The sequence below is a fragment of the Sphingopyxis sp. 22461 genome, from assembly GCF_052044915.1.
Classification (GTDB): domain Bacteria; phylum Pseudomonadota; class Alphaproteobacteria; order Sphingomonadales; family Sphingomonadaceae; genus Sphingopyxis.
Window position 1 is genome coordinate 1 of sequence record NZ_JBQENY010000018.1, and the last position, 57,671, is coordinate 57,671.

Below are 57,671 nucleotides of genomic sequence, written 5' to 3' on the forward strand. Positions count from 1 at the left end.
GACAGCGATACATCGGCAACGGCGATCTGCTGCAAAGCGAGCGTATCGGCAAGGCCACCTTCCCAAACATCATTATCGACAATCGTGTCGTGACCATCGCCGCGCGCATAAACATAGGTGTCGTCGCTCTGACTGCCGTTGAGCGTGTCATTGCCCGTGCCGCCGTTGAGCGTGTCGTTGCCCCAACGACCCGTAAGAGTGTCATTGCCGCCGCCGCCAGAAAGGGCTTCGCTACCGTCAAAGCCGGTGATCGCATCATTCCCGCCCGTCGCGGCCTCCGACACGACCCGCTGGCGCAGGTAATTGGCATCCCAGCGGGTGCCATCTGCAAAGGTCACGAACTCGATGCCATTGGCACGGTTGGGGTTCATGTTGACCAGCGGGATGCTGCCGCCATCCCCGGCGCCGGTCGCGCTCTCCGCGATCGTCAGAATGATGTCCTCGCCGACGCGCGACAGCGATACATCGGCAACGGCGATCTGCTGCAAAGCGAGCGTATCGGCAAGGCCACCTTCCCAAACATCATTATCGACAATCGTGTCGTGACCATCGCCGCGCGCATAGAGGTATGTATCGTCACTCTGCCCGCCATCCAGCACATCGTTGCCTGTACCGCCGTTGAGCGTGTCGCTACCCCAGCGGCCGAAGAGCGCGTCGTTGCCGCCGCCGCCAGACAAACTGTCATTGCCCGACGTTCCTTCTAGGGTGTCATTGCCCGCGCGGCCAAGGCCCAATGCGATCTGGTTCGCGATTTCGGTCGCGTCCCAGTAACTCCCGTCGGCAAATTCGATGCGCTCGATCCCGTTGCTTCCGGTCATCTGCTGTTCGAGCAAAATGGTCTCTGATCGTCCGGCGAATCGGATGACGCTATTCGCCGCGTTGTTTTGATCGGGGTCGATCGAGATATCGGCTGCAACGATGTCGGGGCCAAAGACAAGCTTGTCCACCGTATCACTGCCACCATCGGCGATGACGTCGCTCCCGTCGCCGAGCGCGTAATGATAGCTGTCGTTGCCGGCGCCGCCCTCAAGGCGGTCGTTGCCGGTGGCGCCGGTCAGCTGATCATCGCCTCCCTGCGTGCGAATAGTGTCATTTCCGGCACCGCCATTCATGGCATTGGCCGTGCCATCGCCGCCCATATAATCGTCGCCCCCGGTTGCCTGGCGGGCTAGATATTCGGTGAGAATCCTTGCCCGGTCCCACACGGTGCCATTGGCGAAGGAGAGGCTCTGCACCCCGTCCGCACTCGACGCCGCAAGCTGGTTCTTGAGCGCGATCGATCCCGAACTACCCACAAAGCGAATGACGATGTCGTTGGGACTGGAAGCCAAAGCCGAGAAATAGATGTCCTCGGGCACGATATTCGCGCCGAACTGGATGATGTTCTGCCCACTCAGATCGTCGACGACATCATCGCCATCGCCGAGCGCATAGGCGTAGACATCATTCCCGGCCTCACCCTGGAGGAGATCATTGCCCGCGCCGCCGATAAGTGTGTCATTGCCGGCCCAGCCGATCAGCGTGTCGTTGCCGCCGAGCCCATGGATCACGTCATCGCGGATGCTGCCGGTGATCACATCGTCGCCCGCGGTCGCCTGCTGCGCCAGATAGGCCGCGTCGATCTGGCCGCGCGACCAGATTGTGCCATCGGCGAAACGGAACTGCTTGATGCCACCCTCGCGCCCCCCAGCGAGGCCGCCCGCCGACTGGTAGTTGAGCGTCAGCGAGCCAGGAATGTGAGCGAAGGTGACGACATAGGCCTCTCCCGAGCGGACGAAGACCAGATCGTCGGGGTCGATGCCCGCACCAAATTCGAGCGTGTCGAAACTACCCCAATAACCACCCCATTCATCGATTACGTCGTCGCCATCGCCAGGCGCATAGACATACACGTCGTCGCCTTCGCCGCCGCGTATAATATCATTGCCGACCCCGCCGGTCAGGCGATCGTTGCCGGCCCAGCCGATCAGCGTGTCGTTGCCGCCGACGCCTGCGATCACATCGTCGCGGATGCTGCCGGTAATCACGTCATCGCCCGCCGTGACCTGCTGCGCCAGATAGGCCGCGTCGATCTGGCCGCGCGACCAGATTGTGCCATCGGCGAAACGGAACTGCTTGATGCCGCCCTCGCGACCCCCAGCGAGGCCGCCCGCCGACTGGTAGTTGAGCGTCAGCGAACCAGGAATGTGAGCAAAGGTGACGACATAGGCTTCTCCCGAGCGGACAAAGACCAGATCGTCGGGACCGATGCCCGCACCAAATTCGAGCGTGTCGAAGCTACCCCAATAACCGCCCCATTCATCGATTACGTCGTCGCCATCGCCAGGCGCATAGACATACACGTCGTCGCCTTCGCCGCCGCGTATAATATCATTGCCGACCCCGCCAACGAGGTGATCATTCCCGCTATCACCGTTCAACGTGTCGTTGCCCGTGCCGCCGTAGAGCTCGTCATTGCCGCCGCCGCCGGAGATCACATCATTGCCGCCGCCGCCGCCAAGCGTATCGGCATTGCCGGTTCCGGTGATCACATCGTCACCCGGTGTTCCCAGCCCCTCGACAAAACGGCGCGACAGTTCGAGGGCCGTCCAGATCGTTCCGTCGGCAAACTCGACGCTGTCGATCTCCCATTCACGGCTGGCGCCGACTTGATTCCTGATCGTAACCGAGCTTTGCCCGCCGCCCACCGAGAGCAGCATGTCGGCAGGATTGGTTGGTGACGCTCCGACCGTCACATCCCCAGGGGCAATACCGGGACCGAACAAGATGCGGTCGCCTTCGGAGCCCCAGTAGACGGCATAGTCCGACACGATATCGTGCCCGTCGCCAAGATTGTGGACAAATGTATCGGCGCCGCGGCTGCCACGGAGCGTGTCGTTGCCAAGGCCCCCAACAAGCAAGTCATCACCATAGAAATCGTCGATGACATCGTCGCCGTCGGTCCCGCGAGTCAGCGCGAGCTGGATATCGGTGAGGGTCTTTGTTGTGCCGTCGGCGAAGACAAAATTCTCGACATCCCACCAAGTACGGATACTCGTGTCGTTGAGCGTCGCCCATTGATCGTTTATCGTGACCGTGTCCGGTGTTCCTTCGATCCCGATGGTGAGCGAATTACCATTGCGGGCGAAAGTAAGATTGTCCCAGCTCACGCCGCTCGCAAATTCGAGCGTGTCATTCTCGGAAAGATTGGCGTTGTTCATCGTCTCGCGGATTTCGTCCGCACCATAGCCACGCCCAAAGACATAGGTGTCGCCGCCGTCGCCGCCCTCAAGGATATCGTTCCCCGCGCCGCCGTCGATCCGGTCGCCCGACATAAAGCCGATCATATGATCATCGCCCGCCGTGGGCGTCAGCACGATCTGCTGGATGTCGACGCGCGACAGGGTCGTTCCATCGTCGAACCGGAACTGGTCGATGTCCCACCAGGTAAACCAGTTGGAATAAGAGAATTGCCCCGTAATCGTCAGCGTTTCCGCCGTGTCGAGAATCGTGATGATCAGGTCGTTCCCGTCACGGGCAAAGCCGAGATCTTCGAGCGTAATCCCGGGACCGAAGCGCAATTCGTCATTTTCGTCCAGATTGGCATTGGTCAGACCCTCGCGGATCTCATCATGGCCATATCCCCGACCGAAAATATAGATGTCGGCGCCATCATCGCCGATGAGGATATCATTGCCCGCGCCGCCATCGAGCGTGTCGGACCTGAACGTACCAAGGATCGTATCGTCACCAGGCGTCCCGCCGGTCAGGCGAACAGCGATATCGCGGTCGGTCCATACCGTGCCATCTGCGAATTCGAAGCGCTCGACGTCCCACCAGGCATACCAGTTGGCGAAAGCAAACTGGCCCTTCACGGTCAGCGTTTCGCCCGTCGAGATGATGGTAAGAACGAGGTCGTCGCCAGCACGGGCAACGGCAAGGTTTTCCGGCAAGAGACCAGCACCGAATATAACGCGGTCGGCCTCATCAAGATTGGTGTTGGTTCGATCTTCCTCGATTATATCGTGACCCGACCCGACGCCGTAATGATACACATCCGACCCGTTTCCGCCGCGCAAAATGTCGTTGCCGGCGCCGCCGTCGATGACGTCGTCATTGTCGAAGCCGGTGATGACATCGTCGCCCGCGGTCGAGGTAAGGAAGCTTGCGCGGATATCGGCCGCGGTCCAGTTGACGCCATTCGAGAATTTGAACAGCTCGATATCCTGCCAACTATACCATGCCAAAAAGGAGAATTGCCCTTCGATGGTCAGGCTGCTGCCGTCCGACAGCGAAACGACGAGATTGTTCCCAACCCGCCCAAGCTGAATATCCTCGGGCGCAAGCCCGGCTGCGAATTCTACGCTGTCTTCGTCGTCATACATGACATTGTCGACGCTCTCGCGGATGATGTCCTGGCCCGAACCAAGGCCGAAGCAATAGACGTCGCCGCTATCGCCGCCGGCCAATATGTCGTTGCCGGCGCTGGCGTCGAAGATGTCTTCGAGCGCAAAGCCGTTCGCTACGTCGTCGCCGCCGGTCGTATGCTGTGCGATCCAGCGGGCATTGAGGCTTTCCCAGCCCCAGACTGTTCCGTTTGCGAACCGGATCTCTTCGATCCGGCTCTGTCCCCAGACGCCGAAGACGCCCGTGTTGAGCAGGCTGTTCTGACTCTTCAGGGTGAGGCTGTCGCCGCCTGCCCCGATGCCCAACGTCAGGTCATTGCCGTTACGGCTGATCGTGACCATCTCTGCCGAGATCCCCGCGCCGAGGGTCACATAGTCGGGGCTGTTGTCGACGTTCAGGATGCCATCGCCAAGGATGAACCGGTTGTTGTCGTAAATGACATCCTGGCCGTCGCCGAGGTTGAAGATATACTCGTCGCCCTTGCCACCGCCCGAGAGCGTGTCATTGCCCTTTCCGCCAACCATCCGGTCGGCATAAAGGTCACCCCACAGCTGATCCTCGCCATCGGTGCCCGTAGTGGTCATCGCCGCCACCTGCTGCCAGTTCAGCGTGGAGCCATCGGCGAATTCGAAACTCTCGATCCGGTGAAGCCATTGGGCGGCAAAGAAGCCAGTCTGGAACCCGTCGAACTGACCCTTCACCGTCAACGTTTCGCCGGTCGCATTGATCGTGATTGTAATGTCGGGCGCGGCCGACAGGCGCTTGAATGTCACATCGGAAAGGGTCAGGCCTTTGAAACGGACGACATCGTTTTCAACGCTGTTCGCAAGCCCGCCGAGGCCGACGGTGACATCAATGTAGCGAGATTGTTCATCAATCGTGTCATTGCCCGAACCAATGCCGAACTCATAGGTGTCCCCGCCGTCCAGTCCAATCAGGATGTCGTTGCCAGCACTGGTCAGGAAATAATCATTGCCGCCGAATCCACGCGCGACATCTGCACCAGTCGTCGTCGCACGCTGGAGAAGTAGATTCTCAATATCCTTGCTCGACCACGATTGTCCGTAATGACGGAACGAAACGACTTCGATCCGCGAATTAGGTGCAAGCGCATTATTGTAGCCCAGCACCGAATAAGCGAACTGGTTCTCGATTACGACGCTGCCGCCCGTGCCAAGATTCATCCGCAAATCATCGAGGCCCGGCCCCTCCCGAACAAATTCGACCTCGTCAGGAGAAACCTTCTCCCCGAGAATCAGTACGTCGGCTGAACGCAGCAGGACGGTGCTCTGGGATTCGCGAATGATGTCGTGGCCTTCGCCGCCGTTGACGACATAGATGTCGGCGTCATCGCCGCCCATCAATATGTCGTCACCCGCAAGACCCTGCAGAACGTCGGAATGCATCGTGCCCGTCAACTGATCGTTGCCCGGCGTTCCCTTGCCCACCGCAACGGCCATATCCGAATTTTCGTAGATGGTTCCGTCCGCAAACTGGATGTCTTCGACACCCTTGTTCGAACTGAGGAATATGTCCACACCCTGCGGAATCACAGGGGCATATTGTCCCACGACGCGAACGGTCTCGCCGGTCGCAATGACCGTGATCAACAGGTCATTGCCGTCGCGAGCCATCGCGATATCGTCGGGCGTCAAGAAGGCGAAGCGGATACGATCGCCGCTTTGCCCGCCCTCGCTGTCAGTGATCACTGCATTGCCGATGGCATGGCCAAAGACGTAGGCGTCCTGGCCGGCCCCGCCGACGAAATGCTGGCTGCCGGTCTCTGAGTAATAGGTCAGCGTTCCGGAATCACTTGCGGTGCGCGTAAGCGCCGAGACGCCGCCGATCTTCAACCCATCGATGGCCAGACCGGCAGCAAGGGTTTCCAGATCAAGCGGGAGCGACCGGCTGTCGACGGCCTTCACCAGTTCGGCGAAGAAATAATCGCGTCCGACGTCGACACCCGACGTCCGCATGACCGCGCCGGCGAACGCGCCGAGCAATGGCCCCCAGTCGGCCCAATAATCCGCGGCAGCAGCCGCCCCTGCAGGCATATCGTCGAGGAAGCCGGCGAGTATCGTACTCACGGTATCGGCATTGACCGCGCGCAGCAGGTCGTGGGTCTCGTAATATGTCAGGCCCGCAAACTTCGCCGCGAGCGGACCTTGCGCGAGCAATTTGAAACTGATCTGGTTGAATTCATGGCTCCACAGCGCCTCGATTTGCGCGAGATTGGTGGTCAGAACAGCCCCGCCCGAACCGCGCGGCATCAGCTGGATACCGACATATTTCTCGAGGAAGGCAAGCTTGCGTGTATCGAAACCGCCCGAACCGATAGCGGTCGCGGCGACGCCGTCGACCCCCGCCCACCGATAGAGAATCTGTTCCACATCGCCGCGCAATGCCGAAATGCCCGCTGTGTTGTTACCGGCGAAACCATTGACCATCGACAAAAGCGTAGCGTCGCCCGTCATCGCGAGGCGAAGGCTCACCAGCTCGCCAATTCCCGCGATCTGCGGCAGCGCCGCCGCGGCCTGGCTCGGCGTTTGCGCGCCAGTCCAGCGGGTGTCGGTGTCGGATACATCGAGCGCGACGTCGCCGACCTTGCCCGTCGTGCCGTCGGCGCGCGTGAAACTCCCTTCGCGCACGATGACATTGCCGCGCACATCGGTCTCGGGCAATGTCGTCGCGGTCAGCGAGATACTGACGATGCCCGCATCGGCGAGGGAAATCAGTTCGCCCGCGTCCGTTACGCCGTCGCTGTTCGCATCCTTCCAAAGCTTGACCGTCGCGAAGGCGGCATCTGCGCTGTTGAACACGCCATCTGAATTGCTGTCGAGCGCCGCGAGCGCGGTGAAACCCGATGTCGTGCGGTTGCCGAACATCTCGGTTATATCGTCGATGCGACCATTGCCGTTGATGTCGCGCACCAGGAAGGCGTCGTTTCCGCCGACCCAGCCGGCATTTTCGGCAAAACCATCGCCGTCGAACTCAAAATAGGCGCGGCTATATTCGCGCGAGATCAGGTCGTAGCCATTGTCGTCGAGGTCGAGGACGAGCGGATCGAACCCCGAAAGCCCCATGCCGAAACCCGCATAGAGCGCGAGATTGACATATTGTTCGATGCCATTCGACGCCTTGATCGCCGAATTGACGCCCTGCTTCACCTTCCCCTGACGGAATACGGTGATCCCGGCATCGCCGCGCCCGGTATTGAGGTCGACGTCATAATCCTTGATGATCAGTGAGCCCCCGAGCCCCCAGCCGAGATCGACGATCAGGTCGCCGGTTTCGGCATCGTGGCGATATTTGGCGAACTTCATCGTAATGCCGTCGATCGCCATCGCCGCGATCGAGAACATGGCCTGTGCGCCGATGAACGGGAATGCCGCCATCAGCGAAGTCATCGGAGCCCAGGTCGCGGTTCCAGTCTCGTTCCACCAAGCCTGCACGCCGCCGAACAGAGGTACGAAGCCAAACCGCGTGCGGTCGTTGGTATCTGCATCCTCTAAGACCGTCACGCCGCCGATGCCGACCGACACGATGTCCGCGCCTTCGCCGCCCCAGATGTGGGTTTCCCAGCCCGCGCCTTTGAACAGGTCGTTGCCGGCGCCACCGATCAGCGTCGAATAGCCTTCGCCATCGGCCTTCTTCCCGCCATTACCGATCAGATAGTCATCATTGTCGGTGCCGATGGCGGTGTTCGCATTGGCGAGCTTTAGCTTGACGTCGTCACCGACGACGGTGCCGAGCTGGTAGAAATTGAGCCAGTCGACGATCCAGGGATTATTGCCTTCGAAATAGTCGTAGAGGTAACGAACTTCCTGGTTCGCGCTGTCGCTGAGGTCGACATAGACGCCAAGATCGGCCTCCCGGCTAAAGAAGCCGTCCGAGATATGATTGTCGATCGCGACACCCGAAAGATCGATCGTGTCCTGATCAAGCGCCGGCGTGCCCGAGCCCCTGAAGTCGACTTTCATATCCGCCATGGCCGACCGAGCATCCGGGTCGCCGAGCGACGTGACGATGACAGTGTCATCCTTGCTCGAAAGCCACATTTTTTCGATGCCATTGGCATAGTCGGACTGCGCACCGCCAAGGCTGAAAGCGAAATAGCTCTGCTCGCCTACTCGTGGAGGATCGACCGCCGTCAGCCCCAAGCCGACGCCCACCGCCGATTCCGGGTCGAGTTCCAGATCGATGCGATCCTCGCCTTCACCGCCCGCGAGGAAGTCGCGGCCGGAACCACCAGAAAGCACATCGTTGCCAACACCGCCGGCGATCAGATCATCGCCCGCGCCGCCGCGAATGACATCAACACCGTCGCCGCCATAAATCAACTCGCTGTCTGACGAGCCGTGAACCTGATCATCGCCGCCGCCCATCGCAAACAGAGTCACGCCGCTATCGGGCGCTTGCGTCAGGCGTGGCAGCAACGTCCCTGCGAACGCCGCGTCCGTCCGCTGAAAAACCACGCGATCGACTACGCGAGTGGGGTCGGCGGAATCGAAAAGCGTATGATCGCCGTAAAGAATTCGGAGTCCGGCGAGCAAATCCGACGAATAGTTCGGCACCGGAACCATGGTCGGATTGTCGACCGACACCGGCACATACACATAGCTTGTCTGCAGTTGCGAAAGGGCTCGCGCCAGCAGTTCCCGGCGACCGACAATCTCGCCTTCAAACGGCAACACGCCTTCGCCTTTTCGCCACAGGGGCAGAGACAGGTCAATTGCGATCGTATCGGCACCGATGCGGACGACGCCTTCCAACGCTTCAGCGTCATCGGTGACTTTGGCAATTGCCATCCGCCCGGCGAATTGGGCGAAAATCCGCGCGATGGATTCGGCAGAGTCGCTTATGGTCGAGCTGTGTGATCCTGCCAGAACCTCACCCAGTTCATTCGCATCGTTGAAAAGGGCTCGAATGCCGACATTGCCGAATATCAATGCTCCTTCGTCCAAGGCAGAGTATGCGATCGCATCCCGCATCGCGCCCGAGTAGTCATGTTTATTTGGGTCGCCTGACACGATGGGCGAGTTGTCAATATCGGCGCCGCCGGCCGCAAAGCCTATCTTTTCGTCGAACAGGGCGGGAATGAAATGCTTGGCAACGTCCTTCCAATCCAGATTACCCAGACCCAGCCCGTTCCCGAACATGGTCATCACGATCAAATTATTTGCATGAGCCTGTCCGACGCCATTTCGATCGGTGATCGAAAAGGGAATATCTGGCGGAAGAGAAAGATAATCTACATCTATACCGGTATTCAAGCCGAATTGGCTTCGCATCCAATCCAGCATATTGTGGCTGCGCATGCCATTGGATGCGATAGCATAGGCTTGCGACCCCGATGTAATTTGAGAAAGCCAAGGCGCCTCGCTACCAAAGGCAAGGCTGACAAATTCCGCGGCTTCCGCTGTGGGCGGAAGGAAGCCCCAAAAATCGGCGGTATCCAGAGCGGCCCCGAACGGCATAGGGTCGAAATGTGTTCCGTCGAGATGAAATAGACCAGCAACGAGGCCAGAGAGGCCAGCTCCCAGAGAATGACCCGTAACAGATATCTTCGAGCTTCGAGTTGCGGGATTGACATCATTGTTCGCGATCTCGCGATAAAATTCAATTGCCAGTTTGGCTTGAGGGCCGTTTGGATAGCCCAGCGCGACGCCATAGCCGTTGATGACGTCATTATCGCCTGCGGGTTCAAGGCCGAGGAATTGATCAAGGTTCTGTGCTATGTCCGCGATCTTGTCTGAGCCGCGATAGGCGATAATCGTCTCGTCGCCCCACGTATAGGCGATCCCAAAAAACCCGACATTCTGATCTCGACGACCCTCCGCTGTTCCCCCTAGTATAAGTGAGCTTGAGCCAATGGTCGCATTACCGATCTGCGTCCCGCTGATTTTCGATGGCTTAATGCCCTGATCGTAGCCTCTATTGTAAGAATCCATTGATAGAATTGCTAAAAAAAGGTCACGATTCATCTTTACTGCCCCTCACCAAGCCACCCAGGATCATGCTTCGTGGGTCATCGTACTTTAGAGTTCCCACCCAATTCTGGACCTTGTCCGTTTCCAATGATGGGATATCGCTTCTCAGTTTCCACGTTACAGGGTCGCCTGTTCTTTCAATGTATATCTTATTCAAATAAACACCACGTCCAAATATCGACGAAAAATCATCTCTGTCAAAGGTAGAAAAAGACGTTGGGTCTGACCTATTCTTAAAATATGCCAGTATAGGCAAATCTCTTACATTGCCAGATGGGTTGGGCCATAATTCGTAGTGGTCTGCTTTCCTGTTTTCACCACTCCCTAGCGTTCGTCCCATCAGGCCAGACGCATAATTTAGGTCGTTCGCATCTCCCGCAAGAAGCGCGTAGACGACTTGTCCGGATGGCAACTTTACGGCGACCGCCTCTCCTGCGATGGCCGCGTGAGCCTTGCTTTCGCCGAACGGGAACCAATCGGCTCTTTCGGAAAACCGTACTTCGCGAACGGCGGATCCACTTACTACTCCTGCCGGAGTCAACACCTCCACCGTCATACGGTAGCGATCAGGTTCGGGTGCTCCGCATCCGCTGAGAAGGACGATAGCAATCAGAGATGCTATCAGTCCGCCGCTTCGGCGGACGCCACGCTGCGGCTTCAAAACACAAATCCCTTTAGTCGCAGCGTCATGTTGCCTCGATCGGCATGCTCAACCGAACCCGAATGGCTCGCTGTCTCGTATTGGCAGAGAAAAAATCCTCCCCCGAGCGGGCGCGCCCAAAAACCCGCCTTGTCCAATGCCTTCAGCAGCATCATTTCCGGAATTTCTGTCAACGCACCCCTCCCGCAATACCTTGAATGATTGCAACTTTATTCAAAATCTCAACCAAAAAACGATCCAGCTTGGCGCTTTTGGCGTTTCCGTACAATTGAGAGGCAAAAAAGGGTCGCACATGCGCGAAGCTGGGGTTTCTGATCCATTCTAAGCCCTGATCAGACGCCTCTGGTCGAAGTCAACCGGACGGCTAGTCCGACTCGCTTACCGCTCTCGTCCCGCCTCATCGACCGCCTGTACGATTGGCGATAACATATACTGGATGATCCGCCGGTCGCCGGTCTTGATTTCTGCCTGCACGGCCAACCCCGGACCGATTGGCTGATCCCGGCCGGCAACGCGAATGGTGCGCTTTAGTAAACGGATGCGCGTCGTGTAGACGAGCCCCGGCTGCACGACGCGGCCGTTGCGATCACGCTGCTCGGCGGCGCCCGACTCGCTGGTATCGACGGCGTCGCGGCTGATGCTTTCGACGACGCCGGGGACGATGCCGTAATCGGTGAAGGGATAAGCCTCGAGCTTCACTCGAACGGGCTGGCCTTCGCGGACGAAACCGATGTCCTTGTTGAGGATGCGCGCCTCGACCACCGGGGCGGCATTGTCGGGAACGACGATCATCAGCGTTTGCGCGGGCTGCACGACACCGCCAACGGTTGAAATCGCAAGCTGCTGAACCGTCCCCGATACCGGCGCGCGAAGCTGCATAAAGGCCCGCCGACGCTGCGACTTGGTGACTTCTTCGCGCGCCAGCCCCGACTGCTGCTGGCTCTCGGCAAGTTCGGTCGCCGCAGCCTTGCCGAAACTGCCGCGCAGACGGGCGAGCTGTGCGTCGATATTGGCGATCGTCGCACGCGCTCGCGCCGCATTCGCTTTCTGCACCTCGATATTCTGGACATGCTCGATCTTGAGCTGCTCATATTCGAGCAGGCGGATCTTCGAGAAATAGCCCTTGTTCGACAGCTCGCGCCGCGCAGCGAGTTGCTGTTCGACGATCGGCAACGTCTGTTCGAGCTTCGCGATCTCGGCGCCGACGCTTGCAAGCTCGGCGGTGTTTTCGGCGCGCTGCTGTATCAGGCTCGCTCGTTCTCCCTCATATTCGGCGATCGCCGAACGGACATATTGCGACTGGGTAGAGGCGACTTCGGACGACGTCCCCTCGGGCGCCGTGAAACGCGCGGACCGCCCGCCGAGATGGCCGAGAAGCGCAGCGTTGCGTGCGGCATCAACTTCGGCACCCAGCAGCCCCTTGCTCGCCTGTTCGGCCTCGGCACCGGCAAGCGTCGGGTCGAGTTCGACGAGCAGTTGCCCCGCCTCGACATGCTGGCCGTTCTTCACATGGATCGCGCGGACATAACCGATCTCGATCGGCTGGATCTGTTTGACGTTGCCCGCCGGCACGACCTTGCCGCTCGCGGTCGCGACGACATCGACGCGCCCGACGATCGACCATACAAGTGCGACGAGCAGGAGGCCGCACAGCGACAGCATCAGCCAGCGCAGACCGGGGCTCGGCGGCTTTTCCATGATCTCGAGCGCCGCGGGCAGGAATTCATGGTCGCTGCGCGGCCGCGCGATCCGATCCGTCTCGTCCTGGCGGCGCCAGCTTTCGCGCAGGATCGCCACGTGCCGGGTCATATTCGGAAAGCGCTGCGCCAGGCGTTCGCGCCAGCTCATGCTCCGCCGCCCATCTGCTTGGCGTGGAGCTGCGAATAGCGCCCGCCCGCGCGAAGCAGTTCGGCGTGGGTTCCCGTCTCGGTTACCTCGCCCGCTTCGACTGTGATGATACGGTGGCACTGGCGCACGGCCGACAGGCGGTGCGCGATGATGATGACCGTCCGCCCCGTCGCGATCCTCGCGAGATTATGCTGGATGATCTCCTCGCTCTCGGCGTCGAGCGCCGAGGTCGCCTCGTCGAGGATCAGGATCCGCGGATCGTTGATGAGCGCGCGCGCAATTGCCATGCGCTGGCGCTGCCCCCCCGACAGATTGCCGCCGCGTTCGTCGATCACCGTGTCATAGCCGTGATTGAGTTCGAGGATGAACTCGTGTGCGCCCGCGAGCTTTGCCGCCTCGATCACCGCGTCCATCGGCCGCGTCGGATCGCCGAGCGCGATATTCTCGCGCACCGTGCGGTTGAAAAGAATATTCTCCTGCAGCACCACCCCAACCTGCCGCCGCAGCCATGGCGGATCGACGAGCGCGAGGTCGACGCCGTCGACGAGCACGCGCCCCTGCTCTGGCACATAGAGGCGCTGGACAAGCTTGGTGAGCGTCGATTTGCCCGAACCCGACGGGCCGACGATCCCGAGCATTTCGCCCGCCGCGACGTCGAGGCTGACCCCGCGCAGCGCCTCGGGCGCATCGGCGCGGTAACGAAAGCGCACCTTGTCGAAACGGATCGCGCCGTTGATCGGGGGCAGGCTGGCGCGGTTCGGATTATATACCGGTTCGGCGGGCGAATTGAGCACGTCGCCGAGCCGCTCGACCGAAATGCGCACCTGCTGGAAATCCTGCCAGAGCTGCGATAGCCGCAGGATCGGCGCCGCGACCCGCCCCGACAGCATGTTGAAGGCGACGAGCGATCCGACAGTCAGGTCGCCCGCGATCACCGCCTTGGCCCCGAAATAGAGGATCGCGACGGTGGTCAGCTTCGAGACGAGTTGGATCAGATGGCTGCCCCAATTGGCGAGCTTCGCAACATCGAACCCGGTGTTGGTGTAGCCGGCGAACAGCTTTTCCCACCGATCGCGCATCTGCGGCTCCACCGCCATCGCTTTCAGCGTGCCGATGCCGGTCACGCTTTCGACGAGGAAGGACTGGTTCTCGGCGCCGCGCTGGAACTTCTCCTCGAGCTTGGTGCGCAAGCTCGGCGAGATCAGCACCGAGATCAGGATGTAGCAAGGGATCGAGAGCAGCACGATCAGCGTCAGGAGCGGCGAGTAAAGATACATCACCGCGAAGAAGACGATGGTGAAGAACAGGTCGATCACCACGGTGACCGCATTGGACGTCAGGAACTCGCGGATACTCTCGAGTTCCCGCACGCGCGCGATGCTGTCGCCGACCCGCCGCGCCTCGAAATAGGAGAGCGGCAGGTTGAGGAGATGCCGGAACATGCGCGCCGACAGCTCGCTGTCGACGCGATTGGTCGTGTGCGCGAAGAGCCAGTTGCGCAAGCCAGACATCAAGGTTTCGAAAATGAGCACCGCGGCCAGACCGAATGCCAGCACGTCGAGCGTCGTCATCGACTGATGCACGAGCACCTTGTCGATCACCAGTTGGAAGAAGATCGGTGAGACCAGCCCCATCAACTGAAGGAAGAAGGACGCGATCAACACGTCGCGGAGCGGTCCGCGATAGCGCACGAGCGCAGGAATGAACCAGGCGATGTCAAAGGGGCGCGTATCGCCGACCATCTTCTCACGGCTGGTCATCAGAAGAACCCGCCCCGAAAGGCGCTCCGCCGTTTCGAGGCTATTCCATATTTCGGGGCGCTCAGCGTCGCCGCGCTGGACGAGATAGCGCGGGTTCAGGTTGGCATCTTCGACCTTGAGCAGGATGACGGCATCGCCGTCGGAAGTTTCTGCCAAAGCCGGTAACGGCAGTTTCGCAATGTCCGGTAGCGCCACCTGTCGGACGCGGGCCGTCAGGCCGATCCGCCTGGCGATGCGGGCCAGGTCCTCCAGTAGAAAAGGATCGTCGCCCCTCCCGCGGTCATGGAGAATTTGCTCCGAATCGGCCGGCACGCCGAGGAATTTCGCCAGCAGAATGAAACATGCCAGCGATTGATCGATCTGCCCGGAAACCTCTTCGTTCGGACCATCAGGTGAGAATGAATCGACGGCATCGGACATTTGGTGGGAAGATCTCTCGTCGTTTTGTTTTAGTAATTCGTACGAGTATTAGTTTGCGCAGTCATCCGCGCAACTCCCAAATCCATTGAACCCGAAATCAAATCGGTGGCAATCGATCTTTCGAAAAGGCGCAAGCCTGCATAGGCTAGTAATTTCTAGCTGGCCTGAGACCGTTCGCTTTCGGCGCAAATCTTGGAACGCGGACATTCGCGCTCGCCTATTCGCTAGTGCGACTACCGTCCGATTGCTGCATCTTGGGCAGCGTGCGCGGCACTAAAACGGCCCGACGAAGATGATGAAAGTTCAGACAGGCGTTGGTTGGCCCTTTGGCGGCTACGCAGCATGATCCAGGGGACATGCGCATGGTCGAACCGCATGCGTATATCGCGCTTGAAAAAAGGCGGCATATGATCGCCGACGATTAGAATGTCAGTATCGGGAAAATCGGGTTTCATGATTTCCGCGGTGATGCTGTCGGCCAGCTGCCGCTGCAATTCGAAGCTGCGGCACAGCATCGGATATTTGTCGCGCCACTCCGCAGCGCCCAGCCGGCAATCATCGGTGCCCAATTCCCGATCGGACGGCACCGGAATATGGCCATTGAGGGTCAGCCAATAGAGAAATTTGCGCTTGCCCGGGGCTTCGCGCAGCCGCTGACCGATCAAGCGCGGAATGTCATTGTCGCAAGCGCCTGGAAAAACACTGTTGCTACAATCATCGGCCCCCATGACGAGCAGCTCTTTCGCGAACAGCGCACGTTCGAAACCGATCTTCGGATACCATGCCGCGCGATCGAAGAACATGCCGTTGAAACTGTGCAGCGCCTCGACCTGAAAGCCCGCGGCGCGAAATTTTTGCGGCAAGCAGTCGGCATTGTCGAAATCATATGACTTGAAACCCGACCAGACGGCACAAAGCTCGCGCAGTTCGGCGCTCGTCGTCGACCCATAATAGCGGCTCTTGCCCCGCATCACCTCGTAACGCTCACTCCATCGTCCCGGGCTCCAGAGGTGGTCCTGCAGTGCGCGATCGAACGGATCGGACGATACGCCCCAGGATTCGACGACGATCACCAGCAGGTTGCGGGCTTTGACTGTCGAAGGCGTGATATGGTTCTGGATGATTGCGGAATCGACCGGTGTGCCGACGGGCGCGCGCATCTTGTAAGAACCGAGTGTTGTAGCGGTTGCGAACACATCGGCGTTGATCAGCAACAAGACCAGGACAACCGCAAGAATTTTATGGTCGCGCGTCTTGAGCGGCGGGATGCGCGGTCCGAGCACAACGAGCGCAACAAGCGATGCCGCCAGCAACAGGCCGCCGATCAGATATTCGGGCGATTGGATAGGATCGAGCTCGCCCGCAAATTCGATCGAATTCAGCAACTCCGTCGGTTCCAGGTTGAACGACATGGTCGTGTAAAACATTAAACTGAAGACGAACAGGGCTACGGCAAGCATCGTCCGTGCGGGATGATGGCTCCAACCCGACAATAGCAGCGCGATCACGCCGCCTATCGCCATCGGCAACACCATACCCGGGCCGCCGACTGGCCACATCGCGATGAACGTCAAATTGGGCAACACCAACCACCACAGGCCCCAGCGCCATGGGAAATTGCGCGCAATCTGTATCTGCAAAACCCGCCCCCCTAATCAAAGCAGACTCAATGCCATCTGCTTTGCAGCCGAGGTTAAAAATATATGGTTAGTATCCGGTAAAGTCCGCTTTCCGGGCGCTCCGGCGCTGAGCAAGCTGCATCTTCCAAGAAACGGGCAGACAATTTCGGTCGGCTGCGGGCGACTTAAATTAGGTGTACAACCGTCGCTCTCTGACCAGAAATATAGTGGCCGCTTTCGGGTGTCCACGGGGGGATTGAACGGCCAAGATGAGGGACGACGCGGGCAAGTCCATCCGCGCGGACCGTCGCGCAAAAGAGGCGTGCGGGCTCAAGCGTCCCGGCGCGGAGGTGCGCGGCAAACTCTCCCCCGCTATGAGACGTCTCCGTCCACCCTGCGGATGAGGGAGCATGATCATGGTCGCCAAGATCGGAACCGAGTTTCTCGTCAACACGCTCCAAACATACGGGGCGCAAGACCATGCCGATATATCGGGCACCGCGGATGGGGATTTCGTCGTCACCTGGCGCAGCGACGAGGAGGTGCCCAGATCCTATTCGGACATCCACGCCCGCGCTTTCGGAACGGGCCGAGCGATCGGCGAGGAGTTCCGCGTAAACACGATCACCGACGACGCGCAGGTCAACCCGGCGGTCACCGCGCGTGCGGACGGGAGCTTTGCGATCGTCTACAGCAGCGGCGAGGAGAATCATCTTCCCGGCGCCTCGGTGAACACGCGGATCATCGGCGCCGACGGCGTAGCGACCGGCCCCGAACTGCTGACCGACTATGATTATTACCACCAGAACCCGCAGGTCGCGGCCTTCGCCGATGGCCGCACGGTGACGGTGTGGAGCGGCGAGGATCAGGGCGAGGGCGAGATCCGCGCCGCCGACGGAACGGTCGTTTCGAGCTTCGTGTTCGGCTGGGACGGGCGCGTGAAGCCGAAGGCGGTGGCGGCGCTGGCCGATGGAGCGTTCGCGCTGCTCTGGCACGGCCAGCGCGACGAAAACGATGCGCAGGAAGGAGGGCTTCCCGCCTTTTACGGCCAGATCCGCGCGGCGGACGGCAGCGCGGGTGCGATCTTCGAGATCGGCGCGGCGCCGGGCGAGGATCCGAGGCCTTCGATCGTCCAGCTTTCCAATGGCAACATCGTCGTGGTGTGGCAGGACGACGCCCCCGATGCCGATCCGGCGGTCGATCCTAACGGCACCGACGTGAAGGCGCGAATCTTCTCGCCCGCGGGCCTGCCGCTGGGCGAGACCTTCACGATCAATGCGCTCGCCGCGGGCGACCAGCGCGACGCCGATGTCGCGGCGCTTTCGGACGGGCGCTTCGTCGTCACTTGGCGCGACGCCAACGGCGAACCCGGCGAGGCGAACCCGGGTGCCTCGATCCGCGCGGCGGTATTCGGCGGCGACGGCCAGCGGCTGGGCGATGAATTCCAGGTCAACACCTCCGCGCTCTACGATCAGGACCATCCCCGCGTCGCCTGGCTCGGCGCGGATCGCTTCGCGATCAGCTGGACCGACGGCAGTGGCGATGACATCGACAATATGGACGGCGCGATCAAGGCGCAGATCTTCGCGGTGGATGCCCTTGCCCCCAATGCCGTCGGCGGCACGGGCGCCGCGGAAACGCTGACGGGGTCCTTCGCCAACGACACGATCAGCGGCGGCAACGGCGGCGATACGCTCTTCGGCGGCGCGGGTGAGGACCGGCTGTTCGGCGAGAAGGGTGAGGACAAGCTCTACGGCGGGCTGCACCACGATGAGCTCGTCGGCGGCTGGCAGAGCGATCGGCTCTATGGCGAACTGGGGCGCGACACGCTTTACGGCGATCTCCTTGCGATCGGGAGCGGCAGCCGCGGCGGCAACGACTTGCTGTTCGGCGGCGACGGCGCCGACATACTCTATGGCGACGCACGGAGCATCGCGGCGGGCGGCCAGGGTGGCAGGGACGCGCTGAAAGGGGGCAGCGGCGACGACCGGCTCTACGGTGATGGCGAGACGGGCGCGGGCGTGGCGACGGGCGGCGGCGCGGACACGCTCGACGGCGGGGCGGGCAACGATCAGCTCTGGGGGGGCGGCGGCGACGATCGCTTCATCTTCAACGGGCTGTCGGGCGGCGACATCATCTGGGATTTCGGCCAGTCCGCGGGCGACAACGACCTGATCGACCTGCGCGGCACCGAGGCCGGCGATCCCCGCAACGGCCAACTCCAGGTCCATTATGTAAACGGCAATGCGATCCTGGAGTTCAACGGCGGGCGCATCACGGTGATGGGCGTGACGCACCTGGACGATTCCGACGTGCTGGTAACCTATCGCAACGGCGGCCAATCGCCGTTCGAAAGCTCGGCCGCCGATCCGCGCATCGCGTTGATGGCACAGGAAATCGCGTCGTTCGGCGCCCCAGGCGCGATCGAGACGCACGGGAGCGCCGGCGTGGAAGGATCGCGGCCCATCGACTATTTCGCTGGATAGGAATGCGCCTTACATCCTCTCCCATGGGAGAGGCAACGAGCCTTGGGCGCTTCGAAAAATCCGCCCATCAGGCGCCAAACAGTCAGTTCTCCGATCCGCATGCGAGTTCAAATAACCACTTCTATCGAGTTATAGCATCGGTGCTCCCGCGAAAGCGGGAACCCAGTGTGGGGTCAGCCCACACTGGGTTCCCGCTTTCGCGGGGATGACGAAGTAAGATGGGTGCGACGGCCGCTTCGAGTCGAGAGCGCACCCCGCGCCCTACCCGTGCGGCTTGATCAAATATTTCTCGCCCGTGCGCTTCGCATTATACGCCTGCGCCGTATCGACATTCAGCGCCTCGGTTAGCGAGATTTCGTGACTGTAGTGGCTCTTGAAGGTCGTTGTGAGTTCATCGACGACGCGCTTACGCATCCGGCCAACGGTTTCCATGCCCGCCTTCGCCATGAACGGCGTCAGCAGAAAGCCGCCGAGCGCCCAGGTCAGGCCGAAGCTGCGCGCCGAGAAGGTCGTCGGCGACAGGTCGAGCGCGCCATAGATATAGACCTGCTTGAACGTGTCCGAGCCGTAGCGGCTGTAGGTGGTCATGCGCTTGACCGCCGCGGCTTCCATCGCGGTCAGGATCTGGCCCGCGAGCTTGCCGCCGCCGGTCGCGTCGAAGCCGATCGTCGCGCCGGTTTCGACGATCGCGTCGACCAGTCGCTCCATGAAATCGTCGGCGCTGCTGTTGACGATATATTTCGCGCCGATGCCTTTGAGGATTTCGACCTGCGCGTCGCTCCGCACGATATTGACGAGCGGGATGCCGTCCTTCGCGCAAATCTTGACGAGCATCTGCCCGAGGTTCGATGCCGCAGCGGTGTGGACGATCGCGCTATGGTTCTCCATCCGCATCGTTTCGGTGAACGCCAGCGAGGTCAGCGGATTGACGAAGCAGGAGGCGCCATCGGCGGGATCGGTGCCGTCGGGCAGCGGCATCACCATCTGCACCGGCAGGCAGCGATATTCGGCGTACATCTCGCCCCCGAGCAGCGCGACGATCTTGCCGAGCAGCGCCTGCGCCTCGGGCGTGTCCCCCGCCGCGACGACGGTGCCGCAGCCTTCGTTGCCGATCGCCAGCGCATCGCCGATGCGCCCGCCCATCGCGCGCATGCCCGCGGGCGGGACGTCGGCGGTGATCAGCGGCTGGCCGTCCCTGGTCGATGCACGCGCGGTCGACATGTCGGCGCCGCCGAACAGCAGACCGAGGTCCGACGGGTTGATCGGCGCGGCGAGCACCTTCACCAGCACCTCGTGCGGTTTCGGCATCGGCATCGGGCGCGGTTCAAGCGACACCTCGAGCTGCCCTTCGGGCTTCACAAGCGTCAGCATGGTGAGGTTAGTTTCAGGCAGGTCGGTCATCGCGCATCTCCCGTTTTCGGTTTCTCGATGCAACGGATTAGGATGCGGTCGCGCCGCTGGCAATGCCCTGCCCGTCAGTCTGGCGAATATTCCGCGGCAAGGCGAAGCACCTCACCGGCAAACTCCTTCCGGCAGATCAGCAGGTCAGGCAGATAACTGTCCGCATTGTTATAACGGATCGGTGAGCCGTCGACGCGGCTGACGTGCAGACCCGCCGCCTGCGCCACCGCGACGGGGGCGCAATTGTCCCATTCATATTGGCCGCCGGTATGAAGATAAATATCGGCCTCGCCGCGCACGACCGCCATCGCCTTGGCGCCCGCCGAGCCCATCGCAAGGAGTTCAGCGCCAAGTTTCCCGGCAACAAAGACCGCTTCAGCGGCGGGGCGCGTTCGGCTGACAAGCATGCGGAGCGGCTCGTTTGCGGCATGAAGCACGACCGGAGCGCCGGAGGTCAGCGTGATGCCGAGGCCCGGCAGCGCGACCGCGCCCACCGTTGCAACGCCATCGACCGCGAGCGCAACATGCACCGCCCAATCATCCCGGCCTTCGCCATATTCACGCGTTCCGTCGAGTGGGTCGACGATCCAGACGCGAGGGCTGCCACAGCGCGCGACATTGTCCTTTTCCTCTTCGGAGAGAAGCGCATCGTCGGCGCGCGCGGTGCGAATCTCGCGGCAGAGCATGGCGTTGGCCTGCTCGTCACCGGCCTTCCCCAGCGCCTTGCCTTCGAGGTCGCCCCGCGCCCGCAAGTCGAGCAGGATCACGCCCGCGGCGGTTGCGAGCCGTTCGGCCAGTTGTTCGTCGCTTTCCCCCACAGTCATATCTATCCCAACAAGCGATCGATGATCAGGTCCGCCGCCTCTTCGGGCGTCATCGCGGTCGTGTCGATACGAATTTCCGGGCTCTCGGGCGCCTCATAGGGGCTGTCGATACCGGTGAAATTCTTGAGCTGACCCGCACGCGCCTTTTTGTAGAGACCCTTGACGTCGCGTCGCTCGGCCTCGGCCAGCGGCGTGTCGATGAAGACTTCGATGAACTCGCCTTCGGGCAACATGCTGCGCACCATTTCGCGCTCAACGCGGAAGGGCGAGATGAAGGCGGTGATGACGATGAGGCCGGCGTCGCTCATCAGTTTCGCGACTTCGCCGACGCGGCGGATATTCTCGATCCGGTCGGCCTCGGTAAAGCCGAGGTCGCGGTTGAGCCCGTGGCGGACATTGTCGCCGTCGAGCAGGAAGCTGTGGCGGTTCATCCGGTGCAGCTTCTTCTCGACCAGATTCGCGATCGTCGATTTTCCCGAACCCGAAAGGCCGGTGAACCAGAGCAGCGCTGGGCGCTGGTTCTTGAGGTTCGCGCGCATGTCGCGGCTGATGTCGGTCGCCTGCCAATGGACATTCTGCGCGCGGCGGAGGCTGAAGTGCAGCATGCCCGCGGCGACGGTGGCGTTGGTCAGCTTGTCGATCAGGATGAAGCCGCCGAGCGTGCGGTTGTCGCCATAAGCTTCGAACGTGATCGGCTTGTCGGTCGACAGTTCGACGACGCCGATGCCGTTGAGTTCGAGCGTCTTCGCCGCGAGATGGTCGAGCGTGTTGACGTTGATCTCATATTTCGGCTGCTGGATCGTCGCCGAGACGCTCTGCGTCGCAAGCTTGAGCCAATAGGCGCGGCCCGCGATCATCGCCTCGTCGGCCATCCAGACGAGCGTCGCCTCGAACTGGTCGGCCGCTTCGGGCGGCGCGTCGGCGGCTGCGATGACATCGCCGCGCGAGCAATCGACCTCGTCGGCGAGCGTCAGCGTGACCGACTGGCCTGCGACGGCTTCGTCGAGATCGCCATCGAGGGTGACGATGCGGTCAACCGTCGTGGTCTTGCCGCTGGGCAAGATGCGTACGGCATCGCCGGGCTTAATCTTGCCGCTCGCAAGCTGGCCCGAGAAGCCGCGGAAATCGAGGTTCGGGCGGTTGACCCACTGCACCGGCAGGCGGAACGGCTTCGCCTCGTTGGCTGCGGCGCCAATCTCGACATTTTCGAGATGCTCGATCAGCGCCGGCCCCTTGAACCACGGCGTGTTGTCCGAGAGCGCGGTGATGTTATCGCCCTTGAACCCCGAGATCGGGATCGCGGTGAAATTGGTGATGCCGATCTCGCTCGCAAACGCGCGATACGCCAGCGTGATGCGATCGAAGACACTCTTGTCGTATCCGACAAGGTCCATCTTGTTCACCGCGAGCACGATATGCTTGATGCCGATCAGGTGCGCGAGGAAGCTGTGGCGGCGCGTCTGCGTGAGCACGCCCTTGCGCGCGTCGATCAGGATGACCGCGAGGTCGGCGGTCGAGGCGCCGGTGACCATGTTGCGCGTGTACTGCTCGTGGCCGGGGGTGTCGGCGACGATGAACTTGCGCTTTTCGGTGGTGAAAAAGCGGTAGGCGACGTCGATCGTGATCCCCTGCTCGCGTTCGGCGGCGAGGCCGTCGACGAGCAGCGCGAAATCGATCTCCTGCCCCTGGGTGCCGACGCGCTTGCTGTCGGCTTCGAGCGCGGCGAGCTGGTCCTCGAAGATCATCTTCGAGTCATAGAGCAGGCGGCCGATCAGCGTAGACTTGCCGTCGTCGACCGAGCCGCAGGTGATGAAGCGCAGCAGCGACTTCTGCTGATGCTGTTCGAGATAGGCGTCGATATCCTCGGCGATGAGGGCGTCGGTGACGTAAACAGGATCGGTCATCAGAAATACCCCTCCTGCTTCTTCTTCTCCATACTGGCGTCACCGCCATCTTTGTCGATGATGCGCCCCTGGCGCTCGCTGGTGGTGGTGAGCAGCATTTCCTGGATCACCTCGGACAGCGTGCTCGCCTCGCTCTCGACCGCGCCGGTGAGCGGGTAGCAGCCTAGGGTGCGGAAGCGGACCGAGCGTTCGACGGGCGTCTCGCCCGGTAGCAAGGGAAAGCGGTCGTCGTCGACCATCAGCAACAGCCCGTCGCGCTCCACGGTCGGGCGCGGCGCGGCGAAATAGAGCGGGACGATCGGGATATTCTCGCGCGCGATATACTGCCAGATGTCGAGCTCGGTCCAGTTCGAGATCGGGAAGACGCGGATGCTTTCGCCCTTCGCCTTGCGGGCGTTGTAGAGGTTCCAGAGCTCGGGGCGCTGCTTCTTCGGATCCCAGCCGTGGCTGGCGGTGCGGAAGGAGAAGATGCGCTCCTTCGCGCGGCTCTTTTCCTCGTCGCGGCGCGCGCCGCCGAACGCGACGTCGAAGCCGTGGAGGTCGAGCGCCTGCTTCAGCCCCTCGGTCTTCCACATATCGGTGTGGAGCGGACCATGGTCGAACGGATTGATCCCGCGCTCCTTCGCCTCGGGGTTCTGATAGACGAGCAACTCCATGCCGCTCTCGCGCGCCATGCGGTCGCGCAGCTCGTACATCGCCTGGAATTTCCATGTCGTGTCGACGTGGAGCAGCGGGAACGGCGGCGGCGAGGGATAGAAGGCCTTGCGCGCGAGATGCAGCATGACGGCGCTGTCCTTGCCCACGCTGTACAGCATCACGGGCTTGGCCGCGTCGGCCATCACTTCGCGCATGATATGGATGCTCTCGGCCTCGAGCCGGTCGAGATGGGTCAGCTCCAGTGATTTTGTCTGTAACTCAGACGACAACAAACTCGCCTCCTCGCGCTTCCGCCGTGGAGAGCGGAATAGGGCATTTTTCATCTAGTCATACGTCCAAATGGACGGGGTGAAGGACGTCGCCGTACCGCTGCGTGATGCGAGGGGGCAAACGTTATGGCCTTTCGACGCTGCAAGCCAGACTTGGGGGTGCGGGTCATGCGGCGGCATCGACCCTCGCCTGCCGCCATTCGGCGCCGATCGCGGCGATCGTTTCGAGCATATGGCTCAGGCGCGGCGCGACTTCGGGCAGGACCCGCCACGCCGGATCGAGGATCAGCCCGAGTTCGCGGCGGAAATCATAGCCCGCGACCTTCAGCGGCACGATGCCGTCGATCGCGAGCGAGACGGGCGCCGTGGTGATGCCGATCCCCGCCGCGACCATGCGCAGGCAACGCTCGTCGCTGTCGCTGCGCAGCGCGAAGCGCGGGCGAACGCCGTGGCGGGTGAAAAAGCGGCTCGTCGCATCGAGGAATTCGCACGCGCGGCGCGCGATCATCGTTTCGGCGGCGAGTTCTTCGGGGCCGACCTCGATGCGCCCGGCGAGCGGATGGTCCGACGCGATGAACATCGCGAGCGGTTCTTCATAGAGCGGCAGCACATGATCGCCGCGCTCGCCCGTCCTGAGCGGGACGAGCGCCATGTTGATGCGGCCGCTGCCGAGCGCGGCGCGGAGTTCGGAGTCGCTGTTTTCGACGAGTTCGATCGCGAAGCTCGGCCGCAGCGCGGCGGCGATCGCTTGCAGCAATTCGGCGGGTGCCGAGCGGATCACGCCGAGCTTGAGTTCGCTCGCGAGGCGGTCGCTCTCGCGCCCGAAGCCGTCGGCGGCGCGAAAGCCGCGTTCGAGATCGCGCGCGATGGGGAGGAAGCGTCCGCCCGCCTCGGTCAACCGGATCTGGCGGCGGTTACGAATGAATAATGGTGTGCCGACGAGCTTTTCGAGCTCGGCGATGCCGGTCGACAGCGCCGGTTGGGTGACGCGGATGCGCAGCGCCGCCTGTGTAAAGCTGCCGGCATCGACGACGGCGAGGAACTGGCGGATATGCGCGCGCTTTATCATAAATATTCTTTATGCCAAATCTCACCTCGTTTCAATTTCCCTATGCTGATATTTTGATGCACACTCGCGCGCAGTCCTGCCCCCTCGATCGATAGGTAATCCATGCGCGCCACCCCCGATTTCGATTTCGCGCTCGGCGAAACCGCCGACATGATCCGCGACACCACCGCCCGTTTCGCCGACGAACAGATCGCGCCGCTCGCCGCCAAGGCCGATGCGGACGACTGGTTCCCGCGCGACGAATTGTGGACGCAGATGGGCGACCTCGGGCTGCACGGCATCACCGTCGAGGAAGAATTCGGCGGCCTCGGCCTCGGCTATCTCGAACATGTCATCGCGGTCGAGGAAGTCAGCCGCGCATCGGGCGCAATCGGTCTCTCCTACGGCGCGCATTCGAACCTCTGCGTCAACCAGATCCGCCGCTGGGGCAACGCCGAACAGAAGGCGAAATATCTCCCCAAGCTGATCAGCGGCGAGCATGTCGGCAGCCTGGCGATGTCCGAAGCCGGCGCGGGCAGCGATGTCGTGTCGATGAAGCTGAAGGCCGACCGCAAGGGCAGCGGATACGTCCTCAATGGCACCAAATTCTGGATCACCAATGCGACACACGCCGACACGCTCGTCGTCTATGCGAAGACGAGCCCCGAAGCCGGGTCGCGCGGGATCACGGCGTTCCTGATCGAGAAGGACATGCCGGGGTTCAGCATCGGACAGAAGATCGACAAGGTCGGCATGCGCGGCTCGCCAACCGCCGAGCTCGTCTTTACCGACTGCGAAGTATCCGAAGAACAGGTGATGGGCCCCGAAAATGGCGGCGTCGGCGTGCTGATGTCGGGGCTCGACTATGAACGCGTCGTGCTTGCGGGGCTCCAGCTCGGCATCATGCAGGCGTGCCTCGACACCGTCATCCCCTATGTCCGCGAGCGCAAGCAGTTCGGCAAGCCGATCGGGTCGTTCCAGCTGATGCAGGCGAAGGTCGCCGACATGTATGTCATGCTCCAGACAGCGCGTTCGTACGTCTATAATGTCGCGAAGGCGTGCGACGCGGGGCAGACGACGCGCTTCGACGCCGCGGGCTGCATCCTGCTCGCGAGCGAAAATGCCGTGAAGGTCGCAGGCGAAGCGATCCAGGCGCTGGGCGGCGCGGGCTATACCAAGGACTGGCCCGTCGAGCGCTATTGGCGCGACGCCAAGCTGCTCGACATCGGCGCGGGCACGAACGAGATCCGCCGCATGCTGATCGGCCGTGAACTGATCGGCGCCGGCGCGTGATCTGGCTGTGGCTGTCGGCCGCCTTCATGGTGACGACGGCCATTGTGCATGGCGCTTTGGGCGAACGGCGGTTGATTGGACCGCTGATGATGCTCGATCAAGGCATCATGGGCGTCGATCTCGCGCGCAGGGTGTTTCGCCTCGCGTGGCACGCGCTGTCGCTGCTAATGCTGGTGTCGGCCGCCTCGGTCGTCTGGCCGGGCACCCCGCGCGAGCTGATCCTGCTGATCGGCGCGGCGTGGACCGCGACCGGATTGTTCGACGCGATCTACACGCGCGGCCGCCATATCGGCTGGCCTATCCTCACCGCTTCGGGCGTTTTCGCGCTGCTGGGGGCGGCATGAGCGCGCGCGGGCTGGTCCATCATATCGACCTGACGGTCAGCGACCTTGCGCGTTCGCGCCCCTTCTACGAAGCCGTGCTCGGCTTTCTCGGCTACCGGCGCTCGGCCGATCACGACAATGGCAGCGACTGGGACCGCATTGGCGAGCCCTTCCACTCGATCGGCATATTGAAAGCGCGGGGCGACGGCGCCGAACGGACGCACAATCGATATTCGCCCGGCCTCCATCATCTGGCGTGGACCAGCGACAGCCGCGAGGATGTCGACCGGCTGCACACGCTGTTGCTGGAGATCGGCGCGACGATCCTCGACGCGCCCGCCGATTATCCGCGCTATGGCCCGACCTATTACGCGGTCTTCTTTGCCGATCCCGACGGGCTGAAGCTCGAATATGTCCACGGCGCGACGGCGAGCGGGCGATGAGCGGGTTTCGCGTCGCCGGTTTCGACCATATCGTGCTGTGCGTCCGCGACGTCGCGGCGACGCGCGCCTTCTATGAGCGCGTGCTCGGCATGACTGCACGCGAGGAACGGCCGGGCAAATATTCGCTGCAGTTCGGCGCGAACAAGATCAGCCTGCAGGATGCCGCGACCAGCCCGAGCATTGCGCGCGACACCGTGCCGGGCAGTGGCAATTTCTGCCTGCTCAGCGATACGCCGGTTGCCGAATGGCGCACGCATCTGGAGGCGCAGGGCGTCGCGATCATCGATGCGGGACTGCGCGACGGCGCGACGGGGACGATCGACTCGCTCTATTTCCATGACCCCGACGGCAATCTGGTCGAAGTCAGCAACCTTATCGAGCCGCGATGAGCGATACGTTGCTCACCGTCCTGCAATATTATGGCGCGGGCGCGGCGACGCTCGCCGCGCTGGTCGTGTCGCTCAACCTCGGGCGACGCTGGACCGGCTGGGCGTTCGTCGTCTTCGTGACGAGCAGCATCGCGCTGATCGCATGGGGGTTCCTGCAGCCCGACAGCGAAGGTATCGGGTGGCAGAATATGGCGCTGCTGATCATCAACGCGATCGGCGTCTATCGCTACCTTATCCTGAAGGAAAAGCCCGGCGCGCCGTCCGGTGAGGGCGAGGCGAAATGACGCCCCGCCCTGCCCGTTCATCAGCCCCAGACGCGCACGCGCTTGTCGGGCGCGAGGTACAGCTTGTCGGTCGGCTGGACGTTGAACGCCTTGTACCACGCGTCGAGGTTCCGGACCGTCAGCGCGCGGTACATGCCCGGCGCATGGCCGTCGGTCGCGACGCGCGCGCGCAGAGCCTCGGCGCGCATCTTGGTCGCCCACGTCTGCGCGAAGGCGATGAAGAAGCGCTGGTCGCCGGTGAAGCCGTCGATCACCGGCGCCTCCTTGCCGCCGAGCGAGGCGCGGTAAGCGTCGTACGACGCCTGCAGCCCCGCAACGTCGGCGATATTTTCGCCCAGCGTCAGCTTGCCGTTCACCGCGAGATCGGGGAACGGCTTGTAGGTGTCGAACTGCGCCGCGAGCGCGTCGCCCGCGGCGTTGAACTTCGCAAGGTCCGCCGGGGTCCACCAGTTGCGCAGCGCGCCGGTCGAATCGAACGCCGCGCCATTATTGTCGAAGCTGTGGCTGATCTCGTGGCCGATCACCGCGCCGATCGCGCCATAGTTGAACGCGGGGTCGGCCTTGGCGTTGAAGAAAGGCGGCTGGAGGATTGCGGCGGGGAAGTTCAGCGCGTTCTGGACCGGCAGGTTCACCGCGTTGACCGTCTGCGGGACCATCCACCACTCGCCCTTCTCCATCGGTTTGCCGATCTTCGCGAGCTGGTGCGCATATTCGGCCTGTTGCCCCGCAACCTCGTTCGCATAGGCATTGGCGCCGACGGTGTAGCTGCCGTAATCGCGCCAGCTGTCGGGGTAGCCGACGCCGACCGCGATCGTTTCGACCTTCTTGATCGCTTCCTTCTTCGTTTCGGGCGCCATCCAGTCGATCGTGTTCACGCGCGTCGCGAAGGCGGCCTTGATGTTCTTCACCATGTCGCCGACTTCAGCCTTGGCCGAGGCGGGGAAATATTTGTCGGCATAGGCTTTGCCGACCGCGTCGCCGAGATAGGTGTCGAGCGCATCGAGCGCGCGCTTGTCACGGCTGCGCTGCTGCGGCGTGCCCGCCATCGTCGTACCGTAGAATGTGAAGTGCGCGCTATCGATCGCGCTCGGCAGCACATCGGCGTGGCTGTTGATCTGGTGGAAGGAGAGCCAATCCTTCCACGCGTCGAGCGGTTCGGACGCGACGAGCGCCGACAGGCCGGTGATCGCGTTCGCGTGATAGGCGCCGAACTTCGCCGCGCCGTCGAGCTTGGCGGCGCCCATGAACGCCGGCCAGTCGATGCCGGGCGCCTTCTTGGCGAAATCGGCCTTTGCCCAGACGTCGGCCGACTTGGTGAAATCCTCGCTCTGTTCGCGCGTCGCGTGGGCCTTCGCGATCTTGACCTCGAGATCGTAGATGCGCTTCGCCTTCGCGGCGGCGTCGCTCTGGCCCGCGGCGGTCAGCAGCTTGGCGATATAGGCTTGGTACGCCGTGCGGATGCTCGCCATCTTCGGGTCGGCCGACAGATAATATTCGCGCTCGGGCATGCCGAGCCCGCCCTGCAGCAGATAGGGAATCACTTCGCCCGGGGTCGCGAGACCCTGCGTCACGAAGACGCCGAACAGATTCTCGGTGCCGAAATCGGTCGCGTTCAAGGGGTCGACGTCGGCGCGGAGCTGTTCGCCGAGGACCTTCGACAGCGCGGCCTTGTCGGTGATCGCGGCAAAACGCGCGAGGTCGGCGGCGACGGGCTTCATGCCTGCGGCGTCGATCGCCTTGGTGTCGGTGTAAGCCTTATAGAAAGCCGCGATGCGGCCCTCGTTGGTGTCAGCGGCGGCGTCGCTCTTGACGATCGCGTCGACGAGTTCGCGATTGCGCTTTTCGGTTTCGAGCTGCGCGACGTAAAAACCGCCGATCGACGAGCGGTCGGCGGGGATTTCGGTCGTCTTGTCCCAATTGCCGTTGGCGTAGGCGTAGAAGTCGTCGCCGGGCTTCGCGGCCGTGTCCATCGCGGCCTTGCTAATCCCGATTTCGGTGCCGACGGTGTAGGCGGCGGAGCTGTCCTTGCCGCTGCTACAGGCGACGGGTCCCGCAAGAACCGCGGCGGTGGACAGAAGAACGGCAAAGACAGCTTTTTTCATGGAAATGACCTTATTTTGTCACGGATAGGCAAGCGGCCGACGCGTGCGAAAAACTGGTTTCAAAGCCAACCATTTTCGGCCTGCTGCGCTTTTCAATCGACGAGCGACGGGTTAGTTCCGAACCGATTTCAGGGAGAGACTGTACAGTGAGCGCACCGGTTCTTGGCACCAGCATCAACGCGGACAGCGACGAATATCGCACCCGCAGCGCGCACAATCGCGCGCTGACCGACGCGCTGCGGACGGCGGTCGCCGAAGCCGCGCTCGGCGGCAATGAAAAGTCGCGTGAGCGCCACACGAGCCGCGGCAAGCTGCTGCCGCGCGAGCGCGTCGAGCGGCTGCTCGACCCGGGCGCGCCCTTCCTCGAAATCGGCCAGCTCGCCGCGAACGACCTCTACCATGGCGAGGTGCCGGGTGCGGGCCTCATCTGCGGGATCGGGCGCGTGTCGGGACGCCAGTGCATGATCGTGTGCAACGACGCGACGGTGAAGGGCGGCACCTATTACCCAATGACGGTCAAGAAGCACCTCCGCGCGCAGGAGATTGCCGAGGCGAACCGCCTGCCATGCATCTACCTCGTCGACAGCGGCGGCGCGAACCTGCCGCATCAGGATCAGGTATTTCCCGACCGCGACCATTTCGGGCGCATCTTCTTCAATCAGGCGAATATGTCGGCGATGCGCATCCCGCAGATCGCGTGCGTGATGGGAAGCTGCACCGCCGGCGGCGCCTATGTGCCCGCGATGTCGGACGAGACCGTGATCGTGCGGGGTCAGGGCACGATCTTCCTCGCCGGCCCGCCGCTGGTGAAGGCCGCGACGGGCGAAGAAATCAGCGCCGAGGACCTCGGCGGCGGCGACCTGCACGCCAAGAAGTCGGGCGTTGTCGATCATCTGGCCGAGAATGACGAGCATGCGCTGACGATCGTGCGCGACATCGTCAGCCATCTGGGTGCGGACAAGGGGTTCGAGGTTCCGATGAAGGCCCCGCGCCCGCCCAAATATGACGGCGAAGAGCTTTACGGCGTCGTCCCCGATGATGTCCGCGCGCCCTACGACGTCCACGAAGTCATCGCGCGGATCGTCGACGGCAGCGAGTTTCACGAGTTCAAGGCGAATTACGGCAGCACGCTCGTTTGCGGCTTCGCGCACATCTGGGGCATTCCGGTCGCGATCCTCGCGAACAATGGCGTGCTGTTCAGCGAGAGCGCGGTGAAGGGTGCGCATTTCATCGAACTGGCGCAGCAGCGGCGCATTCCCCTGCTCTTCCTCCAGAATATCTCGGGCTTCATGGTCGGCGGCAAATATGAGGCCGAGGGTATCGCGAAGCATGGCGCGAAGCTGGTGACCGCGGTCGCGACGGCCACGGTGCCGAAGATCACCGTGCTGATCGGCGGCAGCTTCGGCGCGGGCAATTACGGCATGTGCGGGCGTGCCTATAGCCCGCGTTTCCTGTTCAGCTGGCCCAACAGCCGGATCAGCGTGATGGGCGGCGAGCAGGCGGCGAGCGTGCTCGCGACCGTCCACCGCGACGCCGACAAATGGACCCCCGAGGAGGCCGAGGCCTTCAAGGCGCCGATCCGCCAGAAATATGAGGACGAGGGCAATCCCTATCACGCAACCGCGCGCCTCTGGGACGACGGCATCATCGACCCCGCCCAGACGCGCGACGTGCTCGGGCTCGCCTTCGCGGCGACGCTGAACGCCCCGGTCGAGGACCGCGGCTTCGGCGTGTTCCGGATGTGATGATGCGCGACCGTCTTTATCTTCTCGATCCGCTGTTCGAAGACCCCGCATTGCCCGGGCGGAATTTCTATTGCCGGGATTGCATCACGGTCGACGGATTGCTCGCGAGCTTTCCCGAGCAGGCGGCGGCGCTTGAGGTGATCCGCATCGGCTTTCCGCGCCCGCGCAATGCGGTCATCGCCGCGATCGGCGCGGCGAACCAGAATCTGCCGGTGCTGGTGCTCGCCGACGATGCGCCGGGTGAGCTCGCCGACGGCGAGCATCAAGGCACGCGCTTTGTGGGCGACTTCAAACGGCTGCTGCACGCGCTGCACGTCCGCCACGGGTTTCCGGAGGCGCATCCATGATCGCGCGGCGCTGGCATGGGATCGTCCCCAAGGACAAGGCCGAAGCCTATTTCAGGCTGATGCTCGACGTCGCCATTCCCGATTACCGGTCGGTCGCGGGTAATCGCGGCGCCTGGTGCTTCCGGCGCGCCGAGGGTGATGTCGTCCATTTCGAGATGCTGACCTTCTGGGACAATCTCGAAGTGATCGAGGGCTTTGCCGGCACGCCGGTCGATGCCGCCAAATATTATGATTTCGACGATGACTTCCTGATCGAAAAGGAAGCGCATGTCCTGCATTTCGAAGTGAACGGAACCCTATGATCCAGTCCCTGCTTATCGCCAATCGCGGCGAAATCGCCTGTCGCATCATCCGCACCGCGCGCGAGATGGGCATTCGCACCGTGGCGGTCTATTCGGACGCCGATGCCAGGGCGCTGCATGTGCGCGAGGCCGACGAGGCGGTGCATATCGGGCCGTCAGCGGCACGTGAGAGCTATCTGATCGGCGAGAAGATCATCGCCGCAGCCAAGGCGACGGGCGCCGAGGCGATCCATCCCGGCTACGGCTTCCTGTCGGAAAATGCCGAGTTCGCGCAGGCGGTGGCCGATGCCGGGCTGGTGTGGGTCGGGCCGAAGCCTTCGTCGATCACCGCGATGGGTCTGAAGGACGCCGCGAAGAAGCTGATGGCCGATGCCGGCGTGCCGGTGACGCCGGGCTATATGGGTGAGAATCAGGACCCCGCCTTCCTCGCCGAACAAGCGGCCGAGATCGGCTATCCGGTGCTGATCAAGGCGGTCGCGGGCGGCGGCGGCAAGGGGATGCGCAAGGTCGATGCTGCTGCCGATTTCCTCGACGCGCTCGCTTCGTGCCAGCGCGAGGCCGCGGCATCGTTCGGCAACGATCATGTGCTGATCGAGAAATATATCCTGACCCCGCGCCATATCGAGGTGCAGGTGTTCGGCGACACGCACGGAAATGTCGTCCACCTGTTCGAGCGCGACTGCTCGCTGCAGCGCCGCCACCAGAAGGTGATCGAGGAAGCCCCCGCCCCCGGCATGGACGAGGCGACGCGCGCCGACCTGTGCGCCGCAGCGGTGCGCGCCGCGAAGGCGGTCGACTACGTCGGCGCCGGCACGATCGAGTTCATCGCCGACGCGTCGGAAGGTCTGCGCGCCGACCGCATCTGGTTCATGGAAATGAACACGCGGCTGCAGGTCGAGCATCCCGTCACCGAGGAAATCACCGGCGTCGACCTCGTCGAATGGCAGCTGCGCGTCGCTAGCGGAGAGCCGATCCCGCTCGCGCAGGACGAGCTTGCGATCAACGGCTGGGCGATGGAGGCGCGGCTCTATGCCGAGGATCCGGCGAAGGGCTTCCTCCCGAGCATCGGCACGCTCGAACTCTTCCAGCTCCCCGAGCATATCGGCCGTGTCGATACCGGCGTTTATGAAGGCGCCGAAGTGTCGCCCTTCTACGACCCGATGATCGCGAAGGTCATCGCCTGGGGCGAGGACCGCGAGGAAGCGCGCGAATTGCTGTCGGAGATGCTGGAGGACAGCGCGATCTGGCCGGTGAAGACCAATTCGGCGTTCCTGATCAACGCGCTCGATCATCCCGATTTCGTCGCGGGCACCGTCGATACCGGGCTGATCGGCCGCGACGGCGACGCGATGACCGAAGAGCCGGTGCCGACCACGCAGGCGCTGACCAACGCCGCGATGGCGATGGTGCCGCGCTCGCTGCAATCGGGTTTCCGTCTCAACGCCCCCGATGTGCGCTCGGCGCCCTTCCTGCTCGACGGCAAGCGCGTCGAGGTCGAGCTTCATGGCCCCGGCGCCGAGGAGCCCTCTCCAGCGATGCTCGTTGCCGAGGGTGGTTCGGTCTGGCAGTTGACGCCGTGGCGTGCCGAAGGCGGCGCTGGCGGCGCGGCGGGCGACGGCGCAATCCTGTCGCCGATGCCCGGCAAGGTCATTGCGGTCGAGGTCGCCGCGGGCGACAAGGTGACCAAAGGGCAAAAGCTGCTGACGCTTGAGGCGATGAAGATGGAGCACAGCCTGACCGCGCCGTTCGACGGCGTCGTGGCCGAACTCAACGCGACCGCCGGCGCGCAGGTTCAGGTCGAGGCCTTGCTCGTGCGGATCGAAAAGGAAGACGCATAATGGCAGGCAAATATTTCGACGAATGGCAGATCGGCGAGACGCTGACCCACGACATTCGCCGCACGGTGACCGAGACCGACAATCTGCTGTTCACCGTGATGACACACAATCCGCAGCCGCTGCACCTCGATATCGAGGCCGCAAAGGCGTCGGAATTCGGGCAGATTCTCGTCAACGGCACCTTCACCTTCAGCCTGATGGTCGGGCTGTCGGTCGGCGACACGACGCTCGGCACGCTCGTCGCGAACCTCGGCTATGACAAGCTGGTTATGCCGAAGCCGGTGTTCATCGGCGACACGCTGCGCGCCGAGAGCGAAATCATCGGCCTCAAGGAATCGAAATCGCGGCCCAATGCAGGGATCGTGACCTTCCTCCACCGCGCGATCAACCAGCGCGATGAACTTGTCTGCCAGTGCGAGCGTTCTGCCCTTGTCCAGCGGAAGGCCAGCTAATGCGACTTCGTTCCCTGCTCTTCGTTCCCGGTGACCGCCCCGAGCGTTTCGCCAAGGCCGCGGCATCGGGCGCCGATGCGATCATCCTCGACCTTGAGGATTCGGTGTCGCTCGCGAACAAGGACGCGGCGCGTCACGCGATCGCCGACTATCTGACGGGAACGCGCGAAGTCGTGACGCTGGTGCGCGTCAACCCGCTCGACGGCCATCAGACCGCCGCCGACGTTGCCGCGATCCTTGCCGCCGGACCCGACGCGATCATGCTGCCCAAGGCCGAAGGCGCGCCGAGCATCGCGCAGCTCGACACGATCCTCCGCAGCGAAGCCGCGCGCGATGCGTCGCTGCCGCCGATCCTGCCGATCGCCACCGAAACCCCCGCGGCGATCTTCACGCTCGGCAGCTATCGCGAGGCGAAGGATCGCCTGCTCGGGCTGACGTGGGGCGCCGAGGATCTGCCCGCCGCGATCGGCGCGACGACGAGCCGCGAGGCCGATGGGAGCTATACCTCGCCCTATGAGGTGGCGCGCGCGCTGACGCTGTTCGCGGCGCATGCAGCGGGCGCCGCGGCGATCGACACGGTGTTCCCGGCGATCAAGGACGAAGCCGGACTTGCGGCCTATGCCGCCCGCGCACGACGCGACGGCTTCACCGGGATGATGGCAATCCATCCGTCGCAGGTCGAGGCGATCAACGCCGCCTTCACCCCGTCGGCGGATGAAACCGCACGCGCGCAGGCGATCGTCGACGCCTTCGCCGCCAATCCCGGGGTCGGCGTGTTGCAGGTCGACGGCAAGATGGTCGACGCGCCGCACCTCAAGCAGGCGAAGCACATCCTTTCGCTGGCGGATTGAATTTCCCTCCCCCTCGATGGGGGAGGCAGCGAGCCCCGGACTTGATCCGGGGCGCAGCGGTGGGGGTGCAGTTGCGGCTCGGAATGATGGTCGTAACGCGCCATCACCCTCATCCAACTTCGCCTAACCGCTTCGCGATAAGGCTGCGTATCCTTCTCCCATCAAGGGAGAAGGTTTAACTCTTGCGCCCGAAGGGCCGGTGGCGCTTCATCCAGTTGCGGCCGCGGTGCCAGCTTTTCCTGAGGCCGCGTTCGGTCAGGCTTTCGAACATCGCGTCGGGGCTGGTCGGGTCGAGGACCTCATTCTCGGCAATGAATTCGTCGAACGGCCCCGGGGGCACGAGATCGAGCAGTTCGAGCGAACGCCCCTTGCCGCGCAGCGCCTCGATCGTGTCGATCAGCGACCCGGTGCGCTTGAACGTCGCCGCGACATCTTCTTCCCCCACGTCGAGATGTTCGGCGATCAGCGACGAGCGCAAGCGCGCGATCGCGGGTTCGACGCCTTCGTTCGCGGGCAGCGCGGCGTCGATCGTCACATCGCATTCGCTGTCGAGCCCCATCGATCGGTTGTTCATATTCGCCGACCCCACGCGCAGGAAACGGTCGTCGACCACCGCGGTCTTCGCGTGGACATAGATCGGCTCGCCGCGGCTGGTGCGCGGATAATAGACCTTCAGCCGATCGCCATGCTTCGCCTTCGCAATCTCGCGCACCAGTTGCACGCGCGCGGCGTCCATCGCCATCTGTTCGAGCCAGCCGTCGGCGGTCTTTGGCATCACCATCACGAATTCGGGCGGATCATCCTCGTTCAGCCGCGCTGCGATGGCGGCGGCGATCTTGCCGCAGGTGAAATATTGATTTTCGAAATAGATGAAGCGGTCGGCTGCGGCGATCATGTCGAGATAGAGTTGCTCGATCTCGCGGATTTCCTCGCTATCCTCATATTCGGCACGCGTGCGCGAGATCGCGACGTCGATGCCTTCGAAATCGGGTTCGAGGTCGTCGGGCCAATTCTCGCCCTTGCCCTTCAGATCGCGCAGCGGCTTTTTCGTTGCGCGCTGCCAGCGCTCGTTGCCAAGGTCGGCGAGCGCATTGCCGACCGGCCCCGCGAGGATCATCGTCAAATCATGCCAGGGCATATAGGCTTTGCCGTCGGGCGCGGTGCGGTGCGCGTCGCCATCCTTGTGATCGCGCGTGTCCCAGCGGCGCGCGCCGACGTCGATCCCGCCGCAGACCGCGAGATGATCGTCGAACACCGCGACCTTCTGGTGATGGCTGCACCCGACCGGATGCGCGCTGTCGAGGCGAAAGCTGATCGCGCGCGTCAGTTTCCAGCGTGCGATCATCGACAGGATGCGCGGCATCGCAAATTGCTTCAGCCCGCCGAAATTCCAGCGCAAAATATCGATGTCGCGTTCGGGCTTTTCCTTGGCGAGCCGCAGCAGATAATCGCCGAGCGGCTCACCCTTGCCCGTCTTGTCGGGCTTCAATGCGATCCGCGGGTCGAAGTCCCAGCCGATCAGCAGGATGCGCTCCTTCGCCTCGGCCATCAGCCCTTCGAGGAGCGCATAATAGTCGGCGGCGTCGACGATCATCCGCGCCTTTTCGGCGCGTTCGATGCGCCAGCAATTGCGGCCTTCGACGACTATTGGTGATAGCTCGGTCCCCATCGCCGCCACCACGCATGATGGCGGCGATGGTTGCAAGGGCTAAAGTCAGGCTGCGACGAACTGCTCGGGCGCCAGCGCCATCATCGCGTCGCTGCCCGCCTCGATCTTGCGGCGGAGCGATCCGGCGTCGGGCAGGAAACGCTCGGCAAAATAGCGCGCTGTGACCAGCTTGGCTTCGAGGAACGGCTTGTTGCCGCGGCCTTCGGCGAGCGCCTTCTGCGCTGCCTCAGCCATCATCAGCCACATCGAGCCGAGCGCGACGATCCCTAGGATGTGCATATAGTGATGCGCACCGGCGCCGACATTGTTCGGGTTCGCCATGCCATTCTGCATGAACCACATCGTCGCGGCCTTGAGCTCGCCGTTGGCTTTTTCGAGACGGCCCGCGAAGTCGGCGAGCGCTTCGTCACCCTTGGCACGCGCGCATTCCTCGTCGACGATCGCGAAAAAGGCCTGGATCGCACGGCCGCCATTCTGCGCGAGTTTGCGGCCGACAAGATCCATCGCCTGCACCCCGTTCGCGCCTTCGTAGATCATCGTGATGCGCGCATCGCGGACATACTGGCTCATGCCCTGCTCTTCGATGTAGCCGTGGCCGCCGAAGACCTGCTGCGCGTTGGTCGCGACTTCATAGCCCTTGTCGGTGCCAAAGCCCTTGATCACCGGCGTCAGCAGGCTGACGAGGTCGTCGGCGCGCTGGCGTTCTTCCTCGCTCTCGGCGACATGCGCGAGGTCGACCTGCAGCGCACCCCAGGTGCAGAGCGCGCGCAGCCCCTCGACCGTCGCCTTGCCGTCCATCAGCATGCGGCGCACGTCGGGGTGGACGAACAAAGGATCGGCCTTTTCCTGCGGATCCTTGGGCCCGGTGAGCGCGCGGCCCTGACGGCGGTCCTGCGCGTACTGGACGGCGTTCTGGTAGGCGACGTCGGCCTGGCCGAGCCCCTGAATACCGACGCCGAGGCGCGCGGCGTTCATCATCACGAACATCGCGGCGAGGCCCTTATTCTCCTCGCCGACCATCCAGCCCTTCGCGCCGTCATAATTCATCACGCAGGTCGAGTTGGCGTGGATGCCCATCTTGTGCTCGATTGACCCGCACGACAGCGTGTTGCGCTCGCCGAGCGAACCGTCTTCGTTGACGATGAACTTCGGCACGATGAACAGCGAGATACCCTTGACGCTGTCGGGCGCGTCGGGGGTCTTTGCCAGCACGAGGTGGATGATATTGTCGGTGAGGTCATGCTCGCCCGACGAGATGAAGATTTTCGTGCCCGTGACAGCATAGCTCCCGTCGCCGTTCGGCACCGCGCGGGTGCGAATGAGGCCAAGGTCGGTGCCGCAGTGCGGTTCGGTCAGGTTCATCGTCCCGCCCCATTCGCCCGCGATCATCCGGGGGACATAGGTCGCCTTCTGCTCGTCCGAGCCCTTGACGAGGATCGCCGCGGTCGCGCCCTGCGTCAGCCCCGGATACATGGCGAACGCCTGATTGGCGGCGTTGCGATATTCCTCGACCGGAAAGCCGATGACGTGCGGCAGCCCCTGTCCACCGAACTCCTCGGGCGCGGTCAGCAGGCCCCAACCGGCTTCGCTATAGGCCTTATAGGCTTCCTTGAAGCCCTTCGGCGTCGTCACCGAGCCGTCGTCGTGGCGCGTGCAGCCTTCGAGGTCGCCCGACTGGTTGATCGGAAACAGCACTTCCTCGCAGAACTTGCCCGCCTCGGTCAGCACCGCCTCGACCATGTCCGGGGTTGCGTTCGCGAAACCGGGCAGGTTCGAATAGCGCTCGATCCCGAGCACGTCGTTGAGGAGGAACAGCGTGTCTTGCACGGGTGCGCGATAGACGGGCATGGGAAATCCTTCTGAAAAGCAGGTTAGCAGTGAACTTGCCTGGGGAGAGGCTCAGTCGACCTTTTGGCCGGCGTCGACTTTTTTCACCGTATCGATGAAGCGTGACAGCTCATCTACAGCGCTGTCAATATCGTCGCGCTGACGTTGCAGCAGGCCGATGCGCTGCTCGCATTTCTCGATCGTCACCTGACGCTGCAGCTTGCGGCCATCACCGACGTCGTAGAGGTCGATCATCTCGCGAATGTCGGCAAGGCTGAAACCCGTGCGCTTGGCGCGCAGGATCCACGCCAGCCGCGCGCGGTCGCGTTTCGAATAGATGCGCGACAATCCCTTGCGCGACGGGCTGATCAACCCTTCGTCCTCATAGAAACGCAGCGCGCGGGCGGTGACCCCGAACTCGGTCGACAAGTCGGTGATGCTGAATTGTTCGCGCCCGAGATGGTCGGGCGTATCGATATGGGCGTGGCCATATTGCTCGGTCATGCCGGTGAAACTAGTTTCCGTTGACGTGAACGTCAAGCCCGGCAGAACGGGTCAATTCGGGGCAGGTCAGCCCTCGCAAGGACGCTGCATATTGCCGTCTCGATCGGTAATCCGCAAGTCCCCCGCGTCGCTTGCCGACCAGCTAGCGCGCGGCAGGCGGAGCCCCGCGAGCGAGGCGCGGCCGGGGCACAGGCTGCGGCATTGCGGCGGCTGCTTTCCGGGCAAGCGGAGCTCATCCTCTTCCTCATGCACAAAGGCTTCGCAGCCATCGATCCCGGCGAAGCGCATCCGCCAGCCGCGACCCTCGCGAACCATCGTTCCGCTGGCGGCGCACGAGAGGCCGGGGCCGAAGGCGGCGGTGACGGCGAAGCGCCATTTTCCGGCGCCATCGGGAACGACGCACATCGCATCGCGGCCGAGATCGTGCGCGCGCTCGAACACGCCGACCGGCGTGACGGCTTCGGGGTGGACGACGCCGCGCTCGCGGGCGGTCACTTCGAGCGGGTTGCCGGTGTCGATCCCCTTCGTGCGTTCGTCGGGCGCGGGCCGCCCGCATGCCGCGAGCAGCAGAACCGCAAGCGCGGCGACATCAGCCCTGCGCATCGTCCGCCAGGAAGGTCAGACCGCCATCGGCCTCGACACGGCGATAAAAGCAGGAGCGGCGTCCCGTGTGGCAGGCGGGGCCCGCAGGCTTCACGCGGAGCAGCAACGCGTCCTGGTCGCAATCGACCCGCATCTCCACGACCGTCAGGCCGTTGCCCGAGGTCTCGCCCTTGCGCCACAACGCAGCCCGCGACCGCGACCAGAAATGCGCCTGCCCCGTCGCGCGAGTCTGCTCGATCGCCTCGGCGTTCATATGCGCGACCATCAGCAATATATGGCTGTCGGCGTCGACGACGATCGCCGTCACCAGTCCAGCGGCGTCGAAACGCGGAAGAAATCGGTCGGTCGTGTCGCGCTGATCATCCATAAACCGCGCTTTAGAGCAGGATAGGAGCCGCTGTCACCCCGTCCGTCGCGGCGCATATGACAAATCCGTGATTAGGGGGGCGACATTTGCGATTGCCGTCCCTATATGCGCCGCAGTCACTGCCCCCCTGCCCCTGGAATGACATGCTGACGACCCATCCTTTCGACGACGACAAGCTCCGCGAGGAGTGCGGCGTATTTGGTATTCATGGCGCCGATAGCGCCGCCGCGGTAGTCGCGCTGGGGCTTCACGCCCTGCAGCACCGTGGACAGGAAGCCGCGGGCATCACTGCCTTCGACGGCAAGGAGTTCCACACCCACCGCGCGATGGGCCATGTCGCGGGCAATTTCGACCGCGACGACATCATGCGCCAGCTGCAAGGCGGATCGGCGGTTGGCCACGTCCGTTACTCGACGACGGGCGAGACCGCGCTGCGCAACGTCCAGCCGCTGTTCGCCGACCTGTCGACCGGCGGATTCGCGGTCGCGCATAATGGCAATATTTCCAACGCGGCGGCGCTCAAGAAGGTGCTCGTCCGCCGCGGCTCGATCTTCCAGTCGACCAGCGATACCGAGGTGATCATCCACCTCGTCGCAACATCGGCCTATCGTTCGCTGCTCGACCGCTTCATCGACGCGCTGAAGCAGGTCGAGGGCGCCTATTCGCTGATCTGCCTGACCGCCGAGGGCATGATCGGCTGCCGCGATCCGCTCGGCATCCGCCCGCTCGTGATCGGCAAGCTCGGCGACGCGCATATCCTTGCGTCCGAAACCGTCGCGCTCGACGTCGTCGGCGCCGAATTCGTGCGCTCGGTCGAACCGGGCGAGCTCGTCATCATCCGCGATGGCCAGCTCACCTCGCACCGCCCCTTCGCCGACCATGCGGCGCGGCCGTGCATCTTCGAATATGTCTATTTCTCGCGCCCCGATTCGATCGTCGACGGGACGAGCGTCTATTCGGTGCGCAAGGCGATCGGCGCCGAACTCGCGCGCGAAAATCCGGTCGACGCCGACCTCGTCATCCCCGTCCCCGATTCGGGCACGCCCGCGGCGATCGGCTATGCGCAGGAATCGGGCATTCCGTTCGAACTCGGCATCATCCGCTCGCACTATGTCGGGCGCACCTTCATCCAGCCGGGCGACAAGGTCCGCCACCTCGGCGTGAAACTGAAGCACAACGCCAACCGCGCGCTGATCGCGGGCAAACGCATCGTGCTGATCGACGATTCGATCGTGCGCGGCACGACCAGCCTCAAGATCGTGCAGATGATGCGCGATGCCGGCGCGACCGAGGTGCATATGCGCATCGCGAGCCCGCCGACGCAGCACAGCTGCTTCTATGGCGTCGACACGCCCGAACGCGCCAAATTGCTCGCGGCGCAGATGAGCGTCGGCCAGATGGCGAATTTCATCAACGCCGACAGCCTGTCGTTCATCTCGATCGACGGCCTGTATCGCGCACTCGGCGAAGCGAAGCGCAGCGACGACGCCCCGAAATATTGCGACGCCTGCTTTACCGGCGACTATCCGACCACGCTGACCGATTTCGACGAGCATGGGCTGGAAGATCAATTTTCGCTGCTTGCCGAACGGGTTGTCTGACAGAATGAATACGACGCCTAAAGAACTGGCGGGCCAGGTTGCGCTCGTCACCGGGGCAAGCCGCGGCATCGGCGAAGCGATCGCCGAATCGCTCGCGGCGCGCGGCGCGCATGTCGTGATCACCGCGCGTACCGCGGGCGGGCTCGAGGAACTCGAAGACCGCATCCACGAAGCCGGCGGCAGCGCGACGATCGCCCCGCTCGACCTGACCGATGGCGACAGCATCGCCCGCCTTGCAAGTGCGATCGCCGAACGCTGGCAGCAGCTTGACATGCTCGTGCTCAACGCCGCGATGCTCGGCACGCTGACCCCGGTTGCCGCGATCGACGGCAAGGAATTCAACAAGCTGCTGACGCTGAACCTGATCGCGCAGCAGGCGCTGATCGCCAATTTCGACCCGCTGCTGCGCCGCGCGGCAAACGGCCGACTGGTCGCACTGTCGAGCAGCGTCGCGCGCGAGCCGCGCGCCTATTGGGGCGCCTATGCCGCGTCGAAGGCGGCGTTCGAAACGCTGGTCACCAGCTATGGCGCCGAAATGCGCAATATCTCGACCGTACGCACCGCGATCCTCGATCCCGGCGGCACGCGAACGCAGATGCGCGCGCGCGCCTATCCGGGCGAAGACCCGCAGAGCATCAAGGACCCCGCCGCGGTCGGCGAATTTGTCGCCAATCTGATGGTCGAAGGGTTCGACAGCACCGCCTTCCACGCGCTGCCCAAGGTCATGGAAAAAGCTTAACGCCATCTTCGTTTTCCTGCGCTAAGACGCTCGCATAAGAGGGTTTGCAAGGGCGCGGGAATGACCAAGGATATTTTGCGAACGGCAATTGCCGCCGTCATCGGCATCGCCGTCGCGTTCGGGCTGATCTGGCTCGCCCAACATGCCGGCAGCGAAATTTCGCCTGACGTCTATGATCCGAACAGCGGCGAAGTCCTGATCCCGATCGGATCGACGATCGCGCTGATCGTCGGCTGGTTCGTCGGCACCTTTGGCGGCAGCTGGTTCGCGATGCGGATTTCGGCGGGCACCGGCGCGGGCTGGATCGTCGCCGGCGCGGTGATCGGCGCGGCGCTTTACCGCGCCGTGACGCTCGCCGACGCATGGTGGATCATGGCGCTGGGCGTCGCCGTCCCGCTCGTCGCGGTGTGGTTGGCCCAGCGCGCGGCGAGTATCGTCACCGAATAGCTCGTCGCCCCCGCGAAGGCGGGGGCCGCTGGCAGCCTTGCGCTACTCCGACAGCGGCCCCCGCCTTCGCGGGGGCGACGTTATTTGGCTTCCTTATCCACCGCCGCCTGCACACTCTTATAGAACGCCTCGCGCGCCGCGCCGACGCCCTCGGGATCGGTCGCGGTCGGCCAGTTGCCGTTCGACGCGATCACCAGTTTGCGCTTGGGATCGATGAAGATGCCCTGGCCGAAGATGCCCTGCGCGGCGAAGCTGCCGTCGTCGTTGGTCCACCACTGATAGCCATAGCCGCGGCCCGGCAGGTCGATGCCCGCCTGCTTCGTCGTCGCCGCGGGGAGCCAGTCGTCGGGAAGCACCTTCTTGCCGCCCGCAACCCCGCCGTTCAGGATGAACTGGCCAAAACGCGCATAATCCTTGAGGCTCGCCGACATGCAGCAACCGCTGATCTCGTGCCCCGTCGCGCCGAGCATCCACACTGCGTCCTGCTCCATGCCGAACGGTTTCCACACCTTTTCGGACAGATAGGCCGACAGCGTCTTGCCCGTCGCGCTTGAGACGAGCACGCCGATCAAATTGGTTTCGCCGGTCTTGTACACCCACTTCGATCCCGCAGGCGCTTCGCGCGGCAAGGTCTTCATATAGCTGACCGTTATGTCCTCGCCGGCAACGGGCTTCTGCATATTGAACAAGGCGACGTCGGACTTGGGATCGGTATAATCCTCGTTCCATTTGACGCCCGAAGTCATAGTCAGCAGCTGCTTCACCGAGACATCGTCATAGGCCGAACCCTTGAGGCCCGGAATATAGACGGTGACCTTGTCGTCGAGGCTCTTGATATAGCCGTCCTTCACCGCCGCGCCGACGAGCGTCGAGGTGAAGCTCTTGGCGACCGAGAAACTCGTCCAGCGGCCCGCGGCGCCATAGCCGAGCGCATATTTTTCGAGCCGAATCTTGCCGTCCTGAACGATGACCAGCCCGGCATTGCGCTGCTTCGCCATATGGGCATCGATATCGCCGAGGTCGATCGGCTTGCCCTGCGGCAGCGGATAGACGGGCCCGCCCGCCTTCACTGTGTTGACGACAACCTTGGGGACCGTCTCCATCGTACGGAAGGCGGCGTCGCGTTGATCCTGGGTCCAGAACAGCACATTCAGATCCTTTGGCAGTTTATCGGTGGTCTCGGTCGGTGCGGGCGCGCTGCACCCCGCCGCCGCGGTGCACAGCAGCACCGCCGCCAAAAATCTTCGCATGTACGTCTCTCCCCCTGTTTTCAGGCTGTCTTTTCGAGCGTGACTTGCGCGACGTCGATGCCGCCGCCACGAAAGCCCCCCTCGCAATATTGCAGATAATAGCGCCAGAGCCGGACGAAGCGCGGGTCGAACCCCGACGGAAGCTGGTCCGCAGCAACCGCCGCATCGAAGCGCTCGCGCCATTGGCGCAGCGTCTCGGCATAATCGCCGCCGAAGCGGTGCACGTCGCGCCACGCGAGGCCGCGCGCCTCGGCAAGCGCGCGAAAGCGGCTTTCCGAAATCAGGCAGCCGCCCGGAAAGATATAGGCCTGGATGAAATCGCTGCTCGCGGCATAGCGCTCGAACAGCGCGTCGCTGATCAATATATATTGGATCGCCGCCTTGCCGCCCGGGCGCAGCAGCCGCGCGATCGCGTCGAGATAGGCGGGCCAATAGGCTTCACCCACCGCCTCGACCATCTCGACGCTGGCGATCGCGTCGTAAGGCCCCTGCGCGTCACGATAGTCACAGATTTCGATGCGCGAGCGATCCGACAGATCGACCGCCGCGAGCCGCGCGTCGGCGATTTCGGCCTGCGCGGGCGACAAGGTGATACCGGTGTAGAGCACGTCGTGGCGTTCGACCGCGCGCTCGGCGAGCGCCCCCCAGCCGCAGCCGATCTCAAGCAGCCGGCTTCCCGACCGGAGATCGAGCCGGTCGAGGATCGCGTCGACTTTTGCCGCCTGCGCCTCCTCGAGCGACTGGCCGGGATCGGTGAACAGCGCGCTCGAATAATTCATGCTCGGATCGAGCCACAAGCGATAGAAATCATTGCCTAAATCATAATGGGCATGGATATTCCGCTTCGCGCCGCGCCGATCGTTGCGATGGAGCGCGTGGATCGCCCTATTAAGCCATCGCCATGGCCCGCGCGCGCGCGCGACATTGCCCAGCGCTTCTCCGTTGCGCATAAACAGGTCGAACAAAGGCACCGGATCGGGCGACGACCATTCGCCGGCGTCCCACGCGCGATACCAGCCCACCGAGCCCGAAAGCGCCAGTCGTGCGAGCGAGGCCCAGCTGTGGAGATGAACGACCGCGACCGGCCCTTTGCCGCGCCCACCGAGCAGGCGCACGCTGCCGTCGGGCAGATGGCTCTCAATCGTCCCCTGCGCGAGGCCGGCGTCGATCCGGTCGAGCATGCGGTGAAAGAGACTCGCCGGCGCCAGCGCGATCAGCCGCGCCATGCCGCCGCCCGAGCGATAGGCACGGTCGGCGCGAAGCAGTTCCTTACCGCGGCGCGGGCTGACATGCGTGTTCATTGTCACCTTCCTGCCTCAAACGCATCGCGCTGACAATCGGTTGAAACACGCGGCGCCATGACGTCACGCGGGCGCGCTCATTCGGGATGGCTGGCGGTGTCGGGCGCGGTCAGGCGAACCTGAAACCGGTCCTGCGCAAGCGGGTGCATGAAACGCTGGTCGCGGAGCAGGATCGCATCGCCATCGCTTTGCGCCACGGGCATCCGCGACCAGAACAGGAAAGCGCGCGCCGCGGGATCGGCCTTGACCCAGGTCGCGAGGCGCGGATCGTCCATGCCGGTCGGTGCGCCGGTCAGATCGACTTCGCCGCCGGCGCCCGGAACGAAGCTTGCGGTGCCGTAGCGGTCGGCCGTCCGCCAGAAGATGTCGCGTTTCCAGAAGGCAAGCGGCGGCGGGCTCGCAACGACGAGTGCGTCCTTCTGGCCGCCCGCTTCAAGCGCGCGCGAGGCCATGCGCTCGGCGGCGCCGGTGATGACGCCATTGACGAAGATATAGGCGCACACGGCGGTGAGGCCGACCCATGCCGGGCGCCGCCAGTTCGCCGCCCCGCGCCGTTCGCCGCGCAGCGACAACCAGAGCGACACGGCAAGCGCGATCCAAATCCACAGGTCGATGATGAAGATGCTGTCGCCGTAGAACCAGCGATGGCTGAATGGCTCAAGCAAGCGGATGCCATAATTGTTGAGCCAGTCGAGCGCCGGATGGCTGAAGCAGCCGATATAAGCGAGCGCAAGCAACCAGCCCTTGTGGACCGGGAGCCGATCCGCCGGCCGTTTTCCGTGCCGGCCCTGCCAGCGGTCGAAGGCGAGCATCAGCGCCCATAACAGGATCGGCAGCACCAGCAGCGCGATCGGCCCGTGGGTGATCCCGCGCCGCATCGACAGCGATTCGATGCCATAGATCGCGCAGGTCGCGTCGATATCGGGCAGGTTCGCCGCGATGATCAGCGTCGGCATCGCCAGGCCGGTCTTTTTCTTGAGCCCCATCTGGCCAAGAACCGCGCCGACGAGGCTGTGCGTGAGATTGTCCATCCCGAGCTATAGATCCGACACGCGGTGCCGCAGCAAGATCAGAGTTCGGGCCCGCCCTCGGTCACCGTCCAGGTCTGCCCTTTCTTGAGCAGGCTTTGGAGGTCGGCCGTCTTGCCTTCGGCGGCCGCCTTGTTCTGGCGGACGACGTCGGCCTCGAAAGTCGGGCGCGGGTCGTCGTAGAGGACGCCCAAGGCCATCGGGAATTCGCCGAAGCGCATTTCGACAAGCATGTGCGCGACGCTGCGATTGGTCACGTCGTGGACGATCACGCCCGCCGCCTGCCAGTCGCCGTCGACGACATCGACGGTCTTGAGGTGCAGCGCCTCGGCGTCGAGCGCGATGCCCTTGGTGCCCTTGGCGTAGATCATCGGCTCGCCCTGCTTGAGCCAGAGCTGGCGGTCTTCGGCGCCCTTCGGCGCAGCGAAATCCTCGAATACGTCTTTGTTATAGACGATACAGTTCTGGAAAATCTCGATAAAGGCGGCGCCTTTGTGCGCGTGCGCCGCCTTCAGCACGTTCGGCAATTCCTTCGACACATCGAAACCGCGCGCAACGAAACGTGCGCCGGCGCCGAGCGCGAAGGCCGCGGGCTGCGCCGGGCGGTCGACCGAGCCATAGGGGGTCGACGGGCTGGTCGTGCCGACGCGGCTGGTCGGAGAATATTGCCCTTTTGTAAGACCATAGATCTCGTTGTTGAACAGCATGATCTGGCAGTCGAGATTGCGGCGGATCAGGTGCATCGTGTGATTGCCGCCGATCGACAGCCCGTCGCCGTCGCCGGTGACGATCCAGATGTCGAGGTCCGGGTTGGCAAGCTTCAGCCCCGTCGCGAACGCCGGCGCGCGGCCGTGGATCGTGTGGAAGCCATAGGTTTCCATATAATAGGGGAAGCGCGACGAGCAGCCGATGCCGCTGACGAAGACGGTGTTTTCGGGCGTCGTGCCGATTTCGGGCATCGTGCGCTGCACCGCCTTCAGGATCGCATAGTCGCCGCAGCCGGGGCACCAGCGGACTTCCTGATCGGTTTCCCAATCCTTGAGCGTCGTCGTCCGCGCGATGGTGGTCATTTCATTCACTTGAGTGCCTCCTCGATGGCGGCTTCGATTTCGGCGATGGTGAAGGGCTGGCCCGACACCTTGTTCACCGGCTTCGCATCGACCAGATACTGGTCACGCAGCACGGTCTTGAGTTGGCCGGTGTTCATCTCGGGGACGATCACCTTGTCATAGCTTTTCAGCAATTCGCCGAGATTGGCGGGCAGCGGCCAGATATGGCGGATGTGGACATGGCTGACGTCGAGGCCTTCGGCGCGCTTGCGGCGCACGGCCTGATGGATCGGGCCGAAGGTCGAGCCCCAGCCGACGACGGCAAGCTTGCCGCCCTCGGCGCCAAGTTCGACGACCTGGTCGGGAACCTTGATGCCGTCGATCTTGTCCTTGCGGATATCGGTCATCGCCTGATGGTTTTCGGGCGCATAGTTGATGTGCCCGGTGTCGAGTTCCTTTTCGATCCCGCCGATCCGGTGCAGCAGGCCCGGCGTACCCGGCTTCACCCACGGACGCTTGAGGTTTTCATCGCGGCCATAGGGCTTGAACCCGCCCTCGGGCGCTTCGGTGAGGAATTCGACCGGGAAGGCTTCGTAGGTCGTGAGATCGGGCACTGCCCACGGCTCCGCCGCATTGGCGATATAGCCGTCGGTCAGCAGCATCACCGGGGTCATATATTGCACCGCGATGCGCACCGCCTCGATCGCGCATTCGAACGCGTCGCCGGGCGAGCGCGCGGCGACCACGGGCATCGGCGCGTCACCGTTGCGGCCATAGACCGCCTGATAGAGATCGGACTGCTCGGTCTTTGTCGGCAGCCCGGTGGAGGGGCCGCCGCGCTGCGAATTGACAATGACGAGCGGCAGCTCGGTAATGATCGCGAGGCCCATCGCCTCGCCCTTCAGCGCAATGCCGGGGCCCGATGACGACGTGACGCCCAGCGAGCCGCCATAGCTCGCACCGATCGCCGAGCAGATTGCGGCAATCTCGTCCTCGGCCTGGAAGGTCGTGACGTCATATTCCTTGAGCCGCGACAAATGATGCAGGATCGCCGATGCCGGCGTGATCGGATAGCCGCCGAAGAACATCGGCAGTTTGGCGAGCTGCGCGCCCGCGACGAGACCGAGCGCGATGCCCTCAGCGCCAGTCAGCGTGCGGTACAGGCCGGGCGCCACCGGCGCGGGATCGACATGATGCTGCTTGAGCGGACCCGCGAGTTCGGCGGTCTCGCCATAGGCATGACCCGCATTGAGCGCGGCGACGTTCGCCGCGGCGAGATCAGGCGCCTTTGCGAATTTCGCGTTGAGCCAGTCGATCAGCGGCTGGCGGTCGCGGTCGAACATCCAGAGCGCGAGCCCCAGCGTCCACATATTCTTGCAGCGCAAAGCTTCCTTGTTGCCGAGCCCGAAGGGCTTCACGGCATCCATCGTCAGCTGGCTGATGTTGAGCTTGAGCAACTGCCACTTCGCGAGGCTGCCGTCGTCGAGCGGGTTCGCCTCATATTTCGCCTTGGCGAGATTGCGGTCGTTGAACTCGCCCTCGTCGGCGATGATCAGGCCGCCCTGCTTCAATTGCGGGACATTGGTCTTGAGCGCCGCGGGGTTCATCGCGACGAGCACGTCGGGCGCGTCGCCCGCGGTGTCGATCGCCGACGATCCGAAATTGATCTGGAACGCCGAAACGCCGAACAATGTGCCCTGCGGCGCGCGGATTTCGGCAGGGAAATCGGGGAAGGTCGCAAAGTCGTTGCCCGCCAGCGCGGAGGACAGGGTGAATTGACCGCCGGTCAACTGCATCCCGTCGCCACTGTCCCCGGCAAATCGTACAACTACCGCATCCGAAAGGGGGGACTGCCGTTTGTCGGCCTGGTCCACTACCGCTGTCGCCATTTTCTCTTCTGCCTCAAATCTTGCGAACCTGTGACATCGGCCTAGGCCGGTGTGCGCCAAGCCGCAATTGAGAAAAAATTGTACCCTGCAAAGCGTGAAGCGCAGGTGAGTTTCATTTCGGGATTGAATTTGCCCCGCCGATCCCGAATAGCATGGTGAAAACAGCGATCAGGGAGAAACGCAGATGACCGACGGCACCACCCCATATACGCGCCCCGACGTGGCGGCTTTCCTTGCTTTCCTGAATGCGCAGGAAGGCCCGAAGATGGAAGAGATGCCGCCCGAGGGCGCGCGCGCGATGTTCCGCGTGATGGGCCAGCTCGCCGATGTGCCGCGCGGCGAGATCGCACAGGTCGAGAATCGCACCATCCCCGGCCCCGCCGGCGAGATCGCTATCCGCATCTACGACAACCGCCCGGCCCGCGAAACCGGCCCGGTGATGGTTTTCTATCATGGCGGCGGCTGGGTGATCGGCGACCTCGACACGCATGACGCCTATTGCGCGGAAGCGGCGCGGCTGCTCGACATGCCCGTGATCGCGGTCGATTATCGCCTCGCGCCCGAACACCCCTTCCCCGCCGCGCCGATCGATTGCGAGGCCGCGACGCGCTGGGTCGCCGACAACATTCCCTGCACCGGGCTTGTCCTGTCGGGCGAAAGCGCCGGGGGCAATTTGACGATCGCAACCGCGCTCACTCTGCGCGACAAGCCGGCGTCGAAACCCGTCATCGCGATCCACCCGATCTACCCCGCCGTGACGACGCACGACGATTGGCAGAGCTATCGCGATTTCGGCGAAGGCCATCTTCTGACGCAGGGCAGCATGATCTGGTTCGGCAATCATTATGCCGCCGATCCCGCCGACTATCGCGCCTCGCCGCTCGATTTTTCGGCCGCGGGCCTGCCCCCGACGCTGCTGATCACCGCCGGGCTCGACCCTTTGCGCGATCAGGGGCGCGCCTATGCGGCAAAGCTGATCGAGGCCGGGGTGCCGACCACCTATCGCGAGGCGACGGGAACGATTCACGGCTATATCAACCTCGCGCAGGGGATTCCGAGCGCCAAAGAAGATATTCGCGGGGCATTGACCGTATTGAAAGCGATCGTCGCCGAAGCTACCGGGGCGGCATGATCGACCATAGCTCTCTCCCTTACCGTCCCTGCGCGGGCGTCATGCTCACCAATCGTGATGGCCGCGTCTTCGTCGGCCAGCGGCTCGATACGTCGAGCGAGGCGTGGCAGATGCCGCAGGGCGGGATCGACGAGGGCGAGGATGCCGAGGAAGCGGCAATCCGCGAACTCGGCGAGGAAACCGGCGTGCACGGCGGGCTGGTTGAAATCATCGCGCGCAGCCGCGAGGAATATTTCTATGACCTGCCCGACCATCTGATCGGCAAGATGTGGGGCGGCAAATATCGCGGCCAGCGCCAGCACTGGTTCCTGATGCGCTTCATGGGTGACGACGGCGACGTCAACATCCACACCAAGCATCAGGAGTTCCGCGCGTGGAAGTGGGCCGAGCTGAACGAGATCGAAAAATTGATCGTCCCGTTCAAGCGCGTCCTTTACCGCGGACTGGTCGAGGAATTCGGCCCGCTGGTCTGATCCTTAAGCGTCAGCGCGGTGCGGAAGACATCGGCGAACATTTCGGGCGTCAGCCGCCCGGTATTCGTGTTGTAGCGCGAGCAGTGGTAGCTATCGATCAGATGCCGTCCATCGGGCAGCATATGCACTGCGCCATGGCCGAAGGGGGAACCCGCGAGGCGCGCGCCAGCCGCCCTTAGCGTGGCGTCATGCGCGATCCGCCCTAACGCGACGATCACGCGGATTTTCGGCAACGCTGCCAGCTGCGTTTCGAAAAACGGGCGACAGTTCGCGATTTCGGCGGGCGTGGGTTTGTTCTGGGGCGGCAAACATTTGACGCTGTTGACGATAATCGCGCCGTTGAGCGTCAGCCCGTCGTCGATGCGCGCATCGTAGCAGCCCTTGCTGAGACCGAATTCGGCGAGCGTCGCAAACAGCAGATCGCCCGCATAATCGCCCGTGAAAGGCCGGCCGGTCCGGTTCGCGCCATGCTTGCCCGGCGCGAGTCCCGCAAAAGCGAGCCAGGCGTCGGGATCGCCGAATGCATGGACCGGCGCGTTCCACCAATCGGGGTGCTCGGCCTGGCATTCGCGGCGAAACGCAACGAGCCGCGGACAGCACGGGCAGTCACGCGGCGGCTCGGTTCCGGGCAATGGGCTGTCAATTTCCACGCATCTGCGATAGGCGCTGCGCCATGAGCAACGCAATGCCGCTTCCCCTCTATGCCATCGGGCTCGGATCGAATCGGCGCCATGCGCGGTTCGGCGACCCGCGCGCGGTGCTGCTCGCCGCGCTGGCGGCGCTGGAGAGCGCCGATATCGAGGCGGTCGACGCCAGCCCGATCATCGCGAGCGATCCGCTCGGCCCGTCGCGGCGCCGCTACGCGAACGCCGTCGCGCTCGTCGCCTCGCCGCTCAGCCCTCCCGAAATGCTCGCACGGTTGCAAGCGATCGAGGCGAGCTTCGGCCGCCGCACCGGCCAGCGCTGGAGCGCGCGGACGCTCGACCTCGATATCCTGCTCTGGTCGGGCGGCACCTGGTCCGACGGCGCGCTCACCATCCCGCATCCCGCGATCGAACAGCGCGCGTTCGTGCTCGGCCCGCTGCGTGCGATCGTCCCCGAATGGCAGCATCCGCTGCATGGTCGCAGCGTCCGCCAACTCGCCGCGCGACTTTCGCGTCCGAAGCCGGTTGACCGGGGCGCATCGGCGCACTAGGGCGACACCTCACTTCGCGAGGCCGCCTAGCCGCCATCGCGATGGGCCCTTAGCTCAGTCGGTAGAGCAACTGACTTTTAATCAGTAGGTCGCTGGTTCGAACCCAGCAGGGCTCACCATATCTTTGATAAATATATCAAAAACATATGGTCACCTATTCCACCAGGTAGAGGCGCGGACGCCCCTGACTGGGAGTGTTTTTGTGGCGTTGCGTACCAATTGATTCAGTCACTTGGCCCAGGCCTTTTGTGGCGTCAAAAATCAGTTGGTCGGCAAACGGCTGCAAATGCTTGGCCGACATTTGCGCATAGCGGCGCACCATCGTCTCGCTTTTCCAGCCTCCCAGCTCCTGAAGCACCCAGGTGGGTACGTCATTTTGCCGGAGCCAACTTGCCCAGGTGTGGCGCAAATCATGCCAGCGGAAATCCTCGATCCCCGCTCGCTTGAGTGCGTTCTTCCACACCTTGGTGTTCACCTGCCGGATAGGCCGTCCCGCATAGGTGAAAACATATTCGTCATGACCTCCCCGACGCCGTTCGAGAACCGAAATTGCGAGATCGTTGAGCGGAATGCCCAGCGGATCGTCATTTTTGGTCTCGCCCTGCTCGAATGTGACGATGCGGCGGGCAATATCGACCTGTTGCCAGGTCAGCCTTTTGACATTGCCTTGCCGCAAGCCCGTTGCGAGCCCAAACAGCATCAGCTCCTTCTGATGAGCTGGCAGTTCCTGCAGGGGACGCTCCGCTTGTGCGTGGGTCAACCATCGCACCCGCGCTTTCTTGCCTCTCGTGTAGGTCTTGAACGCCGGCATCGTATCGATCCACTCCCATTCCCGCATCGCGATCCGGAAAATGGCGCGGACAAGCGCCACATAAAGTTCCTTCGTCGCTTGCGCGGTTCCGGAAAGATGGCGCGTGATGATCCCGTCGATCATGTCCCTGCTCACCTGATCCAGTGTCTTGCCGCGAAGAAAACGGGTGAAGAACCGGATCCGAAACACATCATCCGAATAGGATTTCGTGCTTCTTCTCCTGCAGCCACCGAAGGGCCGCCTCGTCCCATGTCCGCGGCGGCTTCCGTTTCAGTCGGACAAGATCCCACAGCTCGGCTTTCAGGCGGTCGTGATATTCTTCCGCCTTCTTCCGATCGGACGTTCCAGTAGAGCGTCTAACGCGTGTTCCGTCCGGTGCTGTGATCTCGACATAATATCTGCTTGCACGTTTCCAGAGTGCCATAAGCTAGCCTCCTTGGTTGAGGCACCTGGCTGCATTCGTGCGGGCGCAGGATATCGTCTGCGGAGTGCAGCAACAAGATCGCACTCGAGAAAGCGCCAAAGCCGACCAATCTTCGCGCCGGGGACGAGCCCGGCGATCGCGTAGGAGCGAAGCGTATTGGGATGCATGTGAAGGAGAGCGGCCGCGGCCCGCAGATCGAGGATGGCCAGCTCGTCGCTTTCCTCTTCCGCGATTTGGGCGACGCCCGTCTCCTCCGGGGCGCCGGTCATTTCTGCCGCCGCGTCTTCTGAAACTCGCGGTCGCTCTCGAGGAACGACGCCAGCATCGCGGGAACGAGATCGACCACCGGCTCGGCACTTCCGTAGCTCACCTCATGGGCCGCGGCATATTCCTGCAACGCCTCGGCGAGGTCCGGCAGGATCTGGATCGTCATCTTGACCGGTGTGCGCTCAGGGAGCTTGCGTAGTTTGAGCTCCGCAATGTCATCCTCTCCACGGCGCGAGAACGAGATCCTGGTGTCGGTCGAGATCGACGCGTCCGGAAATGAGCACTGGTTGCTCAGCGATGGTCATTGGGCCATTCGGCTCGACTTGCACGACGGCACGCTCCTGGGCGGCCCGGTTCTTGTCGAGCACCGCGTAACGGGATTGCAATCGGCCAAGCCGAAACTCGAATCGCTGCGACAGTTCGTCGTTCTTGCCGAGAAAGGCGACCTTCCCCGATCGATGATGCCGAAGGAGCGCAAGGCCGCACACTGGATCATGGAGCTACGCGTCGGCGACGCTTTGCTGGCAGGCGCAAGCCAGCAGGCGATCGCGCGCGAACTCTACGGCGACGCGATCGCGCCGCTGCGCTGGCGAGTGGAAAGCGCATCCTACCGCCTGCGGGTGCAGCGGCTCGTCAAGACCGCACGGCGGTATCTGGCCGAACCTTTCGCGGGACCATGGTTCGACTAGCTGTTTGAAAGATTGGCTCGGCAGCCCGCCAGGGCAAGGATGCCGAGCTGTTTCGGCTGCTTGGACACAAGCCCTCGAACGCCGCTGCTTGCAGCGTGGCAAGATTCCCGCATATTATCAACACCAAGGCGAGGCCCGCACTCCGCTGATTTACGCCGCGAGCCGTGCCAATTGCTCTGAAGACGGACCATATCCATGGCGATGCAAAGCTTATCCTCTCCAACCCCGCCGAAGGCCCGCTTCAACCCGCGCCGCTTCTTTTTTCTGGCCGCGCTGTGGATGTCGATCGGGGCATTTATTGGCTTTATCGTCGCCGGTGCGAACGGGATTGCACCCGATTCATGGATACCGTTCGTGGTGATCGGATTCATCGCGGCGAGCTTCCTGTTCACCGGCGTCTTCGTGATGAGCATATCGCGCAATCTGAAACCGATGCTCGATGCTGCACAGGGCGGCATCGCGAACCGGATTCTCGACTCTGCCGAGGGCCGAATTTCGCCTGACAAGCGCGTTTTGGCGCGCGTCGGCAAGCTTGAAGAGGCAGGGCTGACGGTTTCGAACTTCAATCATATGTTCATTTTCACGCTGACGGTGTTTCCGGAACATGGCGCTCCTTACGAAACGGTGATCCGCCAGTTTATCACCATGGGCGAGTTGCCCAATTTCTACACCGGACGCTTTGTCGTGTTCGTCGAAGATCCGGAAAACCCCGGTTACGGACTCATCGACAAGGACCCGCCCGAGGATTGGCAGCAAAAAGCCGCCGAGCCACCCCCCGCCTGGAAGACGCAAAAAGCCGAGACATCCTATCCCGACAAAGGCTCGGCGTTGTTCGGCGGCGAGCTGCGCCTGCCCGCCCGGATGTCGCCGGTGCGGCTGACCGTCAATCTGTTCACGACCTTGGCGTTCCTTGTGCTTGGTTTCCTGGCTCCCTTCGCCCTCGTGACGGGCGGGATCGAGACGGTGACGACATTCGTGCAGGATTTGCCGAAAACGATCACCGGACAGGACGAAGGAAATTTCGACAAGGAGAAGCTCCGCAAGGCATATGATCGTGCAGCAGCCTATGCGAGCAACCGGCAAATCTATAGCATGCGTGTCTACAAGGACTATGTGAAGCTAACGATCGAGAATCCAGCTCGGGAAAAGGCTTTTGACGACGTCACCATGCGCGGCGCCGTCGTGGATTCCCGACCGGACGGGACAAGTGCTTCCATCAAGCCCGAAGAGACTTTCCGCGTCTCCGACACTAATTTCGGGGCGCTCGAACGCGCGCTGGGAGATGCGCTGATGCACGGCGACAAAAATCAGCTTTCCTATATCGGGTTCCGCAATCAATCGGCAATCTCGACAATAAGGATCGATAGCAAATCCGGCGTTACGGTAGACGAGCGGAAATTCATTGTTGTCACAGTCGGGTTCGACGGCGATTATGGATCGACCTCCCGAACATATGATGCCGCGACCGGACAGTTTCTGAATTAAGTCCGACAGTCATTATGCCTTTGAAGATCCGCATGCGCGTCAGCATCGATCATCATGTTGATGCCTCTGATACCGATGCCGACGGCATGCATGACTGGCACTATGAGTATGACGTCTATCGGTTTTCACAAGGCTGGAGAAGCTTCGTCGCTCGGGGTTAATCGGCCTGCGCCGGAGCGGTGAAAGCAAGGCACGATATTCCAAAAGCAATCGCCCGCAACATCATGACAATCCCCCCGATCAGATCCGATCATATTAGGAGAAGTGCAAGGGCGCGAACTGGCCATGCTATTCTCGACAAGCCGCACGGTCGGCAGTGGCCGGTAAACGGTCATTCACAGCCGACGCCATCGCCATCGCGATCAAGGTGTGATCCATAGCCCGGGTCACCTTCCCGAACCGGGGCAGCTCCAGCGGCGCGAGCGTGTGAGCAATTGCGAAACGACCGACTTCCGAACGCGGTTTGCGGTTCGTCAGACACGAAACGTTGCGACGTGGTTTCGGCGGGATTCGAGTCGGCATAGGTCCAGGCGGGCTGTTGGTCGGTTGGGACCGGGTCTATGAATGCCTGTGGCGCCTCTTCAAATTCAGGCTTGGAATCATCGCCAGACAATTTGCCGATTGCGAACGCCACCAGTGCGACGATCGCAATTGTCCCGGTGTTGCTGTTGCCCCTCTTCCCCATGCCCGCAGACTGCCACGGCAAAAGCGAAGAGTCGAATCAGCGACAGTCTCTCATGAGCACTTGTGACCACGCCAGTACCGGTCCCATCGCTCGGCGTATCCATCGCGCACCATGGCGCAGGAAATATCTCCCGACTTCAGCGAACTGCAGAAAGCCGCGGTGCGATTGCCCCCAGCTCCGCCGTCCGATCGGCAACGCATGGTCGGGCCCGCCACCTTTATGTGCCCGGTGCGGAGCGTACCGGTCGGAGTTCCTACCAGTCGAACGAGATGATCCCGCGCCGCGCGAGCGTCGACATCCGGGCAAGGGTGACCCGGCTTGCACGTCCCGTCCATTTCGCGAGCGGCGATGCCGGAAAGGCGAATATGCGGGCCCTCTTCGCACCAGATCGGGCCATCACCGTCCCACACTGCCGTGGGCGTGCAATTGAATGATTGGCCCGACGGAACGACGGTTACAGCAAGCAGGAGTGCGAGGATCATCCGCGCCTCCTAGCTCGCCGACGGGGTTGCTCTCTGGGTCGCTGAGAGCCTGAGCAGTTTGCAGGGCGTCGATGAAGATGGAGTAAACCGAACGATCAAATCCCAAACACCT

49 protein-coding genes and 1 tRNA gene are annotated in these 57,671 nt (G+C 62.9%); 23 read left to right on the forward strand and 27 right to left on the reverse strand.

The window, feature by feature from the left end:
* The coding region (locus ACTJI5_RS21835; RefSeq protein WP_440861795.1) for a calcium-binding protein at window positions 1-8,786 on the reverse strand (8,786 nt) is incomplete at its 3' end.
* On the opposite strand from ACTJI5_RS21835, the gene ACTJI5_RS21840 reads away from it, so the two are divergent.
* Window positions 8,745-9,263, forward strand: coding sequence for a hypothetical protein (locus ACTJI5_RS21840; protein ID WP_440861796.1), 519 nt, complete (start codon window positions 8,745-8,747; stop codon window positions 9,261-9,263). The two genes, ACTJI5_RS21835 and ACTJI5_RS21840, sit on opposite strands and share 42 nt — an antisense overlap.
* Before the next feature lie 225 nt (window positions 9,264-9,488).
* Window positions 9,489-9,896, forward strand: coding sequence for a hypothetical protein (locus ACTJI5_RS21845; RefSeq protein ID WP_440861797.1), 408 nt, complete (start codon window positions 9,489-9,491; stop codon window positions 9,894-9,896).
* Window positions 9,897-11,033: 1,137 nt separating this feature from the next.
* On the opposite strand, the gene ACTJI5_RS21850 is transcribed toward ACTJI5_RS21845, so the two are convergent.
* The 4 genes from ACTJI5_RS21850 to ACTJI5_RS21865 form a co-directional block, all read right to left on the reverse strand.
* Window positions 11,034-11,210: a hypothetical protein gene (locus ACTJI5_RS21850; RefSeq protein ID WP_440861798.1), complete on the reverse strand. Its 177-nt coding sequence runs from the start codon at window positions 11,208-11,210 to the stop codon at window positions 11,034-11,036.
* 205 nt (window positions 11,211-11,415) lie between these two features.
* On the reverse strand, window positions 11,416-12,885 hold the full coding sequence (locus ACTJI5_RS21855) for an HlyD family type I secretion periplasmic adaptor subunit (protein ID WP_440861799.1): 1,470 nt from the start codon (window positions 12,883-12,885) through the stop codon (window positions 11,416-11,418).
* Window positions 12,882-15,065 (reverse strand): type I secretion system permease/ATPase, encoded by a 2,184-nt coding sequence (locus ACTJI5_RS21860; RefSeq protein WP_440861800.1) that lies wholly within the window; start codon window positions 15,063-15,065, stop codon window positions 12,882-12,884. Before ACTJI5_RS21860 ends, ACTJI5_RS21855 begins: the two co-directional genes overlap by 4 nt.
* Window positions 15,066-15,298: 233 nt before the next feature.
* Complete coding sequence (locus tag ACTJI5_RS21865) at window positions 15,299-16,705, reverse strand: sulfatase-like hydrolase/transferase (RefSeq protein WP_440861801.1); 1,407 nt, start codon at window positions 16,703-16,705, stop codon at window positions 15,299-15,301.
* Window positions 16,706-17,100: 395 nt separating this feature from the next.
* On the opposite strand from ACTJI5_RS21865, the gene ACTJI5_RS21870 reads away from it, so the two are divergent.
* Entirely contained in the window at window positions 17,101-19,170 is a 2,070-nt protein-coding gene (locus tag ACTJI5_RS21870; protein ID WP_440861802.1) for a calcium-binding protein, read from the forward strand.
* 261 nt (window positions 19,171-19,431) lie between these two features.
* On the opposite strand, the gene ACTJI5_RS21875 is transcribed toward ACTJI5_RS21870, so the two are convergent.
* The 5 genes from ACTJI5_RS21875 to ACTJI5_RS21895 form a co-directional block, all read right to left on the reverse strand.
* Window positions 19,432-20,571, reverse strand: coding sequence for a zinc-binding dehydrogenase (locus ACTJI5_RS21875; RefSeq protein ID WP_440861803.1), 1,140 nt, complete (start codon window positions 20,569-20,571; stop codon window positions 19,432-19,434).
* 74 nt (window positions 20,572-20,645) lie between these two features.
* Window positions 20,646-21,395: a 3'(2'),5'-bisphosphate nucleotidase CysQ gene (locus ACTJI5_RS21880; protein ID WP_440861804.1), complete on the reverse strand. Its 750-nt coding sequence runs from the start codon at window positions 21,393-21,395 to the stop codon at window positions 20,646-20,648.
* Between the two features lie 2 nt (window positions 21,396-21,397).
* Window positions 21,398-23,299 (reverse strand): sulfate adenylyltransferase subunit CysN, encoded by a 1,902-nt coding sequence (gene cysN / locus ACTJI5_RS21885; RefSeq protein ID WP_440861805.1) that lies wholly within the window; start codon window positions 23,297-23,299, stop codon window positions 21,398-21,400.
* The gene (gene cysD, locus ACTJI5_RS21890) at window positions 23,299-24,225 is read right to left on the reverse strand and encodes a sulfate adenylyltransferase subunit CysD (RefSeq protein ID WP_440861806.1); all 927 of its coding nucleotides are present in this window, start codon (window positions 24,223-24,225) and stop codon (window positions 23,299-23,301) included. Before cysD ends, cysN begins: the two co-directional genes overlap by 1 nt.
* Before the next feature lie 166 nt (window positions 24,226-24,391).
* Window positions 24,392-25,294, reverse strand: a complete 903-nt coding sequence (locus ACTJI5_RS21895; protein ID WP_440861807.1) for a LysR family transcriptional regulator — start codon at window positions 25,292-25,294, stop codon at window positions 24,392-24,394.
* Between the two features lie 102 nt (window positions 25,295-25,396).
* On the opposite strand from ACTJI5_RS21895, the gene ACTJI5_RS21900 reads away from it, so the two are divergent.
* The 5 genes from ACTJI5_RS21900 to ACTJI5_RS21920 are packed head-to-tail and all read left to right on the forward strand — an operon-like array spanning window position 25,397 to window position 28,005.
* Window positions 25,397-26,566: an isovaleryl-CoA dehydrogenase gene (locus ACTJI5_RS21900; RefSeq protein WP_440861808.1), complete on the forward strand. Its 1,170-nt coding sequence runs from the start codon at window positions 25,397-25,399 to the stop codon at window positions 26,564-26,566.
* Complete coding sequence (locus tag ACTJI5_RS21905) at window positions 26,563-26,910, forward strand: hypothetical protein (RefSeq protein ID WP_037515153.1); 348 nt, start codon at window positions 26,563-26,565, stop codon at window positions 26,908-26,910. The genes ACTJI5_RS21900 and ACTJI5_RS21905 overlap by 4 nt, the downstream gene beginning before the upstream one ends.
* Window positions 26,907-27,332, forward strand: a complete 426-nt coding sequence (locus tag ACTJI5_RS21910) for a VOC family protein (RefSeq protein WP_440861809.1) — start codon at window positions 26,907-26,909, stop codon at window positions 27,330-27,332. Before ACTJI5_RS21905 ends, ACTJI5_RS21910 begins: the two co-directional genes overlap by 4 nt.
* Complete coding sequence (locus tag ACTJI5_RS21915; protein WP_440861810.1) at window positions 27,329-27,721, forward strand: VOC family protein; 393 nt, start codon at window positions 27,329-27,331, stop codon at window positions 27,719-27,721. The genes ACTJI5_RS21910 and ACTJI5_RS21915 overlap by 4 nt, the downstream gene beginning before the upstream one ends.
* Entirely contained in the window at window positions 27,718-28,005 is a 288-nt protein-coding gene (locus ACTJI5_RS21920) for a hypothetical protein (protein ID WP_440861811.1), read from the forward strand. The genes ACTJI5_RS21915 and ACTJI5_RS21920 overlap by 4 nt, the downstream gene beginning before the upstream one ends.
* 20 nt (window positions 28,006-28,025) lie before the next feature.
* Here ACTJI5_RS21920 and ACTJI5_RS21925 read toward each other — a convergent pair whose 3' ends face one another.
* The gene (locus ACTJI5_RS21925; protein WP_440861812.1) at window positions 28,026-30,107 is read right to left on the reverse strand and encodes a M13 family metallopeptidase; all 2,082 of its coding nucleotides are present in this window, start codon (window positions 30,105-30,107) and stop codon (window positions 28,026-28,028) included.
* Between the two features lie 146 nt (window positions 30,108-30,253).
* On the opposite strand from ACTJI5_RS21925, the gene ACTJI5_RS21930 reads away from it, so the two are divergent.
* From ACTJI5_RS21930 to ACTJI5_RS21955, 6 genes are read left to right on the forward strand one after another with little or no spacing between them, the layout of a single operon-like run.
* Window positions 30,254-31,852: a carboxyl transferase domain-containing protein gene (locus ACTJI5_RS21930; RefSeq protein ID WP_440861813.1), complete on the forward strand. Its 1,599-nt coding sequence runs from the start codon at window positions 30,254-30,256 to the stop codon at window positions 31,850-31,852.
* Window positions 31,853-31,854: 2 nt separating this feature from the next.
* Complete coding sequence (locus tag ACTJI5_RS21935) at window positions 31,855-32,199, forward strand: DUF3088 domain-containing protein (RefSeq protein WP_440861814.1); 345 nt, start codon at window positions 31,855-31,857, stop codon at window positions 32,197-32,199.
* Window positions 32,196-32,501 (forward strand): hypothetical protein, encoded by a 306-nt coding sequence (locus ACTJI5_RS21940; RefSeq protein WP_440861815.1) that lies wholly within the window; start codon window positions 32,196-32,198, stop codon window positions 32,499-32,501. Before ACTJI5_RS21935 ends, ACTJI5_RS21940 begins: the two co-directional genes overlap by 4 nt.
* Window positions 32,498-34,339: an acetyl/propionyl/methylcrotonyl-CoA carboxylase subunit alpha gene (locus ACTJI5_RS21945; RefSeq protein WP_440861816.1), complete on the forward strand. Its 1,842-nt coding sequence runs from the start codon at window positions 32,498-32,500 to the stop codon at window positions 34,337-34,339. Before ACTJI5_RS21940 ends, ACTJI5_RS21945 begins: the two co-directional genes overlap by 4 nt.
* Complete coding sequence (locus tag ACTJI5_RS21950; protein ID WP_440861817.1) at window positions 34,339-34,791, forward strand: MaoC family dehydratase; 453 nt, start codon at window positions 34,339-34,341, stop codon at window positions 34,789-34,791. Before ACTJI5_RS21945 ends, ACTJI5_RS21950 begins: the two co-directional genes overlap by 1 nt.
* Window positions 34,791-35,642, forward strand: coding sequence for an HpcH/HpaI aldolase/citrate lyase family protein (locus tag ACTJI5_RS21955; protein ID WP_440861818.1), 852 nt, complete (start codon window positions 34,791-34,793; stop codon window positions 35,640-35,642). Before ACTJI5_RS21950 ends, ACTJI5_RS21955 begins: the two co-directional genes overlap by 1 nt.
* Before the next feature lie 175 nt (window positions 35,643-35,817).
* On the opposite strand, the gene ACTJI5_RS21960 is transcribed toward ACTJI5_RS21955, so the two are convergent.
* From ACTJI5_RS21960 to hisI, 5 genes are all read right to left on the reverse strand, one after another.
* The gene (locus ACTJI5_RS21960; protein WP_440861819.1) at window positions 35,818-37,311 is read right to left on the reverse strand and encodes a phospholipase D-like domain-containing protein; all 1,494 of its coding nucleotides are present in this window, start codon (window positions 37,309-37,311) and stop codon (window positions 35,818-35,820) included.
* A gap of 45 nt (window positions 37,312-37,356) precedes the next feature.
* Window positions 37,357-39,159: an acyl-CoA dehydrogenase C-terminal domain-containing protein gene (locus ACTJI5_RS21965; RefSeq protein ID WP_440861820.1), complete on the reverse strand. Its 1,803-nt coding sequence runs from the start codon at window positions 39,157-39,159 to the stop codon at window positions 37,357-37,359.
* Between the two features lie 51 nt (window positions 39,160-39,210).
* Complete coding sequence (locus ACTJI5_RS21970) at window positions 39,211-39,642, reverse strand: MerR family transcriptional regulator (protein ID WP_037515136.1); 432 nt, start codon at window positions 39,640-39,642, stop codon at window positions 39,211-39,213.
* Window positions 39,643-39,708: 66 nt separating this feature from the next.
* Entirely contained in the window at window positions 39,709-40,245 is a 537-nt protein-coding gene (locus ACTJI5_RS21975; RefSeq protein WP_440861821.1) for a hypothetical protein, read from the reverse strand.
* On the reverse strand, window positions 40,232-40,612 hold the full coding sequence (gene hisI, locus ACTJI5_RS21980) for a phosphoribosyl-AMP cyclohydrolase (protein ID WP_440861822.1): 381 nt from the start codon (window positions 40,610-40,612) through the stop codon (window positions 40,232-40,234). Before hisI ends, ACTJI5_RS21975 begins: the two co-directional genes overlap by 14 nt.
* A 143-nt stretch (window positions 40,613-40,755) precedes the next feature.
* On the opposite strand from hisI, the gene purF reads away from it, so the two are divergent.
* From purF to ACTJI5_RS21995, 3 genes are read left to right on the forward strand one after another with little or no spacing between them, the layout of a single operon-like run.
* Window positions 40,756-42,213 (forward strand): amidophosphoribosyltransferase, encoded by a 1,458-nt coding sequence (gene purF / locus ACTJI5_RS21985; protein ID WP_058538348.1) that lies wholly within the window; start codon window positions 40,756-40,758, stop codon window positions 42,211-42,213.
* Window positions 42,214-42,217: 4 nt separating this feature from the next.
* Window positions 42,218-42,952: an SDR family NAD(P)-dependent oxidoreductase gene (locus tag ACTJI5_RS21990; RefSeq protein WP_440861823.1), complete on the forward strand. Its 735-nt coding sequence runs from the start codon at window positions 42,218-42,220 to the stop codon at window positions 42,950-42,952.
* A gap of 60 nt (window positions 42,953-43,012) precedes the next feature.
* Complete coding sequence (locus ACTJI5_RS21995; RefSeq protein WP_440861824.1) at window positions 43,013-43,399, forward strand: hypothetical protein; 387 nt, start codon at window positions 43,013-43,015, stop codon at window positions 43,397-43,399.
* A gap of 80 nt (window positions 43,400-43,479) precedes the next feature.
* Here ACTJI5_RS21995 and ACTJI5_RS22000 read toward each other — a convergent pair whose 3' ends face one another.
* From ACTJI5_RS22000 to ACTJI5_RS22020, 5 genes are all read right to left on the reverse strand, one after another.
* Entirely contained in the window at window positions 43,480-44,649 is a 1,170-nt protein-coding gene (locus ACTJI5_RS22000) for a serine hydrolase domain-containing protein (protein ID WP_440861825.1), read from the reverse strand.
* Window positions 44,650-44,669: 20 nt separating this feature from the next.
* Window positions 44,670-45,950 (reverse strand): class I SAM-dependent methyltransferase, encoded by a 1,281-nt coding sequence (locus ACTJI5_RS22005; RefSeq protein ID WP_440861826.1) that lies wholly within the window; start codon window positions 45,948-45,950, stop codon window positions 44,670-44,672.
* 77 nt (window positions 45,951-46,027) lie between these two features.
* Window positions 46,028-46,981, reverse strand: coding sequence for a metal-dependent hydrolase (locus ACTJI5_RS22010; protein WP_440861827.1), 954 nt, complete (start codon window positions 46,979-46,981; stop codon window positions 46,028-46,030).
* A 38-nt stretch (window positions 46,982-47,019) separates the two neighbouring features.
* Window positions 47,020-48,057, reverse strand: coding sequence for a 2-oxoacid:ferredoxin oxidoreductase subunit beta (locus ACTJI5_RS22015; RefSeq protein WP_137888627.1), 1,038 nt, complete (start codon window positions 48,055-48,057; stop codon window positions 47,020-47,022).
* The gene (locus ACTJI5_RS22020; protein ID WP_440861828.1) at window positions 48,054-49,916 is read right to left on the reverse strand and encodes a 2-oxoacid:acceptor oxidoreductase subunit alpha; all 1,863 of its coding nucleotides are present in this window, start codon (window positions 49,914-49,916) and stop codon (window positions 48,054-48,056) included. The genes ACTJI5_RS22015 and ACTJI5_RS22020 overlap by 4 nt, the downstream gene beginning before the upstream one ends.
* A 184-nt stretch (window positions 49,917-50,100) precedes the next feature.
* On the opposite strand from ACTJI5_RS22020, the gene ACTJI5_RS22025 reads away from it, so the two are divergent.
* Entirely contained in the window at window positions 50,101-51,048 is a 948-nt protein-coding gene (locus tag ACTJI5_RS22025) for an alpha/beta hydrolase (protein ID WP_440861829.1), read from the forward strand.
* Window positions 51,045-51,521 (forward strand): RNA pyrophosphohydrolase, encoded by a 477-nt coding sequence (locus ACTJI5_RS22030; protein ID WP_440861830.1) that lies wholly within the window; start codon window positions 51,045-51,047, stop codon window positions 51,519-51,521. The genes ACTJI5_RS22025 and ACTJI5_RS22030 overlap by 4 nt, the downstream gene beginning before the upstream one ends.
* Here the strand turns inward: ACTJI5_RS22030 and ACTJI5_RS22035 are convergent.
* Window positions 51,482-52,171 carry a uracil-DNA glycosylase gene (locus ACTJI5_RS22035; protein ID WP_440861831.1) on the reverse strand — a complete coding sequence of 230 codons (690 nt, stop codon included), beginning with the start codon at window positions 52,169-52,171 and terminating at the stop codon, window positions 51,482-51,484. The genes ACTJI5_RS22030 and ACTJI5_RS22035 overlap by 40 nt on opposite strands.
* Window positions 52,172-52,194: 23 nt before the next feature.
* On the opposite strand from ACTJI5_RS22035, the gene folK reads away from it, so the two are divergent.
* The gene (gene folK, locus ACTJI5_RS22040) at window positions 52,195-52,716 is read left to right on the forward strand and encodes a 2-amino-4-hydroxy-6-hydroxymethyldihydropteridine diphosphokinase (RefSeq protein ID WP_440861832.1); all 522 of its coding nucleotides are present in this window, start codon (window positions 52,195-52,197) and stop codon (window positions 52,714-52,716) included.
* Window positions 52,717-52,759: 43 nt separating this feature from the next.
* Window positions 52,760-52,835: transfer RNA gene (locus tag ACTJI5_RS22045), tRNA-Lys, on the forward strand.
* A gap of 35 nt (window positions 52,836-52,870) precedes the next feature.
* Here ACTJI5_RS22045 and ACTJI5_RS22050 read toward each other — a convergent pair.
* From ACTJI5_RS22050 to ACTJI5_RS22060, 3 genes are all read right to left on the reverse strand, one after another.
* Window positions 52,871-53,650, reverse strand: a complete 780-nt coding sequence (locus tag ACTJI5_RS22050) for a site-specific integrase (RefSeq protein WP_440861833.1) — start codon at window positions 53,648-53,650, stop codon at window positions 52,871-52,873.
* Between the two features lie 177 nt (window positions 53,651-53,827).
* Complete coding sequence (locus ACTJI5_RS22055; RefSeq protein WP_440861834.1) at window positions 53,828-54,220, reverse strand: helix-turn-helix domain-containing protein; 393 nt, start codon at window positions 54,218-54,220, stop codon at window positions 53,828-53,830.
* Window positions 54,217-54,513: a DUF2274 domain-containing protein gene (locus tag ACTJI5_RS22060; protein WP_440861863.1), complete on the reverse strand. Its 297-nt coding sequence runs from the start codon at window positions 54,511-54,513 to the stop codon at window positions 54,217-54,219. Before ACTJI5_RS22060 ends, ACTJI5_RS22055 begins: the two co-directional genes overlap by 4 nt.
* On the opposite strand from ACTJI5_RS22060, the gene ACTJI5_RS22065 reads away from it, so the two are divergent.
* Together ACTJI5_RS22065 and ACTJI5_RS22070 are read left to right on the forward strand one after the other, a co-directional pair.
* Window positions 54,467-54,907 carry a DNA -binding domain-containing protein gene (locus ACTJI5_RS22065; RefSeq protein ID WP_440861835.1) on the forward strand — a complete coding sequence of 147 codons (441 nt, stop codon included), beginning with the start codon at window positions 54,467-54,469 and terminating at the stop codon, window positions 54,905-54,907. The two genes, ACTJI5_RS22060 and ACTJI5_RS22065, sit on opposite strands and share 47 nt — an antisense overlap.
* A gap of 195 nt (window positions 54,908-55,102) precedes the next feature.
* Complete coding sequence (locus ACTJI5_RS22070; protein ID WP_440861836.1) at window positions 55,103-56,392, forward strand: hypothetical protein; 1,290 nt, start codon at window positions 55,103-55,105, stop codon at window positions 56,390-56,392.
* A gap of 331 nt (window positions 56,393-56,723) precedes the next feature.
* Here the strand turns inward: ACTJI5_RS22070 and ACTJI5_RS22075 are convergent, their stop codons facing one another.
* Window positions 56,724-57,077: an excalibur calcium-binding domain-containing protein gene (locus tag ACTJI5_RS22075; protein WP_440861837.1), complete on the reverse strand. Its 354-nt coding sequence runs from the start codon at window positions 57,075-57,077 to the stop codon at window positions 56,724-56,726.
* Between the two features lie 50 nt (window positions 57,078-57,127).
* The gene (locus ACTJI5_RS22080; RefSeq protein WP_440861838.1) at window positions 57,128-57,559 is read right to left on the reverse strand and encodes a thermonuclease family protein; all 432 of its coding nucleotides are present in this window, start codon (window positions 57,557-57,559) and stop codon (window positions 57,128-57,130) included.
* Between the last annotated feature and the right edge of the window lie 112 nt (window positions 57,560-57,671).

Coding starts and splice junctions, on each gene's coding strand:
- ACTJI5_RS21845 (WP_440861797.1), top strand. CDS start 9,489: ATGCTTGGCAACGTCCTTCCAATCCAGATTACCCAGACCCAGCCCGTT.
- ACTJI5_RS21855 (WP_440861799.1), bottom strand. CDS start 12,885: ATGAGCTGGCGCGAACGCCTGGCGCAGCGCTTTCCGAATATGACCCGG.
- ACTJI5_RS21860 (WP_440861800.1), bottom strand. CDS start 15,065: ATGTCCGATGCCGTCGATTCATTCTCACCTGATGGTCCGAACGAAGAG.
- ACTJI5_RS21870 (WP_440861802.1), top strand. CDS start 17,101: ATGGTCGCCAAGATCGGAACCGAGTTTCTCGTCAACACGCTCCAAACA.
- ACTJI5_RS21875 (WP_440861803.1), bottom strand. CDS start 20,571: ATGACCGACCTGCCTGAAACTAACCTCACCATGCTGACGCTTGTGAAG.
- ACTJI5_RS21880 (WP_440861804.1), bottom strand. CDS start 21,395: ATGACTGTGGGGGAAAGCGACGAACAACTGGCCGAACGGCTCGCAACC.
- cysN (WP_440861805.1), bottom strand. CDS start 23,299: ATGACCGATCCTGTTTACGTCACCGACGCCCTCATCGCCGAGGATATC.
- ACTJI5_RS21895 (WP_440861807.1), bottom strand. CDS start 25,294: ATGATAAAGCGCGCGCATATCCGCCAGTTCCTCGCCGTCGTCGATGCC.
- ACTJI5_RS21900 (WP_440861808.1), top strand. CDS start 25,397: ATGCGCGCCACCCCCGATTTCGATTTCGCGCTCGGCGAAACCGCCGAC.
- ACTJI5_RS21910 (WP_440861809.1), top strand. CDS start 26,907: ATGAGCGCGCGCGGGCTGGTCCATCATATCGACCTGACGGTCAGCGAC.
- ACTJI5_RS21915 (WP_440861810.1), top strand. CDS start 27,329: ATGAGCGGGTTTCGCGTCGCCGGTTTCGACCATATCGTGCTGTGCGTC.
- ACTJI5_RS21920 (WP_440861811.1), top strand. CDS start 27,718: ATGAGCGATACGTTGCTCACCGTCCTGCAATATTATGGCGCGGGCGCG.
- ACTJI5_RS21925 (WP_440861812.1), bottom strand. CDS start 30,107: ATGAAAAAAGCTGTCTTTGCCGTTCTTCTGTCCACCGCCGCGGTTCTT.
- ACTJI5_RS21935 (WP_440861814.1), top strand. CDS start 31,855: ATGCGCGACCGTCTTTATCTTCTCGATCCGCTGTTCGAAGACCCCGCA.
- ACTJI5_RS21940 (WP_440861815.1), top strand. CDS start 32,196: ATGATCGCGCGGCGCTGGCATGGGATCGTCCCCAAGGACAAGGCCGAA.
- ACTJI5_RS21945 (WP_440861816.1), top strand. CDS start 32,498: ATGATCCAGTCCCTGCTTATCGCCAATCGCGGCGAAATCGCCTGTCGC.
- ACTJI5_RS21950 (WP_440861817.1), top strand. CDS start 34,339: ATGGCAGGCAAATATTTCGACGAATGGCAGATCGGCGAGACGCTGACC.
- ACTJI5_RS21955 (WP_440861818.1), top strand. CDS start 34,791: ATGCGACTTCGTTCCCTGCTCTTCGTTCCCGGTGACCGCCCCGAGCGT.
- ACTJI5_RS21960 (WP_440861819.1), bottom strand. CDS start 37,311: ATGGGGACCGAGCTATCACCAATAGTCGTCGAAGGCCGCAATTGCTGG.
- ACTJI5_RS21965 (WP_440861820.1), bottom strand. CDS start 39,159: ATGCCCGTCTATCGCGCACCCGTGCAAGACACGCTGTTCCTCCTCAAC.
- ACTJI5_RS21970 (WP_037515136.1), bottom strand. CDS start 39,642: ATGACCGAGCAATATGGCCACGCCCATATCGATACGCCCGACCATCTC.
- ACTJI5_RS21975 (WP_440861821.1), bottom strand. CDS start 40,245: ATGCGCAGGGCTGATGTCGCCGCGCTTGCGGTTCTGCTGCTCGCGGCA.
- hisI (WP_440861822.1), bottom strand. CDS start 40,612: ATGGATGATCAGCGCGACACGACCGACCGATTTCTTCCGCGTTTCGAC.
- purF (WP_058538348.1), top strand. CDS start 40,756: ATGCTGACGACCCATCCTTTCGACGACGACAAGCTCCGCGAGGAGTGC.
- ACTJI5_RS21990 (WP_440861823.1), top strand. CDS start 42,218: ATGAATACGACGCCTAAAGAACTGGCGGGCCAGGTTGCGCTCGTCACC.
- ACTJI5_RS21995 (WP_440861824.1), top strand. CDS start 43,013: ATGACCAAGGATATTTTGCGAACGGCAATTGCCGCCGTCATCGGCATC.
- ACTJI5_RS22000 (WP_440861825.1), bottom strand. CDS start 44,649: ATGCGAAGATTTTTGGCGGCGGTGCTGCTGTGCACCGCGGCGGCGGGG.
- ACTJI5_RS22005 (WP_440861826.1), bottom strand. CDS start 45,950: ATGAACACGCATGTCAGCCCGCGCCGCGGTAAGGAACTGCTTCGCGCC.
- ACTJI5_RS22010 (WP_440861827.1), bottom strand. CDS start 46,981: ATGGACAATCTCACGCACAGCCTCGTCGGCGCGGTTCTTGGCCAGATG.
- ACTJI5_RS22020 (WP_440861828.1), bottom strand. CDS start 49,916: ATGGCGACAGCGGTAGTGGACCAGGCCGACAAACGGCAGTCCCCCCTT.
- ACTJI5_RS22025 (WP_440861829.1), top strand. CDS start 50,101: ATGACCGACGGCACCACCCCATATACGCGCCCCGACGTGGCGGCTTTC.
- ACTJI5_RS22030 (WP_440861830.1), top strand. CDS start 51,045: ATGATCGACCATAGCTCTCTCCCTTACCGTCCCTGCGCGGGCGTCATG.
- folK (WP_440861832.1), top strand. CDS start 52,195: ATGAGCAACGCAATGCCGCTTCCCCTCTATGCCATCGGGCTCGGATCG.
- ACTJI5_RS22050 (WP_440861833.1), bottom strand. CDS start 53,650: ATGATCGACGGGATCATCACGCGCCATCTTTCCGGAACCGCGCAAGCG.
- ACTJI5_RS22055 (WP_440861834.1), bottom strand. CDS start 54,220: ATGACCGGCGCCCCGGAGGAGACGGGCGTCGCCCAAATCGCGGAAGAG.
- ACTJI5_RS22070 (WP_440861836.1), top strand. CDS start 55,103: ATGGCGATGCAAAGCTTATCCTCTCCAACCCCGCCGAAGGCCCGCTTC.
- ACTJI5_RS22075 (WP_440861837.1), bottom strand. CDS start 57,077: ATGGGGAAGAGGGGCAACAGCAACACCGGGACAATTGCGATCGTCGCA.
- ACTJI5_RS22080 (WP_440861838.1), bottom strand. CDS start 57,559: ATGATCCTCGCACTCCTGCTTGCTGTAACCGTCGTTCCGTCGGGCCAA.